Annotated in this window: 38 protein-coding genes; 7 read left to right on the top strand and 31 right to left on the bottom strand. The window is 66.1% G+C overall.

Translation table 11 applies throughout. The annotated features are described in order from the left end of the window. Positions 1-93 precede the first annotated feature (93 nt). A complete protein-coding gene (ggt, locus tag VGE27_RS08550; protein WP_331049232.1) occupies positions 94-1,875 on the top strand; it encodes a gamma-glutamyltransferase in 1,782 nt (593 codons plus the stop codon). 119 nt (positions 1,876-1,994) lie between these two features. Here ggt and VGE27_RS08545 read toward each other — a convergent pair whose 3' ends face one another. Next, a complete protein-coding gene (locus VGE27_RS08545) occupies positions 1,995-2,888 on the bottom strand; it encodes a hypothetical protein (protein ID WP_331049231.1) in 894 nt (297 codons plus the stop codon). Positions 2,889-2,951: 63 nt separating this feature from the next. On the opposite strand from VGE27_RS08545, the gene VGE27_RS08540 reads away from it, so the two are divergent. Further along, the gene (locus VGE27_RS08540) at positions 2,952-4,736 is read left to right on the top strand and encodes an ABC transporter ATP-binding protein (RefSeq protein ID WP_331049230.1); all 1,785 of its coding nucleotides are present in this window, start codon (positions 2,952-2,954) and stop codon (positions 4,734-4,736) included. Between the two features lie 14 nt (positions 4,737-4,750). On the opposite strand, the gene VGE27_RS08535 is transcribed toward VGE27_RS08540, so the two are convergent. The 3 genes from VGE27_RS08535 to VGE27_RS08525 all read right to left on the bottom strand — a co-directional run bounded on the left by VGE27_RS08535 (position 4,751) and on the right by VGE27_RS08525 (position 6,956). Further along, entirely contained in the window at positions 4,751-5,476 is a 726-nt protein-coding gene (locus tag VGE27_RS08535) for a cytochrome c biogenesis CcdA family protein (protein WP_331049229.1), read from the bottom strand. Between the two features lie 62 nt (positions 5,477-5,538). Then, a complete protein-coding gene (locus VGE27_RS08530) occupies positions 5,539-6,024 on the bottom strand; it encodes a Fur family transcriptional regulator (RefSeq protein WP_331049228.1) in 486 nt (161 codons plus the stop codon). Positions 6,025-6,029: 5 nt separating this feature from the next. Further along, a complete protein-coding gene (locus VGE27_RS08525; protein ID WP_331049227.1) occupies positions 6,030-6,956 on the bottom strand; it encodes a hypothetical protein in 927 nt (308 codons plus the stop codon). Between the two features lie 232 nt (positions 6,957-7,188). Here VGE27_RS08525 and VGE27_RS08520 point away from each other — a divergent pair, with 232 nt between their 5' ends. Next, positions 7,189-7,773 carry a YceI family protein gene (locus VGE27_RS08520; protein WP_331049226.1) on the top strand — a complete coding sequence of 195 codons (585 nt, stop codon included), beginning with the start codon at positions 7,189-7,191 and terminating at the stop codon, positions 7,771-7,773. Between the two features lie 126 nt (positions 7,774-7,899). On the opposite strand, the gene VGE27_RS08515 is transcribed toward VGE27_RS08520, so the two are convergent. The 21 genes from VGE27_RS08515 to VGE27_RS08415 all read right to left on the bottom strand — a co-directional run bounded on the left by VGE27_RS08515 (position 7,900) and on the right by VGE27_RS08415 (position 33,560). Beyond that, positions 7,900-9,048: an aminotransferase class I/II-fold pyridoxal phosphate-dependent enzyme gene (locus VGE27_RS08515; RefSeq protein ID WP_331049225.1), complete on the bottom strand. Its 1,149-nt coding sequence runs from the start codon at positions 9,046-9,048 to the stop codon at positions 7,900-7,902. A 30-nt stretch (positions 9,049-9,078) separates the two neighbouring features. After that, positions 9,079-11,382, bottom strand: coding sequence for a replication restart helicase PriA (priA, locus tag VGE27_RS08510; RefSeq protein ID WP_331049224.1), 2,304 nt, complete (start codon positions 11,380-11,382; stop codon positions 9,079-9,081). After that, entirely contained in the window at positions 11,369-12,400 is a 1,032-nt protein-coding gene (locus VGE27_RS08505; protein ID WP_331049223.1) for a dipeptide epimerase, read from the bottom strand. The genes priA and VGE27_RS08505 overlap by 14 nt, the downstream gene beginning before the upstream one ends. Positions 12,401-12,442: 42 nt before the next feature. Then, on the bottom strand, positions 12,443-13,363 hold the full coding sequence (locus VGE27_RS08500; protein ID WP_331049222.1) for a serine/threonine-protein kinase: 921 nt from the start codon (positions 13,361-13,363) through the stop codon (positions 12,443-12,445). 123 nt (positions 13,364-13,486) lie between these two features. Beyond that, positions 13,487-14,506 carry a magnesium/cobalt transporter CorA gene (gene corA, locus VGE27_RS08495; RefSeq protein WP_331049221.1) on the bottom strand — a complete coding sequence of 340 codons (1,020 nt, stop codon included), beginning with the start codon at positions 14,504-14,506 and terminating at the stop codon, positions 13,487-13,489. Further along, positions 14,503-15,450, bottom strand: a complete 948-nt coding sequence (locus VGE27_RS08490) for a histone deacetylase (RefSeq protein ID WP_331049220.1) — start codon at positions 15,448-15,450, stop codon at positions 14,503-14,505. The genes corA and VGE27_RS08490 overlap by 4 nt, the downstream gene beginning before the upstream one ends. Positions 15,451-15,474: 24 nt before the next feature. Continuing rightward, entirely contained in the window at positions 15,475-16,869 is a 1,395-nt protein-coding gene (locus tag VGE27_RS08485; protein ID WP_331049219.1) for a hypothetical protein, read from the bottom strand. Beyond that, complete coding sequence (locus VGE27_RS08480) at positions 16,853-17,482, bottom strand: DUF4159 domain-containing protein (protein WP_331049218.1); 630 nt, start codon at positions 17,480-17,482, stop codon at positions 16,853-16,855. The genes VGE27_RS08485 and VGE27_RS08480 overlap by 17 nt, the downstream gene beginning before the upstream one ends. Then, positions 17,479-19,626, bottom strand: a complete 2,148-nt coding sequence (locus VGE27_RS08475; RefSeq protein ID WP_331049217.1) for a hypothetical protein — start codon at positions 19,624-19,626, stop codon at positions 17,479-17,481. Before VGE27_RS08475 ends, VGE27_RS08480 begins: the two co-directional genes overlap by 4 nt. Further along, positions 19,623-20,915 (bottom strand): hypothetical protein, encoded by a 1,293-nt coding sequence (locus VGE27_RS08470; RefSeq protein ID WP_331049216.1) that lies wholly within the window; start codon positions 20,913-20,915, stop codon positions 19,623-19,625. The genes VGE27_RS08475 and VGE27_RS08470 overlap by 4 nt, the downstream gene beginning before the upstream one ends. Then, entirely contained in the window at positions 20,909-21,808 is a 900-nt protein-coding gene (locus tag VGE27_RS08465) for a DUF58 domain-containing protein (RefSeq protein ID WP_331049215.1), read from the bottom strand. The genes VGE27_RS08470 and VGE27_RS08465 overlap by 7 nt, the downstream gene beginning before the upstream one ends. Positions 21,809-21,836: 28 nt before the next feature. Then, positions 21,837-22,838 (bottom strand): MoxR family ATPase, encoded by a 1,002-nt coding sequence (locus VGE27_RS08460; protein WP_331049214.1) that lies wholly within the window; start codon positions 22,836-22,838, stop codon positions 21,837-21,839. Beyond that, positions 22,835-23,173 carry a hypothetical protein gene (locus VGE27_RS08455; protein WP_331049213.1) on the bottom strand — a complete coding sequence of 113 codons (339 nt, stop codon included), beginning with the start codon at positions 23,171-23,173 and terminating at the stop codon, positions 22,835-22,837. Before VGE27_RS08455 ends, VGE27_RS08460 begins: the two co-directional genes overlap by 4 nt. Beyond that, a complete protein-coding gene (locus VGE27_RS08450; protein WP_331049212.1) occupies positions 23,170-23,505 on the bottom strand; it encodes a hypothetical protein in 336 nt (111 codons plus the stop codon). Before VGE27_RS08450 ends, VGE27_RS08455 begins: the two co-directional genes overlap by 4 nt. A 96-nt stretch (positions 23,506-23,601) precedes the next feature. Continuing rightward, on the bottom strand, positions 23,602-24,912 hold the full coding sequence (locus VGE27_RS08445) for a GAF domain-containing protein (RefSeq protein WP_331049211.1): 1,311 nt from the start codon (positions 24,910-24,912) through the stop codon (positions 23,602-23,604). Positions 24,913-24,946: 34 nt separating this feature from the next. Then, positions 24,947-25,654: an SDR family oxidoreductase gene (locus tag VGE27_RS08440; protein WP_331049210.1), complete on the bottom strand. Its 708-nt coding sequence runs from the start codon at positions 25,652-25,654 to the stop codon at positions 24,947-24,949. 96 nt (positions 25,655-25,750) lie between these two features. Continuing rightward, positions 25,751-28,984, bottom strand: coding sequence for a WD40/YVTN/BNR-like repeat-containing protein (locus tag VGE27_RS08435; protein WP_331049209.1), 3,234 nt, complete (start codon positions 28,982-28,984; stop codon positions 25,751-25,753). 146 nt (positions 28,985-29,130) lie between these two features. Then, on the bottom strand, positions 29,131-30,471 hold the full coding sequence (locus tag VGE27_RS08430; protein ID WP_331049208.1) for a glycine--tRNA ligase: 1,341 nt from the start codon (positions 30,469-30,471) through the stop codon (positions 29,131-29,133). A gap of 70 nt (positions 30,472-30,541) precedes the next feature. After that, the gene (locus VGE27_RS08425) at positions 30,542-31,591 is read right to left on the bottom strand and encodes a YpdA family putative bacillithiol disulfide reductase (protein WP_331049207.1); all 1,050 of its coding nucleotides are present in this window, start codon (positions 31,589-31,591) and stop codon (positions 30,542-30,544) included. 22 nt (positions 31,592-31,613) lie between these two features. Then, positions 31,614-32,909, bottom strand: a complete 1,296-nt coding sequence (locus tag VGE27_RS08420; RefSeq protein WP_331049206.1) for an adenylosuccinate synthase — start codon at positions 32,907-32,909, stop codon at positions 31,614-31,616. A gap of 132 nt (positions 32,910-33,041) precedes the next feature. After that, positions 33,042-33,560, bottom strand: a complete 519-nt coding sequence (locus VGE27_RS08415) for a DUF456 domain-containing protein (RefSeq protein WP_331049205.1) — start codon at positions 33,558-33,560, stop codon at positions 33,042-33,044. Between the two features lie 126 nt (positions 33,561-33,686). Between VGE27_RS08415 and VGE27_RS08410 the strand changes: the two genes are divergently transcribed. Beyond that, the gene (locus VGE27_RS08410; RefSeq protein WP_331049204.1) at positions 33,687-34,778 is read left to right on the top strand and encodes an HDOD domain-containing protein; all 1,092 of its coding nucleotides are present in this window, start codon (positions 33,687-33,689) and stop codon (positions 34,776-34,778) included. A 96-nt stretch (positions 34,779-34,874) separates the two neighbouring features. Here VGE27_RS08410 and VGE27_RS08405 read toward each other — a convergent pair whose 3' ends face one another. The 4 genes from VGE27_RS08405 to trpS all read right to left on the bottom strand — a co-directional run bounded on the left by VGE27_RS08405 (position 34,875) and on the right by trpS (position 39,259). Further along, on the bottom strand, positions 34,875-35,783 hold the full coding sequence (locus VGE27_RS08405) for a dihydrodipicolinate synthase family protein (RefSeq protein ID WP_331049203.1): 909 nt from the start codon (positions 35,781-35,783) through the stop codon (positions 34,875-34,877). A 28-nt stretch (positions 35,784-35,811) separates the two neighbouring features. Continuing rightward, complete coding sequence (locus tag VGE27_RS08400; protein ID WP_331049202.1) at positions 35,812-37,140, bottom strand: PilT/PilU family type 4a pilus ATPase; 1,329 nt, start codon at positions 37,138-37,140, stop codon at positions 35,812-35,814. Positions 37,141-37,211: 71 nt separating this feature from the next. Continuing rightward, complete coding sequence (locus tag VGE27_RS08395; RefSeq protein WP_331049233.1) at positions 37,212-38,243, bottom strand: D-2-hydroxyacid dehydrogenase; 1,032 nt, start codon at positions 38,241-38,243, stop codon at positions 37,212-37,214. A 2-nt stretch (positions 38,244-38,245) separates the two neighbouring features. Then, complete coding sequence (gene trpS / locus VGE27_RS08390) at positions 38,246-39,259, bottom strand: tryptophan--tRNA ligase (RefSeq protein WP_331049201.1); 1,014 nt, start codon at positions 39,257-39,259, stop codon at positions 38,246-38,248. A 60-nt stretch (positions 39,260-39,319) separates the two neighbouring features. Between trpS and VGE27_RS08385 the strand changes: the two genes are divergently transcribed. Together VGE27_RS08385 and ftcD are read left to right on the top strand one after the other, a co-directional pair. Continuing rightward, entirely contained in the window at positions 39,320-40,150 is an 831-nt protein-coding gene (locus VGE27_RS08385) for an inositol monophosphatase family protein (RefSeq protein WP_331049200.1), read from the top strand. A 58-nt stretch (positions 40,151-40,208) separates the two neighbouring features. Then, positions 40,209-41,741 carry a glutamate formimidoyltransferase gene (gene ftcD / locus VGE27_RS08380; RefSeq protein WP_331049199.1) on the top strand — a complete coding sequence of 511 codons (1,533 nt, stop codon included), beginning with the start codon at positions 40,209-40,211 and terminating at the stop codon, positions 41,739-41,741. A 63-nt stretch (positions 41,742-41,804) separates the two neighbouring features. Here the strand turns inward: ftcD and VGE27_RS08375 are convergent, their stop codons facing one another. Beyond that, the gene (locus tag VGE27_RS08375; RefSeq protein ID WP_331049198.1) at positions 41,805-42,359 is read right to left on the bottom strand and encodes a DinB family protein; all 555 of its coding nucleotides are present in this window, start codon (positions 42,357-42,359) and stop codon (positions 41,805-41,807) included. Between the two features lie 43 nt (positions 42,360-42,402). Then, positions 42,403-42,825 carry a VOC family protein gene (locus VGE27_RS08370; RefSeq protein WP_331049197.1) on the bottom strand — a complete coding sequence of 141 codons (423 nt, stop codon included), beginning with the start codon at positions 42,823-42,825 and terminating at the stop codon, positions 42,403-42,405. Between the two features lie 80 nt (positions 42,826-42,905). On the opposite strand from VGE27_RS08370, the gene VGE27_RS08365 reads away from it, so the two are divergent. Next, positions 42,906-43,667 (top strand): helix-turn-helix transcriptional regulator, encoded by a 762-nt coding sequence (locus VGE27_RS08365; RefSeq protein WP_331049196.1) that lies wholly within the window; start codon positions 42,906-42,908, stop codon positions 43,665-43,667. The last annotated feature ends 105 nt before the right edge of the window (positions 43,668-43,772 follow it).

Here is a 43,772-nt window from a genome sequence, read left to right as displayed (position 1 = left end):
CCGGCCGCACCTGGCGGGTGCGCAACACACGCGCATCGCTGCGCTTCGCGCTGTAGGCTTCGTGGTACTCCTTCCTTCCTCCTTCCCTTCCCGATGATCGCTTCCTTCGTTTCGGAGCTATCGCGTCGATCGGCCGGCGTGGCCGCCCTTGCTCTGGCGCTGTGTGCCTGTGAGCCAAGCCCCGAGCACTCGCCGGATGACCCGTCGATTCCCGAGCGCGAGACCGGTTCGTTCCCCGAAGGCTGGCGACTGCCGGCTGGCGCGAGTGCGGAGAAAGCTCCCAAAGCGATGGCAGTGAGCAACAGCCCCGCGGCAAGTGACGCCGCGGTGGAAATCCTCAAGGCCGGCGGCAATGCCGTCGACGCCGCGGTGGCGCTGGGCTTTGCGCTCACCGTGACGTGGCCCGAGGCGGGCAACATCGGCGGCGGTGGCTACACCGTCATTCACATGGCGGACGGACGCACGGCAGCCATCGACTATCGGGAGATCGCGCCATTGGCCGCGTCGCGCGACATGTACCTCGATGAGAAGGGCAACCTCACCAACAAGAGCGTGTACGGCCATCTCGCGTCGGGCGTGCCCGGTGCGGTGTCGGGACTGACCACGCTGCTGGCCAAGTACGGCACGATGCCGCTGGCCAAGGTGATGGAGCCGGCCATTCGGTTGGCGCGTGATGGCTTCGTGGTGGATTCCGGGTTGGCGGTGTCGATTGGCCGCGCGAAGGAGTCGGTCACCAAGTACTCCAAGCAGGAGACGCCGTACTTCCCGGGTGGTGAGGCGCTGGTGGCTGGCGCGCGTCTCGTGCAGCCCGATCTCGCGCGCACGCTGCAGGCGATCGCCGATTCAGGGGCTGCCGGATTCTATCGCAACTGGGTGGCCGACTCGCTCGTGGGTGAAATGCAGCGCAACGGCGGCATCATCACCAAGGAAGATCTCGCGAAGTACGAATCCGCGTGGCGCGAGCCGCTCAACACCACGTATCGCGACTTCACGCTGATCGGCATGCCGCCGTCATCGTCGGGTGGCATCGTGGTGGCGGAAGCGCTGAACGTGCTGGAGCAGTATCCCACGCTGCCGCCCTACGGCAGCACGCAGTACTTCCACCTGCTGGGCAGTGCCTACCAGCGTGCGTTCATCGATCGCAATGCCAAGCTGGGTGATCCCGCGTTCGTGCAGGTGCCCATCGCCGAGCTCACGAGCAAGACGTACGCGCAGAAGTTGAAGGAAACCATTGGGGCGACGGCCGCGCGCACGAAGGATCTCGAGCCCAAGCTGTTGCAGCCAGCGCGTGAACCCGAGCACACCACGCACTACTCGGTGGTGGATGCATCGGGCAACGCAGTGGCCACCACCACGACGCTCAACAACTCGTGGGGCTCGGGTGTGTGGGTGCGCGGTGCGGGCTTCATGCTGAACGACGAGATGGACGACTTTGCCGCGCAACCCGGCAAGCCGAACATGTTCGGCCTTGTGCAGGGTGAGCAGAACGCCATTCAGCCCGGCAAGCGCATGCTGAGTGCGATGTCACCCACCATCGTGCTCGACCCGTCGAAGCGCGTGCTGCTGGTGCTCGGCGCCGCCGGTGGCCCGACAATCATCACGGGTACGAGCCAGGTGATCATCAACGTGATCGACAACCGGATGAACCTGGCCGATGCCATGCGCGCGCCGCGTGTGCATCACCAGGGCTTGCCCGATTCCCTCACGTTCGAAACCGGTGGTGTGCGTCCCGAGGTGCTCGATTCGCTGCGTGCGATGGGCTACGGCATGCGTGAGCTTCGCAGCCTCGTGAATGTGAACGCCATCATGCGCGTGCACGGCGGTTGGGAAGGCATGCCGGAACCGCGCCGTACGGGTGGTGCACGAGGGTACTGATCGCGCATCGCAGCTGGTTGCAGCTGGCTACATCCGGCTGCATCTGGCAGATGCAGCATGCAAAACGGGGCGCCCGTCGAGATTCGACGAGCGCCCCGTTTGTTGTTGCGTGCTGCGCGTTACGGCGCCGGAGCCGGACGCACCGTGATCGGCGAGTCGAGCGTCGCGCTGATGGACGCGCCGCTGCCGATGCAGGTGTCAAAGTCCGCCGTGGCGGCCGCTGCCGCCGTACCGGCCGCCGCACCCGCGGCCGCGCCGATCACCGTACCCTTGGTGTTCTTGCCGATCACCTGGCCCGCAATGGCACCAAGGATGGCACCACCGGCGACCTTCTTGGCATCGGTGCCCTTGGTCGCGCTACGCACACGCTCGGTGGTGGCCGTCTGCACCGTGGCTTCGACCGGATACGTGCGGCCACCGTACTGCACGCTCACGACACGCACGCGCAGATAGGTCTGGTCGTTCGAGTTCTTGGCCGTCTTCGCTTCCGTCACTTCGAACGTCGCAGTTGCGCCTTCGGGGATGCTCACGCCGTTCGAGGCCGGCACCGATTCGGTGAGGGCCGCCGTGAACTTGTCGCCCACACCCACGGTGTTGCTGCACACCTTGTTGTTGGCCGCAAAACGCAGGGCCGTACCAGCGGCCACCGTGCCTGACACCGGTTCAGCCGGTGCGGCCGGAGCCGGGGTTGGCGCCGGATTGGTCGGAGCCGGTGTGGTCGTCGTCGGACGGCTTGGCGTCGGGCGCGGTGTGGTGGGCCGCGGCGTGGTCGGACGCGGCGCGGTGGCTACCGGTGCCGGAGCGGCCGGCACAGGCGCCGGAACGTCCTGCAGCTGCGGCTGCACGCTGTCGCGCTGCGCCATGGCCAGATCGCGGCCCAGCGCCGTGTCGCTGCTCAGGGCCGCCGTGTCGTCCTTGGCGCCGCCACAGGCAGCCAGAGACACCAGCGCCAAGGTCGACAGGAGAGCCACCGGTGCAGACCGGCGGCTGATGGTACGCGTATATTCACCCATGGTGAGAACTCCCAGTGGAAAGGATCGTACTTGGTGACCGGAAATAACGATACTCCGGTCAGGATGCCAGCGCGTCCCTCGGTGCGAAACACGCTGTGGAGGCTCCTCCCCTATTACCACCCGTATCGTCTACAGGTTGCGGTCGGGTTGGGGGCGGTCGTGGTTGCGGCCGCGCTCGCCACGCTTGTGCCGTCATTCTTGCAGCGTGGGATCGATGCCATCCGTGACGGACATCACACAAGTGTGGTGTTCACCCTCGGATTGGTGATGTTACTCACGGCCGTGGTCAGTGGATCCCTGCGCTTCGTCATGCGCCTGCTGCTCAACGGACTCAGCCGGCGCATCGAGACCGACCTCCGGCGCGACATCTACGCGCACCTCACCACGCTCGATCCGGCCTGGTTTGCCCGCTGGCGCACCGGCGACCTCATGGCACGCCTCACCAACGACCTGAGCGCCGTGCGTATGGCCGCCGGTCCCGCCGTCATGTACTTCGCCAACACCGTGGCGGGCGGGCTCTTTGCCTTGGTCATGATGCTGCGCATCAGTCCCCTGCTCACCGGCGCGGCGCTGCTACCCATGCTGGGCCTGCCCCTGCTCATGCTGCGCCTCGGCAAGCGGGTGCACGACCGCTTCGAAGCCGTGCAGTCGCAGTTCAGCAACCTGAGCACGCGCGCGCAGGAAAACCTGTCCGGCGTGCGCGTCGTGCGCGCCTACCGACAGGAAGCCTCCGAAATTGCCCGCTTCGGTGTGCTCGGCGATGAATACCTCACCGCCAACGTGCGACTCGCCAGGCTCAATGGGTTGATGAATCCGGGCTTTGGCCTTTTGGCCGGATTGGGCGGTGCCGTCACCATCGGTGTGGGTGGACAGCTGCTGATCGACGGCACCATCACCGTGGGTGGCTTCGTGGCGTTCGGCATCTATCTCGCCATGCTCACGTGGCCGCTCATCGCACTGGGCTGGACCACGAACCTCTTTCAGCGCGGCGCCGCGTCGATGCGCCGTGTGCTGGAGCTGCTCGACGCCACGCCGGAGTCGGTGCGCACGTCGGGCACGGCATCGCTGACGCCCGCGAAGGGGCATGCCATCGCGTTTCACGGCGTGTGGTTTCACTATCCCGCGCCCGCAGGACATGACGCCGAACCGCGATGGGTACTGCGCGATATCAACGTGGCCATCCCCGCCGGCGGTACGTTGGCAGTGGTGGGTGCAACCGGGTCGGGCAAGAGCGCGCTGATGGACTTGCTGCCGCGTCTCTTCGACGCCCAGCGCGGTGAGGTACTCATCGATGGCGTGAATGTGCGCGACCTGCCGCTCGCCGCGTTGCGGGCGGCCATTGGCTACGTGCCGCAGGAAGCACTGCTGTTCAGCGAAACCGTGGGCGAGAACATCGCATACGGCACGCCCGGCGCACCGCGTGAGCGTCTCGACGCTGCCTCGGATATCGCCCAGCTGCGCGAGACCATCGACAACCTGCCCGATGGTTACGACACCCGACTTGGTGAGCGGGGCATCAACCTCTCCGGCGGTCAGAAGCAGCGCACCGCGCTGGCTCGTGCGCTCGCGCGCCAGCCCGGCATCGTGCTGCTCGATGACGCCCTGTCGGCGGTGGACACGCACACCGAAGCCGCCATTCTGCACGGATTGCGCGGCGCATTGCGCGGGCGCACGGCCATCATCACGTCACATCGCGTGAGTGCGGTGCGCGAGGCCGATCATATCGTGGTGTTGCACGAGGGTGCCATCGTGGAACAGGGCACACACGAGGTCCTGCTCGAACTCGGCGGTCGCTACGCCGACCTCTGGCAGCGCCAGCAACTGCTGGACGCCATCGAGGCGGCGTAGCGCGCGAGTCGTGGTTACAGGCGCTCGACGAGGAACGCGGGCGTCAGCGGCTGCAGGAAGGCTGCCAGACGTTCGAACCAGCCGGTGAACATCAGCACACCCACGATCACCAGCAGGATGCCCGCAATGCGGTTCACCTTGCCGATGTTGTGGCGGAAGTTCTTGAAGAAGGTCAGGAACTTCTCGAGGGCCAGTGCGCTGACGATGAACGGCACGGCCAGTCCCGCCGAGTAAAACGAGAGCAGCGTGATGCCCTTGCCCAGCTCACTTTCATTGGCGGCGAGCAGCAGGATGGCGCCCAGCGTGGGACCGAGGCATGGCGTCCAACCAGCGCCGAATGCGATGCCCACCAATACGGTGCCGAGGTAGCCGAGCGGCTTGTCGCTGAGATGGAAGCGGCGTTCCTGCTGCAGCGCACCGATGCGCAGCACATCGAGCATCCAGAGGCCCATGAGCACCATGAGCACACCACCGACGCGCGCAATCCAGACGCGGTATTCGCGCAGCAGCTGACCAAACACGCTGGCGCCGGCACCGAGCGCCACGAAGATGAACGAGAAGCCGAGGACGAACAGAATCGCATGCACCAGCGCCGTGCGGCGCGCGCGCGATACGTCGTCGAGTCCCATGCCCGTGATGAACGTGACGTAGCTGGGCACGAGCGGCAGCACGCAGGGGCTTAGAAAACTGAGGAGGCCTGCGGTGAAAGCAACGAGAACGGTCAGTGATTCAGGAGCCACGAGTCGTGATCGATGAAATGAAAAAGAGGTCTGTGGGGGACGCGCGAAGACAGGGGCAGCCGTTACCGGCTATTGCCCCGTCGACAGCTGCCACAGAGCCCGTAAATCACCAACCGATGGCGCTGACGCGAGAAGTCGTGCGTCTCTGCCAGCAGCGTGGTCATGCGCTCGAGTCGCTCATCGCGGAACTCGGTGACCTTGCCGCACATGGTGCAGATGAGATGCTCGTGATTGGGCACGCCGCGGGCGGCTTCGTAGCGCTTGAAGCCTTCGCCGAAGTCACGTTCCACCACGAGGCCACTGCGCACCAGCACTTCGAGGGTGCGATACACGGTGGCGGTGCCCGCCGTCGCGCCGGTGGTCTTGAGCTCAGCCGCGATTTCCTCGGCCGAGAGATGGCGGTCGGTGCCGAGCACGACGTCGGCAATGGCCAGGCGCTGCGATGTGGCCGGCAGGTTGTGGTCACGCAGGAACGCACGGAACGCACTGCGGTCGGCCGCGATGGCCGCCGCATCGGTGTTGGCGTGTGCGTCTCCGTGACCAGCCATGAGCGTCAGGCCAATGGAATGCGAAGGGCGCGCGCGATCTGCGCGCCGGAATAGCGCACGATCTCCGACTCTTCTCCCGCACGCCGCTGCACGCCACGCACGACCGTTTCCACGGTGATGAGCGGCGCTTCGGCTTCTGCCTTCACGCTCGACTCCCACTTCCCGCGTTCCGGGCCCTTAATGATGTAGCGATAGCGGGCGGTGTAGACGGTGTGGCGCTCCGGGCGCGGCGCGGGCGCTGCGACGACGGCGACTTCCAGGTCTTCTGCCGGCGTGCCGGTCGCGTCGGGGATGTGCACATCTTCCATCTCGAGTGCGTCCACGACGGGGGCGTCGAGCACCTCTGCGTCGATGACGGACGGCTCGTCGGCATACGGGCTTTCGTCGTCGGCGTCGGCAACGTCGATCGCTTCGACGATGGCGTCGTCGATTGCGACATCTTCGATCACCACGTCTTCGACTGACAATTCGTCGATCGGCGCTTCGTCGATGACCGCATCTTCGATCACGGCGTCTTCGATGATCGTCTCTTCGGCGATGTCGTCCTCGTCGATCACGTCGTCCGTGGACGCCACTTCGATGGCCTCGACCTCGATGGCATCGTCTGTTCCGATGACGTCAACGTCCGCCTGCGCCTCGGCAAACGGCAATTCGGGCGCGAGCTCCGAGGGTTCACCGTCGGCCTGAGCGACCGGCGCTACAGCACGCAGCGCGATCACGGCGATGCCGGTCTCCAGCGTGCCCTGACGCAGCGGCGAGAAGAGATGCAGCTCCTCGATCCGCTCGACCGGAATCTCCGCGATCACAGCCCGCAGGAATCGCTCGGTGACCTCGGAAACCGGCGCATCCGCGCGGTCGGGGAGGTTGGGCACCACGGGCTGGGTATCGGTCTGCAGGACGTCTTCGGACACGGATGCGGGTGGAGCGTTCATCGGGCAATGGATCGGGCGAATGGCCCCGATCGCCGGTTCGATGGCCATTGGAGGCAGCACCGGACACGGCAGGACTTCGGGAAGATAGCAGGACGCCGTAGCCCCTAGCACGCCCCTCCGGATTGGGGGCGCGAGCGGGTACTTGCATTTCCCAGCAACTAATTTACCTTAGTGCTGTATCACTGCCCAAACAACTACCGTTTGGACTTCCACTGTTCTTCCGAGGAAATCCATGTTCTCTGCCTCCATGCTCCGCACAGCCGCCGTGCTGGCCCTCCCGATGCTTGCCGCCGCACGCCCGCTGCCTGAGGCCAAGCCGCATGTCATCGACAAGGCCCATAGCGAAATCAACTTCGTGGCCGACTCGCGCATGCTCAGCGCGCACGGCTACTTCGGCAAGTGGGACGCTGATGTGAAGATCGACGCAGCCAATGCCAGCGCCTCGTCGGTTGCCATCACCATCGACGCGGCCAGCATCAACACCCGCGTGGAGATGCGCGACAATCATCTGCGCAGCGCGGACTTCTTCGATGTGGCCAAGTATCCCACCATCACCTTCAAGTCGGTGAGCGTGACGTCCACGGCCGCCAACAAGGTGAACGTCGTGGGTGACCTCACGGTGCGTGGCGTGACCAAGCGCATCACCGTGCCGGCGACCGTGGTGTTCTACGAAAAGGGCGCGGGCCGCTTCCGCGGTCAGTTCACGTTGCTCCGCAAGGATTTCGGCGTGACGTACGACAGCGCCGTCAATCCCATCGAGAACGAAGTGCAGGTGCAGTGGGATATCGCGCTCAAGGAGCCGGAACCGGTCAAGTAAGGAACAGCGTTCCCACGGATGACACGGGAAAGCACGGAAACCACGCGGAAAAAACTTCATTGTTTGATCCGTGTGGTTTCCGTGCTTTTCAGCGCAATCCGCGGCAAAGTCGTTCGTCTGGCCTTCTCATGCCCTGACGGAAGTAATGCCAGCCGCCGCGGCCGCCAGCGTATCGCCGTTCTGCACCAGCGATACCCGGAACTTGCCCCGCCCTGCGTCACCAAAGGCGATGCCGGGCGTGACCACCACACCCGGGCCGGCCATCAGGGCGTCCACCCACTCCCAGTCGCCAAAGCCCTGCGGTACGTCGAGCCACAGGTACATCGTGGCGGCCGGTGAACTCACGTTCCATCCGCCCTCGCGCATCGCGCTCACCAGGCGATCACGACGCGTGCGGTACTCGTTCACAATGGGCGGTACCAACTCGGCCGCATGCGTAAACGCCGTGGCACCGGCCAACTGCGACAGCGTGGACACGCCATAGCCGATGTTGGAGCGGTAGGCGTCGAGACGGGCGATGGCTTCCTGCTTGCCCGCCACGAACGCAATGCGCACGCCGGCCATGTTGAAGCTCTTGCTGCAGGTGTGCATCTCCACCGCCACGCGCGACGCGCCGGGCACCTGCAGCACGCTCGGTACCACGTACCCGTCGAACGACAGCTCGCTGTACGCCAGATCCGACAGCAGCAGAATGTCATGCTGCTCGGCAAACGCCACGTACCGCGCCAGTTCGTCGAGCGTGACCGAAGTCGTGGTGGGATTGCCCGGGTAATTGATGATCATCACCCGCGCCCGACGTGCCTGCTCCGCCGAGATCGCGTCGAGATCGAGCCGCCCGTCTGGGAGGAACGGTACGAACACCGGCTCGGCACCAGCCAGCAGGGTGGAGCGCGCATACACCGGGTAGTAGACCTCCGGCACCAGCACCACATCACCCGGTTCGGCGTGCGCCAGCACCAGCTCGGCGATGCCTTCCTTCGAACCGGCCAGCGCCAGCAACTCACGCGACGGATCCACCGTCACATTGAATCGCGACTGCATGTATCCGGCCACCGCCGTGGTGAATGCCGGATGCGCCTGAAAGAACGGATAGCCGCTGAGCGCGCGATCAGCCGCCACACGCTGCATGGTCTCCACCACCACGGCCGGAATGGGGCCATCGGGGCTGCCGATGCCGACATCGATGAGCGTCTTCCCGGCCGCGCGATGCTTGGCGCGACGAGCGTCGAGTTCGTAGAAGACGTAGGGCGGGATGTTGGAGAGCGTGCGCGTCATGCCCCAATCTAACCAACGACTACGGCGCGCTTACAACAGGGACACGGGGTCGCGATCCACGATGAGCCTCAGGTCGGCCGTGCGACGCGCCTGATCAGTGCCCACCGGCGCCCGCTCGGCGAGATAGCGCGCCAGACGCGTGAGCAGTCGCGGCTGCGGTGCTTTCACCAGGAAGTGCCAACGCCAGCGGTCCTTGATGCGATCGATGGGACACGGCGCAGGCCCCACGATGGACACGCCCGCGATCGCGTGCTTCTGCAGCAGCGCGCGCATCCAGTCGGCGGCGGCGATGGCCGCTTCGGACACCAGATGTTGATGCGTGCCGCTGATCACGACGTTGGCCACACCCACGTACGGCGGATAGGTGGGCATGCGTCGTGCCTCGAGCTCTTCCTGCACAAACCCGAGATAGTCATGCGAGAGGGCATGCCGCACGGCGTGCGCATCAGGCAGGCGCGTCTGCACGATCACGTCGCCGCCCTTGGGACCACGCCCTGCACGGCCAGCCACCTGGCTCAGGAGCTGAAACGTGCGCTCCGACGCGCGAAAGTCGGGCAGATTGAGCCCTGTGTCGGCATCCACCACACCGACCAGCGTGACATTGGGGAAGTCGAGTCCCTTGGCGATCATCTGCGTGCCAAGCAGGATGTCCACCTCACCGCGTCCCACCCGATCGAGAATCTGCGTGTGTGCCCACTTGCCACTGGTGGTGTCCACATCCATGCGCGCGATGCGGGCATCAGGGAAACGCTCGGCGACCAGACGCTCCACCTGCTGCGTGCCGAGTCCACGTCGACGGATGGACTCGGTGCCACAGTGAGTGCATGTGGTGGGCACGCCTGTCTGATACTGGCAGTAGTGGCAGATCAGCGCTTCGGGCACACGATGATACGTCAGCGAGATGCTGCAATGCGGGCACACCTGCACGTCGCCACAGGCATGGCATTGCATGTAGGCCGCATAGCCACGGCGATTGAGCAGCAGCAGCGACTGTTCGCCGCGTGTCATGCGGGTCTCGATGGCGGCGAGCAGCGCGGGGCTCAGCACGCCGAGCATGGGATCGTAGGGGGCATGCGGCGCACGCGCCGCGCGCTCGATCTTGGTCACGGCACGCATGTCCACGAGTTGCACCGGCGGCAACGAGGCACCTCCGGCGCGATCGGGCAACGAGAGCCGCGTGGCCAGTCCGCGATCGGCACGCTCCCAACTCTCGAGACTGGGTGTGGCGCTGCCCAGTACCACCAGTGCGCCTTCGGCACGCGCGCGCACGATGGCGGCTTCACGCGCGTGATACCGTGGTGTCTCGGCCTGCTTGTAGCTGCCTTCGTGCTCCTCATCGACGATGACGACGCCCACCCGCTCGAGTGGGGCGAACAGTGCGGAGCGTGCGCCAACGGCAATGCGACGTTCGCCACGACGCAGTGACTGCCAGGCATCGAGGCGTTCTCCGTCGCTCAGCCCCGAATGCAGTACGGCCACGTCATCGCCAAAGGCCCCGCGGAAGCGGTCCACAGTCTGCGAGGTGAGCGCAATCTCCGGTACGAGCACGATGGCCGTGCGTCCGGGTTGGCGCAGCACGGCACGCAGCACCTCGATGTACACCAGCGTCTTGCCACTGCCGGTGATGCCGTGCAGCAGGAACACCTGCCCCGGATCGCCAGCGAGGATGGCATTGATGGCGCCGCGTTGGGCTTCGCTGGGATTGGGCGGCGGCGCCACACCGGCGCGGTTGGCGAACGGGTCACGTTCGACCACTTCCTGCTTCACTTCTACGATGCCGCGCTTGGCCATGGCGGTGATCACACCAGCCGAGCAGTTGGCCTGCACGAGCAGGGTGTCGAACGGCGCCATGCCACCCTGCGCCTCGAGCAGGTCGTACACCACGCGCTGCTGCTTCGCGCGGGCGAACATCTGTTCGCGCTGCAGGAGTGAGGGGAGCTCCTGCACCAGTCGCACGACGCGCTGCGTCTTGGCCGTGGGGGATGGTGTCTTGGTCTGTGCGAGCAGCGTGGGCAACATGGCCCGCACGGTCAGGCCGATGGGCGCGGCGTACCAGTCGGCAATCCACCGCGCCGTCTCGATGAGAGGCGCGGGCAGCGACGGCTCGGTATCGACCACCGCGGCGATAGGCTTGAGACGCACGCCCTCCGGCGCCTCACCGGGCCCCAGGCAAATGCCAATCTCCTGGCGATTGCGGAACGGCACCAGCACGCGGCTGCCCACCGCCACCGGCCACGCGATGCCCTCGGGAACCGTGTAGCTGAACGTGCGAAAGAGCGGGACCGCGAGTGCGACTTCGATGCAGCGCGGAGTGTCCGGGTCAGTGCCCGGCACGGCGTGTCACACCGAGACCCGGCGCATCGCCGAGCACCACACGTCCATCGGGAATCCCAGGGCCGTCGAACGGATCGTCGGAGAGTAGCGCGGCACCATCGAGGTCGGCGTCGTCGAGCAGCGGCGAAAAATGCGCGGCGGCGGCGATGCCCAGCGTCGTCTCGATCATGCAGCCACACATCACGCGCATACCGTGCGCACGCGCCACGGCAATCATGCGCAACGCTTCACGCAGCGAGCCGCACTTGGCCAGCTTGATGTTCACGCCGTCGACAATGCCTTCGAGCTTGGGGATGTCGCTGGCCACGAGGCACGACTCGTCGGCCACCACCGGAATGTTCGAGCGCTCCCGCACGAAGCGCAGCCCTGCGAGTTCCTGTGGCGGCAACGGCTGCTCGAGCATGTCCACACCCACCTCGTTGAGCACATCGAGCATGCCCAGCGCCTGCTTGGCGGTCCAGGCGGCGTTGGCATCGACACGCAGCTGCGCCTTGGGCGCTTCTTCCCGCACGATGCGCAGCACTTCGCGGTCCCACGAGGAACCCAGCTTGATCTTGAGCAACGGATAGTGCGCCGCCTCGCGCACGCGGGCACGCAACGTGGCGGCATCGGGCGCGATACCAATGGTGAAGCTCGACAGCGGCGTGGCCTTCGCATCGAGTCCCCACAGCTTCCAGAGCGGCACACCGAGGCGCTTGGCCGCAAGGTCGTGCAACGCGGCACTCACCGCACACCGCGCGGCCGCGTTCCAGCGCATGGCCTTCTCCAGTTCACGCTCGATCGCCTCGATGGACCAGGCGTCGGCGCCCGCGAGCACCGGCGCAAAACGCTGCACCGCCACCATCACCGTGTCGGCCGTTTCGCCGTAGTACTTGCTCGGCGAAGCCTCACCCCAGCCTTCGGCGCCGTCGGCATCGACGACACGCACCCACACCACCTGATACTCACTCTGGCCACCCCGTGCGATGATGAACGGGTGTTTGGTGTGAACCGTGACGATTTCAGCGTGCAGCTGCATGGAAAGCGCGAGTCGGAGTGAGGGGCAAACGCGAGACGGGGATCAGAGCGGTGTCAGGCCGGACGCCCGAGCGGTGCGCGCATTGCGAAAGTCCACACCGCCGCTGCCGGCGAGGAACTGCACCAGCGCGTCGGCCAGCTCGAAACCACGATCGTAACGATCGGCGGCCTGTTTGCTGAGACACTTCATCACGATGGCACTGAGCGTGGCCGGCACGCGGGTGTCCACCTGGTCGGGGGCCACGGGTGCTTCGTGCACATGTTTGTAGCCCACCGCGTACGAGTCCTCGCCGTCGAAGGGCGGATGCCCCAGCAGCATCTCGTACAGCAGGAGGCCCACGGCATACAGATCGCTGCGGCCGTCCACCAGCCGCCCCATGGCCTGCTCGGGCGACATGTAGTGCGGCGTACCCATGGCGCGGCCGCTGGCCGTCAGGCGTCCATGAAAGCGCGCCGTGGCAATGCCGAAATCGGTGAGCGCCACATTGCCGTCTTCATCGAACAGGATGTTGTCGGGCTTGATGTCGCGATGCACCACCCCGTGGCGGTGCGCATAGTCGAGCCCGCTGGCCACCTGCACCGCGATGGACGCCGCCGTATTGGCGCTCACGGTCTTGCGACGCGACAGGAGGTCGGCCAACGAACCGCCGGCGTAATACGGCATGGCCAGATACTCGATATCTCCCGACGTCCCCATGTCGGCGATGGCGCAGATGTACGGATGCACCAATCGCGCTGCCGCTTCGGCTTCTCGGCGGAAGCGTTCGCGCATTTCCGCTTCCTGAGCCAACGTGCGATGCAGCACCTTGATCACCAGCGGGCGTCCGAGCACCGCATGCCGCGCGAGATACACATGCGCCATGCCGCCGCTGCCCAGACGCTTCACCACCGTGTAGCGATTGCCGGTGGCACGGCGCAATTCGCGCAACTCTTCATCGGGGATGTCGATGGGTGGCGCCGACACCTCGGGAAGCAGCGCACTGCACCGCGTGCACTTGGCAGCAGCAGCCCGGTTCCAGGTCCCGCAGTCAGGACAGAACATCGCGCAACAGTAGGGGGAAAGGTCGGTTGGTGCCGTGCAACGCCATCACAACCAGCGGCGCCACCGCAGGTAGAAAAGTAGCAGGCCGCCCAATCCCAGCTGCACAACGAGCAGCAACCAGAAGCCGTGGGGCCATGCCGAGAGCGGGATATGGGAGAAGTTCATGCCCCACATGCCGCTGACCACCACGAACGGCAGCGACATCGTCGCCACCACCGAGAGGGCCTTGGTGGTGGTCCCCAGACGATTGGAGACCTGGGTGAGGTACGAGTCCATCGTGCTGCTCAGCAGTTCGCGATACGTATCGAGCGCGTCGTTGATGCGCAGCACGTGATCGTAGATGTCCCGGAAGTAGATCTGCACTTCCGGCGTAAGGAGCGTGCTCGGCCTGTTGGTGAGCACATTCATGACTTCACGCGAAGGCGCGAGGTATCGCCGCAGTGACAGCACCAGCCGCTTCACCTGAAAGAGATCGCGCAGCGCGGTGTCGTCGAACTCCACGAACACCCGCTCCTCGAGTCCGTCGATGAACGCATCGATCTGCTCGAGGATGGGGAAGTAGGCGTCGATCGTATCGTCGAGGATGGCGTGCAACACACGCTCCACTCCACGGTTCAGCAGATCGGGCGTGCGGCGGATGACTTCCGAGATGCGGTCGATGGACTCCATCGGCCCCGCATGCACGGTGACCAGGTAATGCGGCCCGAGAAAGCAGTACAGGTCCTTGGTCTCGAGGTCGTACGGGTCATCGGTGCCCGAGGCCAGCGACACGCCGCGGATGATGATGAACAAAAAGCCGTCGTACTCTTCGAGTTTGACACGGGAGCTCGGATTGAGCGTGTCTTCCACCGCCAGCGGGTGGAAGTGGAACACCTTCTCCAGCAGCGCGTGCTGGGAACGCACGGTCGAGTCGATGTCCACCCACAGCGGGCCGCCTTCGGTCAGCAGCTGCGATACTTCGCGCGGATGGCAGTCGATGACATCCCGACCACCCGGTGCACGATACACGGTGCGCGGTAGCGGATCAGGGCGATTCGGATCCGACGTGGGCACAATGCGCGTCACAGTAACGCCTCCACATGCACCATCACGGCCTGCGCCACGGCGTCTGGTGCGTATCCGCCCTCGAGGGCGCTCACGAGGCGTCCGCCACACCAACGTTCGGCCCGCTCCACGAGGTCGCGCGTGAGCTGGTGCACGTCGTCGAGCGTGAGCGTGAATGCGCCGAGTGGATCGCCCTCCAGGCAATCGAAGCCGGCACTGAGAAGCACCAGGTCCGGTGTGAAGCCGTCGGTGGCATCATCGATCGCCTTCAGCAGCGCGTCGCGATACTGCGCCGGTGGCAGCGAGGGCGGCATCGGTACGTTCCATACATTGTCGTGTGGTCCACGATCATCCGCCGCACCCGTGCCCGGATACCACGGCCACTGGTGCATGGACACGAAGTGGATGCGCGGTTCGTGCTCGACCAGCGCCTGCGTGCCGTTGCCGTGATGCACATCCCAGTCGATGATGAGCACGCGTTCACAGCGGTGGTGTGCAATGGCGTAGTGCGCGGCGATGGCCACATTGCCGAAGAGGCAGAATCCCATGGCCCGGTCGCGCAGCGCATGGTGTCCCGGCGGGCGCACCGCACTGAAGCTGCGCACCGCACGTCCGTCAAAGGCCATGTCCACGCCATCGAGCACACAACCCGCACCGGCTGTGGCCGCGTCCCACGAACCTTCGCTCACCACCGTATCGGGATCGAGACGACCACCACCCGCCTGCACGAGATCATGCACCCGTGCGATATAGGCGCGATCGTGCGCGAGGGCGATTTCGTCGACGGTGGCATGACGTCCCTCGATGTGCTGCAAGCTTTCGAACAGGGCCTGCCGCTCCCGCAGCGCGCGGGGAATGGCCCGCAGGCGCCCGACGTGCTCGGGGTGTTCCCACCCCGTGTCATGACGACCGCAGTCGGAGTGCGAGATGAGGGCGACGGAGGCGGGTCCCGCAGATTCGGTCATCGATGCCCAGCGGCGGGGAAGGAGCTAGCGCAGTCCGCGCAGGCGCCGCGACGCCCATTCAGCAAGCAGCGACACAGCGGCCAGCACATAGAGTATCGCCGGCACCTGTCCCCCGAAACCACGCCCGGGTGATGTGTGGCGCGCGGTGGGCGGCGCCGAGTCGATGGGCGGGCCGGCCAGCGCCACCAGGTCGGCATGGGGAGCCACGTCGCCGGGCCATGCAGCGATGTCCACCGAGGGAGCACTGCCACCGTCTGGAACGGTGAGCGCCAACAGGCGCCCCCACCAGCGCGCATGGTCGCGCAGGCCATCGTCGGTGCCTTCCATGCGCCAGCGCCAGCTCTGCCGGTAGGCCGACGCCACCACACGCCCCGCCCCGATGCGCCGCGCCGCCACCACGACCTCGTCGTGCCCGTGTGATCCAGCATCACGAAGGACGGGCTCGGCATCGGGCGTCAACGCGAGCTCCCACGCCTCGAGCCCCAGACGCGGTGTGGGCGTGAGCAACGCGCCGGCCGTGGCGCTGCGTACCTCAGTGGCCCGCGCCGGGCGCAGCGCGGCGAGTGAGGGCACCCGAAGCGCATCGCCGGAGAGCAGCACGCCTCCACCCTGCTGCGCGAACGCCCGCAGCGCGTTGCCATCAACCGCCATGCTGTCCAGCACGACCACGGCCGCGTAGCGCGCCGTATCGAGGCGCTGCGGCGAACCCACCGTGGACACCCCAGTGGGCGAAATGCGGAGACTGCCGTCCACCGCCCATCCCGATTCTTCGAGCGCGGCAATGGTGAACTTGCTCTCCCATCCAGGGAGCGCGATGACGAGCACCCGCTTGGGTGTGCCCGCTTCGACCAGACGCTGCGATGCCGTCCCCGAACCGGCGATGACCTGCACCGGCGCAGTGAGTGATGCAATGCGCCACCCCTGCACCGTTGGTGTTGCCTTGTCGCCGGCTTCGAGAGAGTCGAGCAAACCACCGGCATCGCGCAACGCGATCGGACCCGCAGCAGGCCGGCTCACGCGCACATCGAACGCGGCGCGCGGGGTGGCGTCGCGGGTCACCGAGAGCGCCATCCCCGCAGCACCGGTACGGTCCTCCCAGCGCAGCGGCAGCCCAGACAGCTGCATTGCGCCGATGGCCGCTCTCGTGGATGGCGACGGCAATGCTGTGAGCGGAAACAGCAACGTGTCGCGCATGGCACGGGGATCGCGCACGGTGCGGGCGAGTACGCCCTGCGCATTGGACGTTGAATCCGTCGCGTCGGTCAGCGTGATGGTACGCCAGGCGCTCCCCGCATCGGCCGAACGATGCGCGACGAACGCCATCGCCACGCCTGCGGCCAGCGCCCCGAGCGCAATGGTACGACAGATGCGTTCGAACACCATGCGCACACGCATGCTGGTGTCAGCGGGTGAGCGCATACACCACCAGGTTCACGCCGAACTTCGTGTTGTCGATGGACAGGAAGCGCTTGTTGTCGGGGTGAAAGCTCCACTCCGAGCTGTAGTCCTTGTTGGAGTACAACACGCTGATGCGTCCATCGCGCAGCACGGCATCGAGATGTTCGTGCACGAGGTTGTCACCCCACCCGTTCATTTCGTGCGACGTCGTGGGCGGCCCATCCTCGAACTTGAAGAAGCAGCGATAGAGCTCGTGATTGTTGGGCAGCGGCGTCAGCGGGCCGGCCACGCGGCGGATCTCCTCGCGCACCGTCTTGTGAAACGCGCCGTCCACATCGTGGTTGTGATCGTCCACGAACAGCATGCCACCACGCGCCAGATAGCGCGTCAGCACTTCCGATTCACGCGTGGTGAATCGCACCGGCAGGTGTCCGGTGAGATACAGCAGTGGATACTGAAACGCCGCTTCAGAAGCGAGTGGTACGATGACTCCCTGCGGTCGCACGGGCAGCGATGTGTAGCGCGCTACCGAGTCGATCACGTTAGCCGGCACGAGCGGCGCCGAGTCCCAGTCACCGCTTTCGTACTGGGCGGTGGCGAACACAAAGGGTTCGGTGGCGGTGGGAGGGATCATGGCGGCAACACCCGCGACCAACGCCCCACCGTGGCGCGCTCCACGTTGCCCAGGGTGCGACGGGCGTCGACCAGCAACGGCGTCAGGTCCTCACCGCGCTCCAGTGCCGTGAGCACGCGCCCCAGCGACTCGGCAAACGCCGGTGCATCACTCAACGACTCCACACGCAGCAACGCCAGCGAGTCGCGCGCGGCACCCTGACGGGCCGCCACGATGGCCGCATCCCCACCGGCCGTCGCCAATGACTGGGCGATGGACACCAACCGGGCATCACGCTCGGCATCACGACGCGGCAACGCCGATCGCGTGGAACGCTGCGTCATGAGCCCCGTGTCCTTGCCCACGAGGCGCACCTTGGCGATGTCGATGATCACCTGTGGTGGACGTCCACGCAGATACACACGGGACGCCGCGCGCGACCGTTCAATGGCTTCGAGCGCGAGACGCATGGGCGGAATGGCACCATGCGGGTCACCCTGCTCGAGCGCACGCCCGGCGTCCCACATGGCGTTGTACGCTTCCAGCAGTGGCTTGTTGATCGCCACCACTGGCGAGTCGTTGCCCTCCTCCAGCATGCCGGTACTGCTGGCGCTGTTCACGCCCAGCTTGCCGCCCTGCTGATCAACGCCATGATCGTGACCGTCGCCGGCAAAGTGTGCGTGCTCTGCGCTCGACTCACCGGACAGGCGCTGAAAGATCACGTCACCCACGGCCAGGCGCAGACGGGCCTGATCGCGGGCCAGCTTCTGCGATTCGCGCACCACGTCGGCGCGCACCATACGGCGCTGCTGCTTGTCGAGCTTCTCGGTGAGCATCAGCAACATGCGCTGACTGAGCAGCGACTTGTCCACCTCGGGCGGCGGCGCGGGTTCCACGGCCACCGAGTCGTACTCATTGGGCTTGGCGATGCGAAATACGCGCGTCTCGCTGCTGCCCAGATCACGCGACGGCGATGGATGTCCGTCACGCGCCACGGCGCGCAGGTGCACGATATCGCCGGGGATCAGCTTGAGGGTGGCGATGTCGAGCGTCCCCCGTACCGTGGCCTGTCGCTGACGGGCGCTGGTGGGCCATGTGGTGGTGCCCACCGAGACGGTGCGCACCGTGAAGCGCTCGCCTTCGCCGGAACTCACGATCAGCTCGAACGCGGCGCGTGTGAGACCGATGTCGTCACGCGCCGATGCCGCCAGGGCCAGCGTGCCACGTGCCTCGCGAAATACACTATCGCGTACAGGCGCATCGAGTGACACCGAGGGGATGGTATCCGCGTGTCCCTCGATCACCAGCAAACGACTCTGTCCGGCGCGCGACACCTGCAGCGTGGTGGGCGCGCTGTCGGCCAACACGCGCGCACTCCAATTCCCATCGCGCGACTGCGCCGCTACCGGCTGCGTGATCGGTGAGGACGGTCTTCCCGTCAGTACATCGGGCGCTGCACCCTCGCCCTGCAACTCCACCACACTGCCCGCCAGCGCCGACACCGTCGCCACATCACCCAGCGTCTGAGCGCTCCCGCCGGCGTAGGCGGGTGGTGTGATGCGCACACGCCAGGCGCCCAGTGGCGTGGGTGCATCGGCAGCATTCGTTTGCGTACCGGCAATGGCTTCACGCACCCGCGCGGGCACCACACCCTGCCACACCGAAGACACCGACAGCACCACCGTCGCCGCGACCGCAAACAGCAGCGGGCCACGCCAGGCACTCCATCGCAGCTGGGCCAGTGCGTCACTCACCGGTGCGCGCTGCAGGATCTGCAACGACGCCTGTGCGAGTGGGGTGCCCTCGAGTTCCGTCGCCGACCCATCCGCGTGCTCCACCAACGTGACCAGGGCAAAGGACGGTGGTGTCGACAACCGCTCCTCCACCCACAGTGCGGCGATGGTACGTGTTGGCGCATGACGCGGTCGCACACGCCACCAAGCCAACGCGCCGCCAAGCAGCGCGGCCACCGCCAACCATATCGGCTGCGCACTCCCCGACGTGGATGCCCCACCGATTGCTGCAAGCACGGCACGCAACGTGATGGCCGCAGCAAGTGCCACACCAGCCGCCACCAGGAGCGTCCTCACCTGCTGGGCACGCACAAGTGCCGTGCGCACGTCGTCGACACGAGCGATCAGCTCCCTCACCGACGACGCCCTCATGCCGTCATCTCGCGCCGCCGCAGCACCTGCTCGGCGATCAGCAGGCCAAGTGCGACCACAAGCAACAAGGGCGTCAGCCACCATGGCTCGCTGCGCTCGGACGCGGCGCCCGCGCTACGGAATGCGCGGGCTTCCGCGACCTTTGATGCGCTGCTGTCCTGCGGGGCCACCGTCAGGGCGGCAGTGGACAACAACGCGCCACCGCACGGTGATATCAGGGCCTCGCGCACGCCCGCCGCGGCCGCGCCCTGCAGCACGTCGCTTCCACTCACCACCGGCAGGTACACGGCGCGCGCGCACCCCGTGGCGGTCGCGTGTTCGGTAGCCACCGTCTCACCATCGCTCCACCACACGATCGGCGTATCTGCGAGCGCGCTGTCCGGTTTCCACGCGAACGCGCGGATGAACGGCGCGACGAGCGCCACTTCTCTTGCGGCCACACCACCAATGCTGTCTGCGCTGATGAGGTGCTGCCACGCGGCCGGCGCGCCAGTGTTTGGCCAATGGACCACGATGGTGTCCCGCGCATCTCGTGTGGAATCCATCACCGAGTCCCGCACGATCACCACAGGTTGCGCGCTGCGCATGCCGGCAAAGGCCGCCACCACCGGGTCGTCGTCCAGCGACGTCTGCACCACGACAGGAACACGCGACGGCAGGTCCGTCGGATCAGCGATCGTGTCTCCACGCGCGGTGTGCGACACCACATGCACCGCGCCCGGCCACGCGCTGCGCCAGGTCTGCCAGCCGCGTGTGGAACGCACGTGCGACGGCACCACCACGGTGAGCGCCACCTGCTCCACCGCGCGATCGGCATTCGCAATGCGCGCCGCCTCGCGTTGCGCAGCCACCAGCGCAGCTCCGGGGTCGGTGTGCACACCAGTCGCCCAGACCGCCATCACACGTTCCGCGTCAGCCGATGTACCCACCGATGTACCAGCCGATGCGTCTGCCGACGCCACTGCCCGCGGCCACCACGCCGCCGAATCACTGCGAAACGCACTGTCGGCCACCACCAGATGCACGCGCGCCGGACCACCACCGTCGCAACGCGCGCCGGCAAGTGCCGCGCCGGCCAGCAGCAACGCGGCTACGCGCAGCGCCAACAGCAACAAATCGTTGGGCCGGGGACGGCGCGCCACCGCACGCGCATCGCCCGCCTCCACAAAACGCGCCGTGGGCAACCACAAGGTGGGAGGCTGCCGCACTGACAACAGATGCAGCGCGGCAATCGCCAGTGCCGCCACCGCCGCCATGCCCATCACCCACGGCGTCCCGAAACTCAGCACGATCCGGTACCCACCACCACCGCACGCACCGCGCGCGCGGGCTCGTTACTGGTGTGCACCTCCGTGTACCCCGCACCAATCGCCCGCCAGCGCTGACGCGTCGCGTCGCGAAACTCGGCGAACGCCTTGGCATAGCCCGCGCGGTCGCGAGCGGGCAGCACCACACCGGCCTGACGGGACTCCGCCGATTCGGGATCACGCACCAGATGCGCACCCGCTGGCAATGCCAGCTCTTCGGCCGCGATCACGTGCACACACTCGAACTGCGCGCCTGCCGCGGTCAGCGCCGACGCCGCGCGCAACAACGCATCCTGATCGCCGAGGCAATCGGTGAGACACACGATGCGCGCGTTTGGCGACAGCGCTGCGATGGAGGGTGTCAGCGCATCAGCACCACCACACGACACCCCCTCGAGCACGCGCGCAATTTCCGGCACCGTGCCGCGTCGTGTGCGCGGTGGCACACGGGACACACCGGCCGCATGCGACACGATCACACCCACCGGATCACTCGACGCATGCACCACCGCGGCCAGACCGATCGCCACCTCGCGCGCCAGACGGAACTTGCTACGCGAAGAGGGGGAATCATCGGGGAATGCCATGCTGGCGCTGCCATCCACCACGATCCATGTGGTGAGCAGTGCGCGATCATCGCTCAGCTTGATGAACGCGCGGTCGCTGCGCCCCAGCAGTTTCCAGTCGAGTGCACGTGGATCGTCGCCCTGGCGATACAGGCGATACTCGGTGAACTCACCGGCCGTACCGCGCTGGGAAGAACGATGCGTACCGGGCGGCGCAGCGCCCACCGCACGGCGCGCGGGCCATCGCAGCCCGCGCACGGCGTCGAGCAACGCGCCATGTCCCGTTCGGTTCTCGCCTGCGGCGGACATCGAGCTGGCCTACGGCTGCCGAGTGCGACTAGAGCGCCGCAGCGCTCGAAGGCGCCGGCACATGCGACAGCAAGGCCTCGATGATCGGCTCAGCCGACACGCCGTCGGCTTCGGCGGCGAAGTTCGGCAGAATGCGATGCCGCAATACCGGCATGGCGACACGCCGGATGTCGGCCGGCGACACCGCCACACGTCCGGCGAGCAACGCCGCGGCCTTGGCGCCAAGAATGAGCGCCTGTCCAGCGCGCGGCCCTGCGCCCCAGCGCACGTAACGCGACACGATGGGCGGCACATCACTCTCCTGCGGACGCGTGGCGCGCACGAGCCGCGCCGCATACTGCAGCAGCAGCTCACTGCACGGCATCGCACGCACCGCACGCTGCAACGCGATCGCTTCGTCCGCCGTGAACACCGGCTTGATCGGCGCGCCGCGCGTACCGGTGGTGGCGCGCAGGATCGACACTTCTTCCGCTTCCGTGGGATAGCCCACCCGGATGTCGAACAGAAAACGGTCGAGCTGGGCCTCGGGCAGCGGATACGTGCCCTCCTGCTCGATGGGATTCTGCGTGGCCAGCACGAAGAACGGCTCCGGCAGACGCATCGTCTGTCCGGCCGCCGTCACGCTGTGTTCCTGCATGGCTTCGAGCAGCGCGGCCTGTGTGCGTGGCGGAGCGCGATTGATCTCGTCGGCCAGCACGATGTTCGCGAACACCGGCCCCCGCACAAAACGGAACGCCCGGCTGCCACCGCCGCTCTCTTCCAGGATCTCCGTGCCGGTGATGTCGCTCGGCACGAGGTCTGGCGTGAACTGAATGCGGCGGAACTCGAGTGCCATCGCATCGGCGAGCGACTTGATCATCAGCGTCTTGGCGAGACCGGGCACGCCCACCAACAGGGCATGTCCACCCGCCACCAGCGCCATCAGGATCTCGTCCACCACCATGTCCTGCCCCACCACCCGCTTGCCGATCTCGGCGCGCAACCGCTGTACCGACGCCACCAATCCGTTCACGTCGATCGTGTCACTCACCGCACGGGGCGCCGCCGCCGCGACGTGAGAAACAGCGTCGAGGCATTGAGAGCGCCCGCCTGCTGCAGCGTGAGCCCTTCGTTGAACACCTCGGCGCCGCGCAGCTTCACCAGGTACTGCTCGTGATGCTCGATGTCGGGGAGCAGGTCGGCCATCGCGGCCTGCTTGATCGCCCGCACGGTGGTATCGGGTGTGCACTCCACGCGTACCGCATCCCACGCTTCAGCGGCCTGCACACGCAGCGTCCACACCACCGCCGCTCCGGCCGGCGCGAGCGTCAGCGTTTCCGGTCGTACACGCAGCGTGTTCGGGAATCCGATCGACGTGCTGCTCACGACGCACTCTCGGGCAGCAGCGCGGGCGCCGCTTCGGCAACCGGTGCAACCGGCGGCGCGGGCGGGAGCGAGTCGAGGAAGCGTGCGATCTGTTGGTCGAACAGGTAGCTCGAGCCACTCACCGCCGTGCCGGCATCGGTGACCCGCGCCGCGATGGCGATTTCTTCGCCACCCTGTCCGCGCAGCACCACATGCGACGGCCCCTGCTTCTCCAGGAACGCGGTGTAGATGCCACCACCACGGGCGAAGAAACGCGTCGCGGCGGTAAGCACCTCGGCGACGCTGAGAGACGTGAGCTGCTCCTGCAGCTGGCGAGACGATTGCTGATGCATGACGTCAGGTCCGCGGAATCGGGAAATCGTGTGACGGAAACGCAGGTGCGCTGGAGAGGGAAAGCAGCCGTGACCCGCGACCACGCGCAACCGGGGTTACGCGTGACCGGAGAACACGGGAAACACCACCGTGATCGACTGGGCACCGGCGGGATCATCGCGCCCGTCGTCGAGACGGAGATCTCCACCCAGGCGCGCCACCAGCGCCTGCGCCATCGGGAGGTCGGCGGCGGTCACCGACTGGCGCACGGCAAGGTACGGATCGTGCGCCTCGAGTGACAACGCATCGTCCCGTATCCGAAGTATACGCGAGGACGCAGGGAGAGGTTGGTCCGCGGTGGGCAGGATCGGGCGCCCGTCCCAGCTCACGGTGAGGGACAGCGAGTCCTGTCCCGGCGAGATCGCGATCCGTACCACACCGCGCTCGGTGGTGGCGCCCAAGACCCCGAGCCCCACAACGAGCTCGAGTGCCCGCTGCAGCAGCACGGCACGCGTGCGGATGGTGGGTAGCAGCACGGGCGGCTCCACCATCTGAACCGAGATCGACGGAGCCACACGACGCCACGATGCCACCGCGGCCTGCACCGCCACCCGTGGATCGATGTCTTCGCCGTCCCGCAGCAAGGCCGACCCATCGGCCATCGGTGTGGTGACGGCGGCATACTCGCGGGCCACACGGGCCAGCGAACGCACCGCGGTGAGGCGCATCATGGCATCGCGTGCATTCGTCGCCGCTGCGGACGCTTCACCGCCGGCCACGGGCGCGGTGAGTGCGAGCATGGCGTCGAGCACCAGCGTTTCCACTTCGCGGCGATCATCCTCAGCCTCGCGCCAGGCCTCGGCGCGGGTCTCCAGCTCCGCATTGGCATCAGCCAGTGCGGCGTTGGCGCGCCGCAGCGCATCGAGACGACGCGCCTTGTCGGTTGCGGCCGCCATCTGATCGGCCACCAGTCGCACCAGCGAACGCTGTTCGTCGCTCAAGCTGGTGGCATCGGTGAAGTAGAACGCCACCGCTCCGATCGGGCCTTCCGGCACCTCCAACGGCGCCGCGATGATGGAGCGAAAGCCCAGCTCCTTCGCCACCTCGTGCCAACCGCCCAGCGTGGGGTCGGCAAACAGGTCTTCCACTTCCACGAGGCGCCGTTCGGCGACCGCCAGGCCGGACGGCCCGTCACCCACCCGCACGCGCAACGCGCCGATCCACGAACGATGTGCCGCCGGCCATTCATGCTGAGCCACTGGCCGGAGGAGCTCACCGTCAGCGCCCAGCTGCATTACCAGCGAGAACGAGGCACCGAGCAGCGGCGTGACCCGCGAGAGCGCGAACTGCTGCACATCGCTGGGATGTTCAGCCACGAGAAACGCATGGGCGATCTCGCGCACGGCGAGCAGGTCACGTCCATCCATCAGCAAGCCGTCCGGTCGGTGAGGGAGAGCAGTGTCAGACGCCGGGACGCGGGCGCTTCGGCGACAGCGGACGCACTTCGAGACGGTGCACCAGCATGTGCTGCGGTGTGGTCACCGCGAAGTGCACGGCGTCGGCCACGTTCTCCGGCTCCAGCATCCACGTGGTGTTCGTGCCGGCCGGGAACAGGTCGGTGGCCACCGAGCCCGGGGTGATCACGGAGACGCCCACCCCGGCATCACGCACTTCGAGCATCAGCGATTCGGCGAAGCCCATCACGAAATGCTTGGTGCCCACGTAGCAGGTGCCGCCCACGAACGTGTTGCGCCCGGCCGTGCTGCCGATGATGCACACATGTCCGGCACCGCGGGCCATCATGCCCGGCAGCACCGCACGTGTCACGTGATAAAGCGCGTGCACGTTCACATCCACCTGATGGTGCCACTCCTCGGGCGTCGTTTCCATGAACGGCTTGAGGTGCGCCACGCCGGCGTTGTTGATCAGTACATCCACATGCACATCGCGCAACGCGTCGGCCACCGCCGCGAAGTCGGTGATGTCGAGTGCGATGCTGCGCACGCGTTCACCGATCACCGCACACTCCTCGGTGAGGCGCTGCAGACGTTCGAGGTCGCGCGCCACGAGAATCAGGTCATGTGTGGCGGCAAGGCGCAGCGCAATGGCGCGGCCAATGCCACGCGAGGCGCCGGTAATCAGGGCGACGGGACGGTTTGAGGCAGTCATGCCCCCAATCTATGGCACGAACCCGCAGCAGGAGAATCAGAAGCCCCCGCTGACCGCAGTCACCGGGGGCTTCGTTGTACCGCACCAGCACTCAGGTCACGGCGTGGCGCCGCAGCCCGTTACTACCGTGCACTTGGGGTCGAGCGGCGGCAGCTTGAGTCGCGTGAGCTCGGTGTTCACGGCCGTCAGGTCGGTCTTCCACACCTGATCGAGCGTGCGCTGGTAGCCCGCCAGCTCCTTGGTGAGGATGTCGAGGATCTCCGGCATGTACGTGCCCGGCGTGCCGTCACCGCGTTCGGCCATCGCCAGCAGGTTCGCCAGACGATTGTTGACCTTGATCGGGAAGTTGAGCGGATCCTGCCCGCTCTGGTTCTTCACCTGATACACGTTCTCCTCGACGGCCGACGCCTTCGTACGCAGCGTCTCGCCCTTGCCCTTGAGCGCGGCGTCCTCGTTGGAACGCTTGAGACGGTCGGTGAGCTGCTCCTTCACGCGACGGATCTCGATCACCGCGCGCTGTGCCTCGTTGGTCTTGTCGCGCACCTTCTTGCCAAACGCATACTGCGCGCGCAGATCGGCATCAGTGACGTCGGCAATGAGCGGACTCCGGCGAATGGAGAGCGGAGCCTTGAGCTCCTGCCCATCCGCCGTCAGCCGCACACTATAGCGGCCCGGCGGCAGCGCGGGGCCAGCGGTGCCTGCGCCCCAGAGAATCATCCCCGGGAAGCTTTCGATACCCGTCGACCGCAGGTCGAAGGTGAAGCGCGACAGACCAGCCGTGATCGGGAACGTGGCCGTGGTGCCACGGCGTCGTCCGCCCGTCGCACCCGCCGTCGCGGTTGCCGTGTCGCCCGTGTATTCCCGCACCACCGCCCCGGTGGAATCGAGGATGGCCAGCATGGCCCGCTTCGGCTTGGTGGCAAAACGCCAGTTCAGCGTCACGCCGGGCGACGAGCGCAGCCCCGTCACCGGTGCATACAGGTGCGATGTCGCCGCCTGAACGGCCGGTGTGGCCTGCCGCAGCGGCGTGATGTTGTCCAGCACCCAGAAGCCGCGGCCATGCGTACCGATCACCAGCTCGTCGCGTTCCACGATGAGGTCCGCCACCGGCACATCGGGCAGGTTGAGATTGAGCCGCTGCCACTGCGCGCCATCGTCGTACGAGATGTACACGCCATGCTGTGTAGCCGCGTACAGCAGACCGCGGCGCGTGGGATCCTCACGCACCGCGTGCACGTAGTCTTCGGCACCCAGGCCATTCACGATCTTGGTCCACGTACGACCGTAGTCCGTGGTCTTGAAGATGTACGGTGCCCGATCGTTGAGCAGCGGACGACGCACCGACATGTACACGGTGCCCGCATCATGCGAAGACGCATCGAGCTGCGAGACACGCCCAAAATCCGGCATGTCCTTCGGCGTGACATTGGTCCAGGTCTTCCCGAAGTTGCGCGTCACGAACACCAGTCCGTCATCCGAACCCGTGAAGATCGTATTCACGTCCTTCTTGCTCGGCCCTACCGAAAAGATCGTCCCGTACACTTCGGGACCATTCATGTCACCGGTGATGGGACCGCCGGACTTCTCCTGCGTTTCCGGCGCGTGGCGGGTGAGATCACCGCTCAGGTTCATCCACGTACGGCCGCCGTCGCGCGTGCCCCACAGACGCTGCGACGACACGAACAACAGCTTGGGATCGACCTGTGAGAACAGAATGGGGAAGGTCCACTGCCAGCGCTCACGGATTTCCTTCGACGGCTCGCCGGAATAGAACCAGGGATACGGATTCACTTCGCGCGAGAGCCCGGTGCGCTTGTTGAACTTGTCGACGTATCCACCGTTGTTGGTGCCGGCGTAGAACACATCGAGATCGAGCGGATCGGGTGCGATGTACCCCGGCTCACCACCGCCCACCTGATACGACACCGCCACACCACCCTGCGCCTCCTGACCCGGCGCAGCATTCTGCCGCCCCATGTTCCAGTTCATCGGCGTGCACAACGTGCTGTTGTCCTGCTGCGATCCGCAGACATGAAACGGCACGTGCTTGGTGGTGATGACGTGATACCACTGCTCCGTGGGGAAGTCCTGCGCGGTGTAGGCCTTGCCGCCATTGAACGTCACCGTGCCGCCACCATCATTGCCGGCCACGAGGTGCTCCGCATCATCCGGATCCACCCACAGATCATGCCAGTCCGCATGGCTGCCCTGGCCAATGCTCGTGATGGTCTTGCCGGCATCGTCCGATCGGAAGAACGACACGTTCTGGATGTACACCCGATCGGCGTTCTTGTGATCGGCGTACAGGTGCGTGTAGTAGAACGCGCGCTGACGGATGTTGCGGTCACTGTTCATCAGTGTCCACGTGGCACCCGCGTCGTCGCTCTTGAACAGGCCGCCGTTCTCGTTTTCGATCAGCGCGTACACACGATTCGGATTGGCCGCCGTGACAGCCACTCCGATGCGCCCGACCAGACCCGATGGCAACCCGCTGGCGCGCGTGATCTCCGTCCAGGTATCGCCGCCATCGGTGCTCTTGTAGAGACCGGAGCCCGGGCCACCCGACGACATCTGATATTCCTTGCGATACGCTTCCCAGAGTGCCGCATACAACACGCGTGGGTTGGTGCGATCCAGCACGATGTCCACCGCGCCGCTGTTCGCATCCTTGAACAGCACGCGCTTCCAGGTCGCACCACCATCGGTGCTCTTGTACACGCCGCGCTCTTCACTCGGCACACTGTACTTGCCAAGCACCGCCGCAAAGACGATGTCGGGGTTGGTGGGATGCACGCGGATCTTCGAGATCGCGTCCACCGTGCGGAAGCCGAGGTGCTTCCACGTCTTGCCGGCATCGCTGCTCTTGTAGATGCCATCACCCGGCATGATGTTGCCGCGAATCGCACTCTCACCCATGCCGATGTACACGACATCCGGATGCGACTCGCTCACCGCGACCGCGCCCACGGATGCGCTCGTGATGTGACCATCGGTGACGGGGAACCAGTTCTCGCCACCGTCGGTCGTCTTCCAAAGACCACCGCCCGTTGCTCCGAAGTACGCCTCGTTCTTGCGTCCCTTCACACCGCTTGCGGCGATCGAGCGGCCACCGCGGTCGGGGCCGATGTTGCGCCAGCGATACTGAGACAGGAACGCCGAGTCCAGCGTGACAGGCGCGAGGGCTGGGCGTGGCGCAGCCGCCGTGGAGGTGGTTCGTGCCGGGGGTTGAGCCGCGGGCTTGGCCGGCGGTTGGACGAGCGCAGCAGCGGACAGTGCCAGGGGGAATACCAAAGGCACGGCCAGCCACGCGAGGGTTCGCGAAGCAACCATGGGAAAAACGGTGAGGGGCGGGGAGTGAACAACGTGTCTACGTTGTCCGCTTCCCGCCCCTCTCGCAACTGATGCCGCTTACGGTCGCTTGCCCCGCACGGCCTACGTCGCCTGTAATACCACTCGGCGCATGACGCCGGAGACGATCAGCCGACCAGCTTGGCGGCCAGGTAGCCCTTGAGCTGCGACACGTCCACGCGGTCCTGGACCAGCGTGTCACGGTCGCGCACGGTGACCGTCTGGTCGCTCGTGCTCTGTCCGTCGATGGTCACGCAGAACGGCGTGCCCACTTCGTCCTGACGACGATAGCGCTTGCCGATGGAGCCTGTCTCGTCGTAGTCCACCGCAAACGCGCTGCGCAGGTCGTCCACGATGCGATTGGCCATCTCGGGCTGGCCATCCTTCTTGGTCAGCGGGAAGATCGCGGCCTTGATCGGGGCGATGCTGTGCTTGAGCCCGAGCACCACACGGCCTTCACTTTCGCCCTCCACCGTCTCTTCACGATAGGCGTTCACCAGCGTCGCCAGCGTCACGCGGTCAGCGCCCACCGACGTCTCGATGACGTACGGCACGTAGCGCTTGTTGTTGGGCTGGTCGAAGTACTCGAGCTTCTTGCCCGAATACTGCTGGTGCTGCGACAGGTCGAAGTCACCGCGGTTGTGAATGCCCTCGATTTCCTGGTCACCCAGCGTGCCACCAAAGTCGAACGTCACGTCGAACGCGGCGCGCGCATAGTGCGCGAGCTCACCCGCATCATGCTGGTGGAACTTGAGGCGGTCCGGCGACAGACCCAGGTCGAAGTGCCACTGCATGCGCTTTGCCTTCCACTGGTCGAACCACTCCATGTCGGTGCCCGGCTCGACGAAGAACTGCATCTCCATCTGCTCGAACTCACGGGTGCGGAAAATGAAGTTGCCCGGCGTGATTTCGTTGCGGAACGCCTTGCCGATCTGCGCGATGCCGAACGGCACCTTCTGGCGCATCGACTGCTGCACGTTCAGGAAGTTCACGAAGATGCCCTGCGCCGTTTCCGGACGCAGATAAACGATGCTCGAGCTTTCCTCGAGCGCGCCCATGTGCGTCTTGAACATCAGGTTGAACAGGCGCGGTTCGGTGAGCGTGCCCTTGTTGCCGCAATTCGGACACACGTTCGCTTCCAGCTTCTTCGGGTCCATCTTGTCGGCCCGGAAGCGCGCTTTGCACTGCTTGCAGTCCACCAGCGGATCGGTGAAGCCGGCCACGTGGCCCGACGCTTCCCACGTGCGCGGGTGCATCAGGATCGCCGCATCGAGGCCTTCGATGTCGTCGCGCGAACGCACCATGGCGTTCCACCAGAAGTCCTTGATGTTCTTCTTGAGTTCGACGCCGAGTGGACCGTAGTCCCACACCGACCCCGTACCGCCGTAGATCTCGGACGACTGGAAGATGAAGCCACGTCGCTTGCACAGCGACACGAGCTTGTCCATCACATCAGGGTAGCCGGCCATTGGCGGAACGGTCTGGGGTACAGGTGTGCGTGGGCATCAGTCCCACGCCATGGGATGCGTTGACGAAACGTCAGCGCGTCAGGTGGGCCACGATCGCATCGCCGTGATCGCGCCCGTTCTCGATGAAAATGCGATTCGCTTCGTTGCCCGAAGCGATCACTCCCGCAAGGTAGATACCCGCGGCTGGTGTCGCCATCGTCAGCGGATCGTGACGCGGAATGCCCGACTCTCCCTCGATGGGCACACCGAGCTGCTCCAGCAAGCCGATCTCGGGGAGGTAGCCGGTCATCATGTAGACCTGCGTGGCCGGGATTCGCGAGGTGCCTTCGGGGCCCTCCACCACCACCGCATCGGCCTCGATGGCCACCACACGGCTCTGGAACCGCGCCGCAATGGCGCCTTCCCGGATACGCGCCTCGATATCGGGGCGCACCCACGGCTTCACATTGGCGCCGAGCGCGTCGCCGAAGTGCACGATGGTCACCTTGGCGCCCGCCCGGTACATGTCCAGCGCGGCGTCCACGGCCGAATTGGCACCACCCACCACCACCACGGGCTCACGCCACGCCGAGTGCCCTTCCACGTAGCCATGTCGCACGTGGGGGAGGGATTCACCGGGCACGCCGAGAAGATTGGGCCGCCCGAAATAGCCCGTCGCGATCACCACCGCATGCGCCGCCGTCTCGCGCACCGCACCGCTGCGTGCCACCGAACGCACCAGCCAGCGTGCGCCCCGCTTGGGCTCCGACTGGCCCGGCTTGGGGTCCACCCGAACCGCACGCAGCGACTCCACCGACTCGAACTGCCGCACATCGAGATCGTACAGGTCCGCCACGCCGCGGTAGTAGGCCAACGCATCACGTCGCGTCGGCTTTTCGGTGGCCACGATGAACGGCACGCCCCCAATCGACAAACGTTCGGCGGTGGAGAAGAACGTCATGTACGTGGGATAGCTCGACAGGCCATTCACGATGCAGCCACGGTCGAACACCACCGCAGACATGCCCGCGCGGCGCGCCGCGATCGCCGATGCCAGTCCACACGGACCAGCGCCGACGATCACGACATCCACCACCTCGGGCAGCGCGGGCGTGTTCGTACCCGTGACTGTCTCCACCATCGTCATCGCGTGCGGTTTCCGCTCAGGCAACAGTGGCGTGCACGCCGATGATCTGGTCGCGACGCGTGCCCACGCTGACGAACGCGATCGGCGTCTCGCACAGCGATTCGAGGCGATCGAGGTACGCGCGCGCGGCCGCCGGCAGGTCCGACAACGAGCGGGCATCCTGTGTGGACTGCTTCCAGCCCGGGAACCACTCATACACCGGCTCGGCCTTCTCCAGCAGCGACAGGTCGGCCGGGAATTCGGTGTACACCTCGTTGCCCACCTTGTAGCCCGTGCACACGGCCAGTTCGTCGAGCGTATCGAGCACATCGAGCTTCGTGATGGCCAAACCGGTCAGGCCATTCACGCGCGCCGCGTACCGCACCACCACACCGTCGAACCAGCCGCAGCGACGCGGGCGCCCCGTCGTCGCGCCAAACTCGTGACCGAGCTGGCGCACATGGCTCTGCAGCGGCTCCTCGAGCTCCGTCGGCAGCGGGCCATTGCCCACACGCGTCGTGTACGCCTTCACCACGCCCAACGCCGACTGCAGCGCCATCGGCGAGATGCCCACGCCCGTGGCCGCACCGCCCACCGTGGTGTTGCTCGACGTGACGAACGGGTACGTGCCGTGATCGATGTCCAGCAGCGACCCCTGCGCCCCTTCCAGCAGGATGGCCGCACCGTTCTTGATGGCGCGGTGCACGCAGAGGCCCACGTCTTCGGCGAGACCGAGCAAGCGCGGCGCCAGCGCCTGCAGCGTGGCCATCGTCTCGTCCACCGAGGCGCGCACATCAGAGCCCGAGCGCTCGAGCTGCGCGTTCGCCCGATCCACCCCAAGCGTCACGAGCTCGCGCAGACGCTCCACATTGCGCAGGTCGAGCACACGCACACCGCGGCGCGCGACCTTGTCTTCGTACGCCGGCCCGATGCCACGGCCCGTCGTGCCGATCGCCTTGCTGGCGGCACTCGCCTTGTCGACCAGCTTGTGGTACGGCATGACCAGATGCGCGCGCTCGCTCACGTACAGGCGGCCTTCCACGTCCACGCCGTCGGCGATCAACTCGTCGATTTCGGTGAACAGCGTCTCGGGATCCATCACCACGCCATTGCCGATCGCACAACGCACCCCGGGGTGCAGAATGCCGCTCGGGATCTGATGGAGGATGAAGGACTTGTCCCCGATATGGACCGTATGCCCCGCATTGGCGCCGCCCTGGTAGCGCACCACCCAATCGGCGCGCTCGGCCAGTACGTCCACCAACTTGCCCTTCCCTTCATCGCCCCACTGCGCTCCCACCACCACGACGGTGCGCGTTGTCGAATCGAACATGCGATCGGTCTCCGGCAGCCTGACGGCCGCACACAAAAAAACGCCCCGCGGACAGTCCGCGGGGCGTTGTTGGAATCTAGCCAGCGAGCCCGCCGAAGCAATCGGCGACGGCGCTTCCGTGCCCCGAATCGCTTATCCGGTCCCGGAAAGTCGCCCAACCAGCACCGCGCCCATCACCCAGACGATCATGGTCATGCCGAACGCCACCTTGGTCGCGGCGGCCACCACCCGGCCGATCAGCGCCCCCGTGGCCACCCGGATCGGCTCGCCTCGCTCGCTGCGGTGGACGGTCATTTCCGCCGCCAGGGCTCCCACAAAGGCCCCGGCAAAGGCGCCAATCATGGAACCGATGATGGGTAGAGGCACCCCCACCACGGCCCCCACGATGCCACCCAGGATCGCGCCCCAGCCCGCGCGGCGGGACCCACCGTACTTCCGGGCATAACTGCCGGAAATCGTGAACTCCAGCACTTCGGCCACCAGCACCAGCGCCACCAGAATGCCGAACGTGACACCGCCAATGCTGCCGGCCGGCACGGCAATCCAGTAAACGAGTGCTCCGCCGAGCATGATCCACAGCCCGGGCAGCCCAAAGGGCACCAGCACGAGCCCGAACAACATGGTGAGGAGAAGCAGCACGATGGCGAGCATGATCAATGGTACGCGCCAGCAGCGCTCTGGTTTCGCCATATCCCTGAGCCGAATCGTGACAAATGCCACAGCCCTTGCGTCATGCCTCTGATTGCAGGTTCCCGACAACGACGATCGACGAGGATCATGATGGCATTCGGCTGGCTGAGTCGACTGGTGAAGCACGAAAAGTCTTCCGAGCTCGACTCCCCCTCGGTCTCGATCGACGGTGAGATCACCGCGGCATCCGAACGCCACCAGCAGAACGAACCCGCGTCGATTCGGTTCATCGACGCCGAGGACATGGCGCCGATCGAGTCGCCGGGGATGTTGGCGGAAACGCCGGCTGCACCGCCCGTTCCTCCCGCCACACCGGTGGAGCAGCTCATCGCACGACTTTCAGAGCACGGCGAGTTCGCGGCGTCACCCGATGCAGCGGCCATCCTCGAGCTGCTCTCGGGCAGTCCCGACACCATCATCCGCCAGCTGCCGGCTGCGGCGCGCGCCAGCCTCTCGCTGTGCGATGATCCGTCGCTCTCGCGCTGGCAGTTCGCCGAAAAGCTGTCCTCGGATCCTGCCCTCGTGCAGGCCGTCCTGCGCACCGCCAACAGTGCCGCGTTCGGCGCCGGCAAGGAGCCGGTCATCGGCATCGAGCCGGCACTCGATCGCATCGGCATCGGTGGGGCACGCGCCATCATCTTCGCCAATGCCGTCGACGGTGCGCTGAGCCGCCCGGGCGGTGAGTTCAACGACATGGCGAGCGATGTATGGAATCACATGGTGCGTACCGCACCCTTGGCCCGCGCATTGGCCCCGCTGTTCAGCACCGATCCCGACGAAGCGTTCTCCATCGCGCTGCTGCACGATGTGGGCAAGCTCGTGATCTTCGATCGCATCTCGGTGCTGCGCACCACCAAGCGCCGCGACGTGCAGCTCAGCGCGGGCTTCGTGCGTGATCTGCTGAACGATCTGCACGAACCACTGGGCGCCAGTGCTCTCGAAGCGTGGGGCATGGGTGCACGATCCGCGCGCGCCATCGGTGCGCACCATCGCCGCACCAGCGACGGTGAACCCAATGCACTGGCCGAAGTGGTGTGTGTGGCCGAGTTGAGCGATCACGCGGCACGCCGCAACGTACCGCTCGATCTCCAGCGCATCTGGTTCGATGCGCACATCACCGTCGACCTGGCGCGCCTCGTGCCCATCCTGCACAGCTTCTCGGTGCCGTTCGTCTACTGAGAAACCTGCGGTGAAACAATCGCGCGCCGGTCTCCCTGTGAGATCCGGCGCGCGATTGTTTTGCTCCCCTGCCTGCCCTGATGCTGCCCTGATTCCTCAGGCGCTCAACAGCCCGGCCGTAGTCAGGCGCGCGCGCACCGTGGCGAGTTCATCGTCGGACACGGGCAGCAGGGGCCCGCGCGGCACTGTGCCATCGAGTCCCACCAGTGTCATCGCGGCCTTGATGCCCGCCGGACCCAGTGCACCGCCGATATCCGTCGCAATCGGCACCAGCGTCTGCTGCAACGCCGCCGCACCATCGCGGTCTCCCGACCAGAACAGGTCGACCATGCGACGCACCGCAGGACCGGCGTAGAGACCGATGGCCAGAATCGCGCCGGCTGCCCCCGCCGCGAGTGCCGGCACCACCGTGCCACCACTGCCCGTGAGCACACGGAACGCATCGCTCTGCGCCTCGAGATACTGCGCGAGCACCGGCACATTGCCGGCACTGTCCTTCATGCCGATCACGTTCGGATGCTGCGCCATCTCCGCCACGAATGCAGGACTCAGCACCAGGTGCGCGTATGCCGGCATGTTGTACAGCAACACCGGCAACGGACTCGCATCGGCCACCGCGCGGAAGTGTGTCAGCAGCGCCGCTTCCGTCATGCGCTTGAGGAAGTAGTGCGGCGAGATCACGAGCACCGCATCCGCACCGGCCGCCTTCGCGTCATGCGCGCGTGCAATGGTCAGGCGCGTGCTTTCACTGCCGATGCCAGCCAGCAACCACTTGTCCGATGGCACGCGTTCACGTGCGAGACGCAGCAGCGTGCGGCGATCGTCGTCATCAAGCAATGAAGACTCACCGCTCGAACCGCCCACCAGGATGCCGTCCATGCCGAACGACAGGTGTGCATCGAGATTGCGCTGAAACGCGGGAGCGTCGATGTCACCGCTGGCGGTGAAGGTCGACACGGCGGGCACCATGAGCCCGCCCAGCTGGGCAACGGTCAGGGAAGACATGACGACAAGCTAGTCGTCGGACTGCGGTTCAGCTCCCGAACAGACTCTCGAACCCGCTCCCGAATACCGACGAGTCGCCGGCCAGCGGATTCGGGCTGGACACGACACCATGCCCCGACGGACTGGTCGCCAAAGGCGGCAGAATGCTGCCAGTGCCCAAAGGATTGGCACCAAGTCCACCGGAGAGACCGGATTGGGCGGCAATGCCACCCGGAATGGTCCCGTGGCCCGGCGGCATCACGGCATTGTGATTGCCCGTGCGCGGCAGTGCGCTGCCTGCCATCGCCTGGCCATTCTTGCCCATGCGGAAGCCCAGCTCGAAATCGGCGGGATTGGTCGCCGCAGCCTTCGCCACCTCGAACTCGATCTCGTCGGTCTGCACCAACTCCGCCAGATGCTGGTCGAAGGTCTGCATGCCGTACTGCGCGCCGTCAGCGATATAGTCGCGGATCTCCGCGATGTTGCCCTCGGCAATGAGATCGCGAATGGTGCTCGTCACGATCATCACCTCCGCCGCCACCACACGTCCCTGCCCATTCTTGCGCGGCAACAGACGCTGGGACACCACGGCATGCAGCGATTCGGCCAGACGCGTGCGCACCACCAGCTGCTCCTCGGGCGGAAACATCGCCACGATACGGAGAATGGTGCTCTGGGCATCCGGCGTATGCAGCGTGGAGATGAGCAGGTGCCCGGTCTCGGCCGCCTTCATCGCCGTGTCGATCGTCTCCGCGTCGCGCATTTCGCCGATCAGAATCACGTCTGGATCCTGACGCAGCGCCGCGCGCAGCCCCATGCGAAACGTGTCCGTGTCGATGCCCACTTCGCGCTGCGTGACCGAGCTGCGCAGGTCGTTGTGAATGAACTCGATCGGGTTTTCGAGGGTGAGGATGTGCTTCTCGTACGACGCGTTGATCTCGTTGACGAGGGCCGCCATGGAGCTCGACTTGCCGGAGCCCGTCACACCCGTCACCAGCACCATGCCACGCTCCGTGTGCGCAATGCGCGTCAGCACGGGCGGCAGGCGCAGCGACGTCACCGTCGGCACCTGCTCGGGAATCACGCGCATCACGATGGAGTGCGCCGACCGCTGCCGCATGATGTTCACGCGAAACCGGCCCACACCCGCCGACGCCCACGAGCAGTCGTGATCCTTCAGCGTGTCGATGTTCGCGCGGTCCACGTCGGACACCATCAAGTGCAACGCGATCGCGCGCGTTTGCTCCGCCGTCAGGGCCTGTTTGGTGAGCACCACGAGCCGGCCGTCGATGCGCGCACGCACGACATCCCCGGCCTTGATGTGCACATCGGAGGCCCCACGATCGACTGCCGCCTTGATGATCCGTTCGATTGCCACAGGCAGAACCTTGAACCCGCTCGGTGAATCACCTTGGACTCCCGAACCGGCGGCCATCGCAGTGCCTGCGATCAGTATCCGGCGTCGAGGTCCACGACGTTGCGGAGGCGTTCCCCTGCACTCCACCGCCGCCAATTGTCCATGAACAACGCAAGTCCCCGCTGCCAGGTGCGCCGCGGTGAGACTCCCGACACGTGGGGCGTGACCAGAACGCGGGGATGCTGCCACCAGGCACTCTCGGCAGGCAACGGCTCGGTGGTGAACACATCCAGCACCGCCCCCCGCAACCGGCCACCCTCGAGTTCCTCCAGCAACGCCGCGTCGTCGACCAAGGGTCCACGTGCTACGTTCACGACGATTGCCCCGGCGGGGAGCAACGCCAGACGCTCACCATCCAGCAGGGAACGGGTGCCGTCGGTCAACGGAGCCGCCACGACCACGATGTCGGCCAGCGGCAGCACCTGCTCCAGTGCGTCCGGTCCCACCACGCGGGCAAATCCCTCTGGCGCACCAAGCTCGGGGCGGCGCCGAATGCCGGTGCACTCGCACCCCAGCGCCTGAAACCGCTGCGCCACCGCGCTGCCGATACCGCCGGCCCCAATCACCAGCACCCGGTACTCCGCGAGTTCGCGAATACCCCCGTCGTTGTCCACGAACGGGTGACGGTCCCAGATGGACGCGGCCTGCAAGCGCACGGCGTAGTCCAGCCCACGCACAAAGTGCAGCACCCCGCCCAGCACCGTATCCGCCATGGGTTCGGCGTAGATGCCGGCACCATTGGTGAAGACGACACCACTGGCCCGTAACTCGGGGGTGATGGACTCACCGATGCCCGCCGAGGCACTGTGCGCCCACTGCAGCCTGGACGCGGAAGCGAGCAACGTGGGGGTGAGCCCGTAGCCGAAGTACGCTTCCGCCGACGGCATGGCAGCCAGGGTTTCGGCACTGGGTTCGTTGGTGCCATTACCCAGGCTGCGCGACTGGGTCGCGATGTGCACCACTTCCCAGCCATCCGGCACATTGGCCGTTATCTCGTCTGCGGCCCATGCCGGCAAGCGCATATGCGGTGCGCTGCTCTGCATGTCCACCACGAGACGGCGCATGGTCACGCCGAAGCCACCGCAGCCGGCGGGCCAGTGAGTGCGTCGAGCCCCATGAAGCCGCGCACTTCGCGCATGGTCTCACCAGCAATGGCGCGCGCCGTCGCAGCACCGTCGGCCAGCGCATCGAGCACGCGCGCCGGCTCGGCATCGAGTTCTTCCGAACGCCGGCGAATGGGCGTCAGCTCCAGTACCATGCCTTCGAGCAACACCTTCTTGCAGTCCATGCACCCCCAGCCGGCCGTGCTGCACTGCTGCGAGACATGCGCCTGCGTCTCGTCGCTGGAGAATGCCTTGTGCAACTGGAAGATGTTGCACACTTCGGGACGACCCGGATCGCTCTTGCGCACACGCTGCGGATCGGTGACGGCCGGGCGGATCTTCGCCCAGATCTCGTCGTCCGTCTCGTGCAGCGCGATGGTGTTACCCAGCGACTTGGACATCTTGGCCTGCCCATCGAGGCCCATGATGCGACGGGTGGGCGTCAGCAGCGGCTTGGGCTCTGGGAAATACGGCTGGTCGAACTTCGCATTCCACTTGCGCGCCGTATCGCGGGCCAGCTCGAGGTGCTGCACCTGATCCTCGCCCACCGGGATGCTGTCCGCCCGATAGAGCAGAATGTCAGCCGCCTGCAGAACGGGATACATCAGCAGGCCCGCCGGGATGCTCTCCATCTTCGACGATTTGTCCTTGAACTGCGTCTGGCGCTCGAGGTCACCCAGCGGGGTGAGGGTCGTGAACAGCCACGACAGCTCCGTATGCGCCGGCACATCGCTCTGCATGAACAGCGCGGCCTTGGACGGGTCCACACCAGCTGCCAGCAGCGACTTGGCCATGCCCCACCGACGCGCGCGCAGCACCGCGGGATCGTAGGTGCCGGTGATCGCGTGATAGTCCACGACGCAGTAGATCGCGCCCGGATGCGTGTCCTGCAGCCGGACCCAATTCTTGACCGCGCCAAGATAGTTGCCGATGTGCAACTCGCCGGACGGCTGGATGCCACTGAAGATGCGTGCCATCCTTCAAACGTAGTTTCGGCCACATTTCCCAGCAACGCACTGCACCTCTTCGTCCAAGCCGTGAACCACCCCGATCGTCATCGGTGGCGTGATGCCGCCGTGCAGGCCGCAGCCGTCGCCGCCGAGTTCATCGCGCAGGAATCCCGCATGCGCGACGCCATCACCTGGCAGTCCAAGAGCGCGACCGACTTTGTCAGTCATGTCGACATCGGTGCCGAGGAGCGCATCCGGGCCACGCTGCTGGCCCAGATCCCCGACCTTCGCATCGTGGGCGAGGAGCTCGGGGCGGATGGAGACACCGAATCCGGACTCGTGGCCATTGTCGACCCGCTCGATGGCACCACCAACTTTCTGCATGGCTCGCCCAACTACGGAGTGAGCATCTGTATCGCCCTCGATGGCGTGCCGCAGGCTGCCGTGGTGCACGACATCGCGCGCACTTCCGGTGCTTCGCACTCGATCGGTACGGTGTTCACCGCCACCGCAGGCGATGGCGCCTTCGCCAATGGCGTGCCCATGCGCGTGTCATCCATCACCGAGCCGCCGCGCGCGCTGATCGGCACCGGCTTCCCGTTCAAGGACGTCGCACGGGCAGAGGAGTATCTGGGCATGATGCGCCGGCTCATGCCGGTGGTCTCGGGCATGCGACGCGCCGGGTCAGCAGCGCTCGATCTGTCCGATGTGGCCATGGGTCGTTTCGACGGCTTCTGGGAACTGTGGCTCAATGCCTGGGATCTCGCGGCGGGTGTACTGCTCATCCGTGAAGCCGGTGGCAAAGTCACCGATCTCGAAGGCAACGACGCCCGCATGGTGGGCGGGACCATCGTCGCATCGAACGCCGTACTGCACGACTGGTTCCTCGACATCCTCAACGATCGCTCGCCGCGCTGAGTCCGCGCGCTAGCTTTCTTCAGCAATCCGATTCACCCTCCCTCCTGGTCAATCGATCGTGTCTCTCGTCGAATGCGTTCCGAATTTCTCCGAAGGGCGTGACCCCGTCGTCATCGCGGCCATTCGCGATGCGATCGCCAACACGCCCGGCGCCCATGTGCTCGACGTGTCGAGCGACGCGTCGCATCACCGGACGGTCATCACGTTTGTCGCGTCGCTCGAAGCCGCCGTACCCGCGGCGCTGGCGGCCATGACCGTCGCCCGCGACCGCATCGACCTCACCAAGCATCAGGGTGAGCACCCGCGTATCGGTGCCACCGACGTGGTCCCGTTCATTCCGCTCGATGGCGCCACGATGGACGACTGCGTGGCGCTCGCACGCGAGCTGGGCGCGCGTGTGGCTGGTGAACTGGGCATTCCGGTGTACCTGTACGAGCGCGCCGCCACCACACCGGCTCGCGAGAATCTCGCCGATGTGCGGCGTGGTGAGTTCGAAGGCCTGCGCGACGACGTGCGCACCAATGCGGCGCGGCGCCCCGACTTTGGTCCGGCCGAACTGCATGCCACAGCCGGTGCCACAGCCATCGGTGCGCGTCCCTTCCTGGTCGCCTATAACGTCTACCTGGGCGACACGAAGAACCTGCCGGTGGCCAAGGAAGTCGCCAAGGCCATTCGTGGTTCCTCTGGCGGCCTGCGCTACGTGAAGGGACTCGGCATGGAAGTGGACGGCCAGGCGCAGGTGTCCATGAACCTGGTGGACACCGAGAAGACGCCGCTGCATCGCGTCTTCGAGATCGTGAAGTCGGAAGCCGCCGCACACGGTGTCGCGCCCACGTGGAGCGAGATCGTGGGCCTTGTGCCCGAGCGTGTCCTGCTCGAAGCCGGCGCGCGTCATGTGCAGCTGCGCGGCTTCTCCAAGGCCATGCTGCTCGAGACCAAGGTGCGTGATGCCGTGTCCGGTGGTGAATCGGTGGACGGCTTCATGTCGCGCGTGGCCTCCGCCGAACCGACACCGGGCGGTGGCAGTGTGGCGGCACACGCGGGCGCGCTGGGTGCCGCACTGGTCCAGATGGTGGCCGGCCTCACGGTGGGCAAGAGGAAGTACGCCGCCGTCGACGAGGAGATGAAGCAGGCCGCACTCGATGCCTCCGCGCTGCGTCGTGAACTCAATACGCTCGTGGTGCGTGATGCCGAGTCGTACGAGCGTGTGCGCAGCGCCTATCAGCTGCCCAAGGAACCGGAAGCCGCGTTGGCGACCCGCAACGAAGCCATTCGGGAAGCGTTGCTGTATGCCGCCGAAGTGCCGCTCGAATCGGCTCGCGCTTCCGTGCGCGTCGCCGCGTTGTGCGCCGCCGTCGCGGAACGTGGCAACACGAATGCGGTCAGTGATGCCTGCGTGGGCACGCTGCTGGCCGAAGCGGCGTGCAAGGGCGCAGTGCTCAATGTGCGCATCAACATTGCATCGCTCGAGAACGGCGGCGGTGAACGCGGTGCAGCCCTGCTGGCCGACGCCCGACGCTGTGTAGAGGAAGCCACCGCACACGCCCGGGCCGCTGAGGCTGCGGCCGAACGGGCGATCAACGCGGGGTGAGGCACCAGCAGGTGACCGGAGCGCACTCCCCCGCGCTCCGGTCACCTGCTCCTCAGTTTCTCCTTACTTGCTCCAGGGCGGCACGATGCCGTTCATGCGGGCGTAGGCAATCGCCTGTCCCAGATGCTCGTGCAGATGCGTCGTGGCCAGAATCCACATCCCCTGTGCGTTCGACTTCATACCGAACATCGAGATCGGCGCGTCTAGCTGCGCGGCAGTGGTCTTGGCCATGCTCGCCTTGAGGTGGGCGAAGCTCTTCTCCAGATCTGACACGATCTGCTCACGCGTCACCTTGCGCGTTTCGTACGCGGTGAGCGTCTTGAAATCGTCGCTCTTGATACCGGTGCTGGCCGGAATGGCCGTACCGAACGACGCCGGAATGAAGTAGTTGTCCGACGCCACGTGCAGAAACACTTCGCCGAACGAGCGCACGCCGGTGCCCGGACGCCACGCCAGCTTCTCGGGCGGCGTCGCCTTGGCCAGCGCCACGAACTTCTTCTCCACGCCATCGATGTCCTTCATCAATTCGGCCACCACGGGTGCAGTCTGTGCCGCGGCGGTGTTGCCGAGCATCGGCGCAACGAGCAGCGCGGCGGCAAACAGCAGGGTCCTGCGCATGACAAAACTCCGGTTGGGGTGCCGGAAAATGTAGCGCTGCCGGTCAGATGTCGTCGGGCAATGGCCTATGGTCGGGCTGCATGGCACCAGCCACGTTGCCTTCCGTGTCACGAAACCACAGCAAATGCCCAACAGTCGGGATCGTCGCAATGGGCATGAGAATGGTCCCGCCTGCCGCTTCGATCGCACGCTGCGCGGCGTGAATGTCGGGCACAGCGATCGTGCATTCGAAGCCGCTCATGCGTTCGCCCGGCACCAGCGTACGCCGCCCCTGGAGCGATCCGTAGATGGCGGGCGTCTCGGAGGTCGAACCAGTCTCGATCATGAAGAAACCCGGCGGTCCCCACGCGTGAAATTGCCAGCCGAACACATCGCCGTAGAACCGACGCGCGCGCTCGAGATCGTCGGCATTGATGGCGAAGTGACGGACTGGTGAGGAAGGCGCAGACGATGCGGCGGCGGACATGATCGCTCCCGGACAGTGTGAATGGGTGCGCAGAGTTTAGCGCTTCCGGGCGTGGCACGCTTGCGCAAGATTGCCATATCATGTCGAAGATTCGCCAATCCCCTGTCGTACGGGTGAGCGCCATCGGCTTTCACGGCGAATACACCTGGCGTGAGCGGCACTCCGACTGGGGGCAGCTCATATGGGCATCGCGCGGCACGATCGATGTCATGGTAGAGCGTGCGCTCTGGCTCGTCCCCACGCGCACCGCCCTGTGGCTGCCACCAGGCACCGCCAACGAGGTGCACATGACCGGTCGCGGCGTCCTGCGTTTGGTTTTCATAGACCGGCGCCGCGCACGAACGCTCGGCCCCACCCCACGCGTGCACGTTCTCACGCCCCTGCTGCGCGAGCTGCTCCGACGGGTAACGGCGATGGACACACTGAGCGCAGAGGTCCCCCGCGACATGCGCCTATTGGGCGTACTGCTCGACGAACTGCGCGATGCCGGCGGTGCTCCGGTAGACCTGCCGATGCCCGCCGATGCACGTGCGCTACGTGCCGCGACGTTCTTTCGTGAACGCACATCCGAGCCTCCCGCACTCGCCGACACGGCGAGGCACGCTGGCGCCAGCGTGCGCACGTTGGAGCGGCTGTTCCGCGCCGAGACAGGACTGTCGCTGGGCGCGTGGTGCCGGAGAGCGCGACTCATGCACGCCATGACGCGGCTTGCCGATGGTGAATCGGTGACACGCGCCGGGATCGCCGCGGGCTATGCGAGCACGAGCGCGTTCGTGCACGCGTTCCGGCGTCTCACTGGTCGCACACCGGGCCAATCCACCAGCGCGACACCCAAGTCCTGAACGTGAAAACGCCCGCTGGTGAGCGGGCGTTTCGCGGTACGAACCGGATGTCGGACTACGGCAGCGTGATGATACGCGGACCGTTTTCGGTGATGGCCACGGTGT

The sequence above is a fragment of the Gemmatimonas sp. genome, assembly GCF_036405635.1.
Lineage (GTDB): Bacteria > Gemmatimonadota > Gemmatimonadetes > Gemmatimonadales > Gemmatimonadaceae > Gemmatimonas.
Note: the sequence above shows the minus strand (reverse complement) of the source record. Positions and strands in the feature narration are given on the sequence as shown.

Coding starts and splice junctions, on each gene's coding strand:
- VGE27_RS08420 (WP_331049206.1), bottom strand. CDS start 32,909: ATGTTCGATTCGACAACGCGCACCGTCGTGGTGGTGGGAGCGCAGTGG.
- VGE27_RS08445 (WP_331049211.1), bottom strand. CDS start 24,912: ATGGATGGACGTGACCTGCTCGCCGTGCGCGAGATCGCCCATGCGTTT.
- VGE27_RS08515 (WP_331049225.1), bottom strand. CDS start 9,048: ATGACGCGCACGCTCTCCAACATCCCGCCCTACGTCTTCTACGAACTC.
- VGE27_RS08450 (WP_331049212.1), bottom strand. CDS start 23,505: ATGCATCAGCAATCGTCTCGCCAGCTGCAGGAGCAGCTCACGTCTCTC.
- VGE27_RS08505 (WP_331049223.1), bottom strand. CDS start 12,400: ATGCAGCTGCACGCTGAAATCGTCACGGTTCACACCAAACACCCGTTC.
- VGE27_RS08465 (WP_331049215.1), bottom strand. CDS start 21,808: ATGTCCGCCGCAGGCGAGAACCGAACGGGACATGGCGCGTTGCTCGAC.
- VGE27_RS08545 (WP_331049231.1), bottom strand. CDS start 2,888: ATGGGTGAATATACGCGTACCATCAGCCGCCGGTCTGCACCGGTGGCT.
- VGE27_RS08365 (WP_331049196.1), top strand. CDS start 42,906: ATGTCGAAGATTCGCCAATCCCCTGTCGTACGGGTGAGCGCCATCGGC.
- trpS (WP_331049201.1), bottom strand. CDS start 39,259: ATGGCACGCATCTTCAGTGGCATCCAGCCGTCCGGCGAGTTGCACATC.
- VGE27_RS08410 (WP_331049204.1), top strand. CDS start 33,687: ATGATGGCATTCGGCTGGCTGAGTCGACTGGTGAAGCACGAAAAGTCT.
- ggt (WP_331049232.1), top strand. CDS start 94: ATGATCGCTTCCTTCGTTTCGGAGCTATCGCGTCGATCGGCCGGCGTG.
- VGE27_RS08480 (WP_331049218.1), bottom strand. CDS start 17,482: ATGATCCCTCCCACCGCCACCGAACCCTTTGTGTTCGCCACCGCCCAG.
- VGE27_RS08435 (WP_331049209.1), bottom strand. CDS start 28,984: ATGGTTGCTTCGCGAACCCTCGCGTGGCTGGCCGTGCCTTTGGTATTC.
- VGE27_RS08525 (WP_331049227.1), bottom strand. CDS start 6,956: ATGAACGCTCCACCCGCATCCGTGTCCGAAGACGTCCTGCAGACCGAT.
- VGE27_RS08370 (WP_331049197.1), bottom strand. CDS start 42,825: ATGTCCGCCGCCGCATCGTCTGCGCCTTCCTCACCAGTCCGTCACTTC.
- VGE27_RS08425 (WP_331049207.1), bottom strand. CDS start 31,591: ATGGTGGAGACAGTCACGGGTACGAACACGCCCGCGCTGCCCGAGGTG.
- VGE27_RS08430 (WP_331049208.1), bottom strand. CDS start 30,471: ATGGCCGGCTACCCTGATGTGATGGACAAGCTCGTGTCGCTGTGCAAG.
- VGE27_RS08530 (WP_331049228.1), bottom strand. CDS start 6,024: ATGGCTGGTCACGGAGACGCACACGCCAACACCGATGCGGCGGCCATC.
- VGE27_RS08520 (WP_331049226.1), top strand. CDS start 7,189: ATGTTCTCTGCCTCCATGCTCCGCACAGCCGCCGTGCTGGCCCTCCCG.
- VGE27_RS08395 (WP_331049233.1), bottom strand. CDS start 38,243: ATGCGCCGTCTCGTGGTGGACATGCAGAGCAGCGCACCGCATATGCGC.
- VGE27_RS08540 (WP_331049230.1), top strand. CDS start 2,952: ATGCCAGCGCGTCCCTCGGTGCGAAACACGCTGTGGAGGCTCCTCCCC.
- VGE27_RS08405 (WP_331049203.1), bottom strand. CDS start 35,783: ATGTCTTCCCTGACCGTTGCCCAGCTGGGCGGGCTCATGGTGCCCGCC.
- VGE27_RS08415 (WP_331049205.1), bottom strand. CDS start 33,560: ATGCTCGCCATCGTGCTGCTTCTCCTCACCATGTTGTTCGGGCTCGTG.
- VGE27_RS08375 (WP_331049198.1), bottom strand. CDS start 42,359: ATGCGCAGGACCCTGCTGTTTGCCGCCGCGCTGCTCGTTGCGCCGATG.
- VGE27_RS08440 (WP_331049210.1), bottom strand. CDS start 25,654: ATGACTGCCTCAAACCGTCCCGTCGCCCTGATTACCGGCGCCTCGCGT.
- VGE27_RS08485 (WP_331049219.1), bottom strand. CDS start 16,869: ATGCGCTCACCCGCTGACACCAGCATGCGTGTGCGCATGGTGTTCGAA.
- VGE27_RS08475 (WP_331049217.1), bottom strand. CDS start 19,626: ATGAGGGCGTCGTCGGTGAGGGAGCTGATCGCTCGTGTCGACGACGTG.
- VGE27_RS08490 (WP_331049220.1), bottom strand. CDS start 15,450: ATGACCGAATCTGCGGGACCCGCCTCCGTCGCCCTCATCTCGCACTCC.